57 protein-coding genes (1 of these 57 only partly in view) are annotated in these 57,671 nt (G+C 41.2%); 40 read left to right on the top strand and 17 right to left on the bottom strand.

Annotated features, from left to right (window positions below):
• Positions 1-420: 420 nt before the first annotated feature.
• Together recF and yaaA are read right to left on the bottom strand one after the other, a co-directional pair.
• Positions 421-1,515, bottom strand: a complete 1,095-nt coding sequence (recF, locus tag ACFSN5_RS10380) for a DNA replication/repair protein RecF (protein ID WP_165212574.1) — start codon at positions 1,513-1,515, stop codon at positions 421-423.
• A gap of 1 nt (position 1,516) precedes the next feature.
• The gene (gene yaaA / locus ACFSN5_RS10375; protein WP_165212572.1) at positions 1,517-1,915 is read right to left on the bottom strand and encodes a S4 domain-containing protein YaaA; all 399 of its coding nucleotides are present in this window, start codon (positions 1,913-1,915) and stop codon (positions 1,517-1,519) included.
• Positions 1,916-1,994: 79 nt separating this feature from the next.
• Between yaaA and yfmF the strand changes: the two genes are divergently transcribed.
• From yfmF to rpsD, 19 genes are all read left to right on the top strand, one after another.
• On the top strand, positions 1,995-3,242 hold the full coding sequence (gene yfmF, locus ACFSN5_RS10370; protein WP_165212570.1) for an EF-P 5-aminopentanol modification-associated protein YfmF: 1,248 nt from the start codon (positions 1,995-1,997) through the stop codon (positions 3,240-3,242).
• 1 nt (position 3,243) lies between these two features.
• Positions 3,244-4,515, top strand: coding sequence for an EF-P 5-aminopentanol modification-associated protein YfmH (gene yfmH, locus ACFSN5_RS10365; protein WP_165212568.1), 1,272 nt, complete (start codon positions 3,244-3,246; stop codon positions 4,513-4,515).
• Positions 4,516-4,575: 60 nt separating this feature from the next.
• Positions 4,576-5,445, top strand: coding sequence for a helix-turn-helix domain-containing protein (locus ACFSN5_RS10360; RefSeq protein ID WP_165212566.1), 870 nt, complete (start codon positions 4,576-4,578; stop codon positions 5,443-5,445).
• A gap of 11 nt (positions 5,446-5,456) precedes the next feature.
• Complete coding sequence (gene pgsA / locus ACFSN5_RS10355) at positions 5,457-5,999, top strand: CDP-diacylglycerol--glycerol-3-phosphate 3-phosphatidyltransferase (RefSeq protein ID WP_165212564.1); 543 nt, start codon at positions 5,457-5,459, stop codon at positions 5,997-5,999.
• A gap of 2 nt (positions 6,000-6,001) precedes the next feature.
• Positions 6,002-6,832, top strand: coding sequence for an energy-coupling factor ABC transporter ATP-binding protein (locus ACFSN5_RS10350; RefSeq protein WP_165212562.1), 831 nt, complete (start codon positions 6,002-6,004; stop codon positions 6,830-6,832).
• Complete coding sequence (locus ACFSN5_RS10345) at positions 6,808-7,647, top strand: energy-coupling factor ABC transporter ATP-binding protein (protein WP_165212560.1); 840 nt, start codon at positions 6,808-6,810, stop codon at positions 7,645-7,647. The genes ACFSN5_RS10350 and ACFSN5_RS10345 overlap by 25 nt, the downstream gene beginning before the upstream one ends.
• Complete coding sequence (locus ACFSN5_RS10340; RefSeq protein WP_165212558.1) at positions 7,640-8,437, top strand: energy-coupling factor transporter transmembrane component T family protein; 798 nt, start codon at positions 7,640-7,642, stop codon at positions 8,435-8,437. Before ACFSN5_RS10345 ends, ACFSN5_RS10340 begins: the two co-directional genes overlap by 8 nt.
• 137 nt (positions 8,438-8,574) lie before the next feature.
• Entirely contained in the window at positions 8,575-9,606 is a 1,032-nt protein-coding gene (locus ACFSN5_RS10335) for a LysM peptidoglycan-binding domain-containing protein (protein WP_165212556.1), read from the top strand.
• A 162-nt stretch (positions 9,607-9,768) separates the two neighbouring features.
• Positions 9,769-10,389: a transglycosylase SLT domain-containing protein gene (locus ACFSN5_RS10330; protein ID WP_165212554.1), complete on the top strand. Its 621-nt coding sequence runs from the start codon at positions 9,769-9,771 to the stop codon at positions 10,387-10,389.
• Positions 10,390-10,565: 176 nt separating this feature from the next.
• Entirely contained in the window at positions 10,566-12,278 is a 1,713-nt protein-coding gene (locus ACFSN5_RS10325) for a hypothetical protein (protein WP_165212552.1), read from the top strand.
• Between the two features lie 216 nt (positions 12,279-12,494).
• The gene (gene mnmA / locus ACFSN5_RS10320; RefSeq protein WP_165212550.1) at positions 12,495-13,616 is read left to right on the top strand and encodes a tRNA 2-thiouridine(34) synthase MnmA; all 1,122 of its coding nucleotides are present in this window, start codon (positions 12,495-12,497) and stop codon (positions 13,614-13,616) included.
• A 28-nt stretch (positions 13,617-13,644) separates the two neighbouring features.
• Entirely contained in the window at positions 13,645-14,277 is a 633-nt protein-coding gene (locus tag ACFSN5_RS10315; protein ID WP_165212548.1) for an RpiB/LacA/LacB family sugar-phosphate isomerase, read from the top strand.
• 126 nt (positions 14,278-14,403) lie between these two features.
• Positions 14,404-15,132 (top strand): hypothetical protein, encoded by a 729-nt coding sequence (locus ACFSN5_RS10310; RefSeq protein ID WP_165212546.1) that lies wholly within the window; start codon positions 14,404-14,406, stop codon positions 15,130-15,132.
• Positions 15,129-17,027 carry a tRNA uridine-5-carboxymethylaminomethyl(34) synthesis enzyme MnmG gene (mnmG, locus tag ACFSN5_RS10305; RefSeq protein WP_165329461.1) on the top strand — a complete coding sequence of 633 codons (1,899 nt, stop codon included), beginning with the start codon at positions 15,129-15,131 and terminating at the stop codon, positions 17,025-17,027. The genes ACFSN5_RS10310 and mnmG overlap by 4 nt, the downstream gene beginning before the upstream one ends.
• An 80-nt stretch (positions 17,028-17,107) precedes the next feature.
• Complete coding sequence (locus tag ACFSN5_RS10300; protein WP_165329462.1) at positions 17,108-19,069, top strand: DHH family phosphoesterase; 1,962 nt, start codon at positions 17,108-17,110, stop codon at positions 19,067-19,069.
• A 1-nt stretch (position 19,070) separates the two neighbouring features.
• Positions 19,071-19,523, top strand: a complete 453-nt coding sequence (gene rplI, locus ACFSN5_RS10295; RefSeq protein WP_004226792.1) for a 50S ribosomal protein L9 — start codon at positions 19,071-19,073, stop codon at positions 19,521-19,523.
• 157 nt (positions 19,524-19,680) lie between these two features.
• Complete coding sequence (gene dnaB / locus ACFSN5_RS10290) at positions 19,681-21,039, top strand: replicative DNA helicase (protein WP_004229557.1); 1,359 nt, start codon at positions 19,681-19,683, stop codon at positions 21,037-21,039.
• An 8-nt stretch (positions 21,040-21,047) separates the two neighbouring features.
• Positions 21,048-21,320 (top strand): Veg family protein, encoded by a 273-nt coding sequence (locus ACFSN5_RS10285; protein WP_004225762.1) that lies wholly within the window; start codon positions 21,048-21,050, stop codon positions 21,318-21,320.
• A 388-nt stretch (positions 21,321-21,708) separates the two neighbouring features.
• Positions 21,709-22,320 (top strand): 30S ribosomal protein S4, encoded by a 612-nt coding sequence (rpsD, locus tag ACFSN5_RS10280; protein ID WP_004225730.1) that lies wholly within the window; start codon positions 21,709-21,711, stop codon positions 22,318-22,320.
• Between the two features lie 109 nt (positions 22,321-22,429).
• Here the strand turns inward: rpsD and ACFSN5_RS10275 are convergent, their stop codons facing one another.
• Positions 22,430-22,972 (bottom strand): TetR/AcrR family transcriptional regulator, encoded by a 543-nt coding sequence (locus ACFSN5_RS10275; protein ID WP_004226562.1) that lies wholly within the window; start codon positions 22,970-22,972, stop codon positions 22,430-22,432.
• Positions 22,973-23,102: 130 nt separating this feature from the next.
• Between ACFSN5_RS10275 and ACFSN5_RS10270 the strand changes: the two genes are divergently transcribed.
• Positions 23,103-25,553: a YhgE/Pip domain-containing protein gene (locus ACFSN5_RS10270; RefSeq protein ID WP_165329463.1), complete on the top strand. Its 2,451-nt coding sequence runs from the start codon at positions 23,103-23,105 to the stop codon at positions 25,551-25,553.
• A 56-nt stretch (positions 25,554-25,609) separates the two neighbouring features.
• Here ACFSN5_RS10270 and ACFSN5_RS10265 read toward each other — a convergent pair whose 3' ends face one another.
• From ACFSN5_RS10265 to ACFSN5_RS10255, 3 genes are read right to left on the bottom strand one after another with little or no spacing between them, the layout of a single operon-like run.
• Positions 25,610-26,488 carry a DUF4097 family beta strand repeat-containing protein gene (locus ACFSN5_RS10265; protein ID WP_165329464.1) on the bottom strand — a complete coding sequence of 293 codons (879 nt, stop codon included), beginning with the start codon at positions 26,486-26,488 and terminating at the stop codon, positions 25,610-25,612.
• The gene (locus tag ACFSN5_RS10260; protein WP_165329465.1) at positions 26,485-27,057 is read right to left on the bottom strand and encodes a DUF1700 domain-containing protein; all 573 of its coding nucleotides are present in this window, start codon (positions 27,055-27,057) and stop codon (positions 26,485-26,487) included. The genes ACFSN5_RS10265 and ACFSN5_RS10260 overlap by 4 nt, the downstream gene beginning before the upstream one ends.
• Entirely contained in the window at positions 27,044-27,370 is a 327-nt protein-coding gene (locus ACFSN5_RS10255; RefSeq protein ID WP_004228401.1) for a PadR family transcriptional regulator, read from the bottom strand. The genes ACFSN5_RS10260 and ACFSN5_RS10255 overlap by 14 nt, the downstream gene beginning before the upstream one ends.
• Positions 27,371-27,545: 175 nt before the next feature.
• Between ACFSN5_RS10255 and ACFSN5_RS10250 the strand changes: the two genes are divergently transcribed.
• The 5 genes from ACFSN5_RS10250 to ACFSN5_RS10230 all read left to right on the top strand — a co-directional run bounded on the left by ACFSN5_RS10250 (position 27,546) and on the right by ACFSN5_RS10230 (position 32,243).
• Positions 27,546-28,160, top strand: coding sequence for an NUDIX hydrolase (locus ACFSN5_RS10250; protein WP_338062895.1), 615 nt, complete (start codon positions 27,546-27,548; stop codon positions 28,158-28,160).
• A 274-nt stretch (positions 28,161-28,434) separates the two neighbouring features.
• Positions 28,435-28,674 (top strand): helix-turn-helix domain-containing protein, encoded by a 240-nt coding sequence (locus tag ACFSN5_RS10245; protein WP_241154266.1) that lies wholly within the window; start codon positions 28,435-28,437, stop codon positions 28,672-28,674.
• A complete protein-coding gene (locus ACFSN5_RS10240; RefSeq protein WP_241154267.1) occupies positions 28,622-29,089 on the top strand; it encodes a hypothetical protein in 468 nt (155 codons plus the stop codon). The genes ACFSN5_RS10245 and ACFSN5_RS10240 overlap by 53 nt, the downstream gene beginning before the upstream one ends.
• Before the next feature lie 239 nt (positions 29,090-29,328).
• Positions 29,329-31,125, top strand: coding sequence for a heavy metal translocating P-type ATPase (locus tag ACFSN5_RS10235; RefSeq protein WP_165329466.1), 1,797 nt, complete (start codon positions 29,329-29,331; stop codon positions 31,123-31,125).
• Positions 31,126-31,619: 494 nt separating this feature from the next.
• On the top strand, positions 31,620-32,243 hold the full coding sequence (locus tag ACFSN5_RS10230; protein WP_165329467.1) for a hypothetical protein: 624 nt from the start codon (positions 31,620-31,622) through the stop codon (positions 32,241-32,243).
• A gap of 323 nt (positions 32,244-32,566) precedes the next feature.
• Here the strand turns inward: ACFSN5_RS10230 and ACFSN5_RS10225 are convergent, their stop codons facing one another.
• Positions 32,567-33,715: an MFS transporter gene (locus ACFSN5_RS10225; protein ID WP_165329468.1), complete on the bottom strand. Its 1,149-nt coding sequence runs from the start codon at positions 33,713-33,715 to the stop codon at positions 32,567-32,569.
• 110 nt (positions 33,716-33,825) lie between these two features.
• Between ACFSN5_RS10225 and ACFSN5_RS10220 the strand changes: the two genes are divergently transcribed.
• A complete protein-coding gene (locus ACFSN5_RS10220; protein WP_004227729.1) occupies positions 33,826-34,134 on the top strand; it encodes an ArsR/SmtB family transcription factor in 309 nt (102 codons plus the stop codon).
• A 198-nt stretch (positions 34,135-34,332) separates the two neighbouring features.
• Here ACFSN5_RS10220 and ACFSN5_RS10215 read toward each other — a convergent pair whose 3' ends face one another.
• Positions 34,333-35,688, bottom strand: a complete 1,356-nt coding sequence (locus tag ACFSN5_RS10215) for an MFS transporter (protein ID WP_165329469.1) — start codon at positions 35,686-35,688, stop codon at positions 34,333-34,335.
• Between the two features lie 97 nt (positions 35,689-35,785).
• On the opposite strand from ACFSN5_RS10215, the gene ACFSN5_RS10210 reads away from it, so the two are divergent.
• On the top strand, positions 35,786-36,883 hold the full coding sequence (locus ACFSN5_RS10210) for an ArsR/SmtB family transcription factor (RefSeq protein ID WP_165329470.1): 1,098 nt from the start codon (positions 35,786-35,788) through the stop codon (positions 36,881-36,883).
• Positions 36,884-37,278: 395 nt separating this feature from the next.
• Here the strand turns inward: ACFSN5_RS10210 and ACFSN5_RS10205 are convergent, their stop codons facing one another.
• From ACFSN5_RS10205 to ACFSN5_RS10190, 4 genes are all read right to left on the bottom strand, one after another.
• Positions 37,279-38,100: a Bax inhibitor-1/YccA family protein gene (locus ACFSN5_RS10205; RefSeq protein WP_165329471.1), complete on the bottom strand. Its 822-nt coding sequence runs from the start codon at positions 38,098-38,100 to the stop codon at positions 37,279-37,281.
• Positions 38,101-38,460: 360 nt separating this feature from the next.
• Positions 38,461-38,610, bottom strand: a complete 150-nt coding sequence (gene rpmG / locus ACFSN5_RS10200; protein WP_001265622.1) for a 50S ribosomal protein L33 — start codon at positions 38,608-38,610, stop codon at positions 38,461-38,463.
• 15 nt (positions 38,611-38,625) lie between these two features.
• Positions 38,626-38,808, bottom strand: a complete 183-nt coding sequence (gene rpmF, locus ACFSN5_RS10195) for a 50S ribosomal protein L32 (protein ID WP_004225572.1) — start codon at positions 38,806-38,808, stop codon at positions 38,626-38,628.
• Positions 38,809-38,905: 97 nt separating this feature from the next.
• Positions 38,906-40,753, bottom strand: a complete 1,848-nt coding sequence (locus ACFSN5_RS10190) for an APC family permease (RefSeq protein ID WP_165329472.1) — start codon at positions 40,751-40,753, stop codon at positions 38,906-38,908.
• Between the two features lie 206 nt (positions 40,754-40,959).
• Here ACFSN5_RS10190 and ACFSN5_RS10185 point away from each other — a divergent pair, with 206 nt between their 5' ends.
• The 7 genes from ACFSN5_RS10185 to ACFSN5_RS10155 all read left to right on the top strand — a co-directional run bounded on the left by ACFSN5_RS10185 (position 40,960) and on the right by ACFSN5_RS10155 (position 47,761).
• Positions 40,960-41,394: a LytTR family DNA-binding domain-containing protein gene (locus ACFSN5_RS10185; RefSeq protein WP_165329473.1), complete on the top strand. Its 435-nt coding sequence runs from the start codon at positions 40,960-40,962 to the stop codon at positions 41,392-41,394.
• 23 nt (positions 41,395-41,417) lie between these two features.
• A complete protein-coding gene (locus ACFSN5_RS10180) occupies positions 41,418-41,855 on the top strand; it encodes a DUF3021 domain-containing protein (RefSeq protein ID WP_165329474.1) in 438 nt (145 codons plus the stop codon).
• Between the two features lie 298 nt (positions 41,856-42,153).
• Positions 42,154-43,434, top strand: a complete 1,281-nt coding sequence (hisS, locus tag ACFSN5_RS10175; RefSeq protein ID WP_165212510.1) for a histidine--tRNA ligase — start codon at positions 42,154-42,156, stop codon at positions 43,432-43,434.
• Between the two features lie 24 nt (positions 43,435-43,458).
• A complete protein-coding gene (locus ACFSN5_RS10170) occupies positions 43,459-43,875 on the top strand; it encodes a hypothetical protein (protein WP_165212508.1) in 417 nt (138 codons plus the stop codon).
• Positions 43,876-43,927: 52 nt separating this feature from the next.
• Positions 43,928-44,956, top strand: a complete 1,029-nt coding sequence (locus tag ACFSN5_RS10165; protein WP_165212506.1) for a hypothetical protein — start codon at positions 43,928-43,930, stop codon at positions 44,954-44,956.
• Positions 44,957-45,078: 122 nt separating this feature from the next.
• Positions 45,079-46,827, top strand: a complete 1,749-nt coding sequence (aspS, locus tag ACFSN5_RS10160) for an aspartate--tRNA ligase (RefSeq protein ID WP_165212504.1) — start codon at positions 45,079-45,081, stop codon at positions 46,825-46,827.
• The gene (locus ACFSN5_RS10155; protein ID WP_165212502.1) at positions 46,820-47,761 is read left to right on the top strand and encodes a YitT family protein; all 942 of its coding nucleotides are present in this window, start codon (positions 46,820-46,822) and stop codon (positions 47,759-47,761) included. Before aspS ends, ACFSN5_RS10155 begins: the two co-directional genes overlap by 8 nt.
• 35 nt (positions 47,762-47,796) lie before the next feature.
• Here ACFSN5_RS10155 and argS read toward each other — a convergent pair whose 3' ends face one another.
• Complete coding sequence (argS, locus tag ACFSN5_RS10150; protein ID WP_165212500.1) at positions 47,797-49,488, bottom strand: arginine--tRNA ligase; 1,692 nt, start codon at positions 49,486-49,488, stop codon at positions 47,797-47,799.
• A gap of 277 nt (positions 49,489-49,765) precedes the next feature.
• Positions 49,766-50,815: a [citrate (pro-3S)-lyase] ligase gene (gene citC / locus ACFSN5_RS10145; protein WP_165329475.1), complete on the bottom strand. Its 1,050-nt coding sequence runs from the start codon at positions 50,813-50,815 to the stop codon at positions 49,766-49,768.
• A gap of 191 nt (positions 50,816-51,006) precedes the next feature.
• On the opposite strand from citC, the gene ACFSN5_RS10140 reads away from it, so the two are divergent.
• Positions 51,007-52,089, top strand: coding sequence for an AbrB family transcriptional regulator (locus tag ACFSN5_RS10140; protein WP_165329476.1), 1,083 nt, complete (start codon positions 51,007-51,009; stop codon positions 52,087-52,089).
• Positions 52,090-52,120: 31 nt separating this feature from the next.
• On the opposite strand, the gene citG is transcribed toward ACFSN5_RS10140, so the two are convergent.
• From citG to ACFSN5_RS10125, 3 genes are all read right to left on the bottom strand, one after another.
• On the bottom strand, positions 52,121-53,014 hold the full coding sequence (citG, locus tag ACFSN5_RS10135; protein ID WP_165329477.1) for a triphosphoribosyl-dephospho-CoA synthase CitG: 894 nt from the start codon (positions 53,012-53,014) through the stop codon (positions 52,121-52,123).
• On the bottom strand, positions 53,004-53,702 hold the full coding sequence (locus tag ACFSN5_RS10130; protein WP_165329478.1) for a GntR family transcriptional regulator: 699 nt from the start codon (positions 53,700-53,702) through the stop codon (positions 53,004-53,006). Before ACFSN5_RS10130 ends, citG begins: the two co-directional genes overlap by 11 nt.
• A 137-nt stretch (positions 53,703-53,839) precedes the next feature.
• Positions 53,840-55,243 carry a CitMHS family transporter gene (locus tag ACFSN5_RS10125; RefSeq protein WP_165212490.1) on the bottom strand — a complete coding sequence of 468 codons (1,404 nt, stop codon included), beginning with the start codon at positions 55,241-55,243 and terminating at the stop codon, positions 53,840-53,842.
• A gap of 236 nt (positions 55,244-55,479) precedes the next feature.
• Between ACFSN5_RS10125 and ACFSN5_RS10120 the strand changes: the two genes are divergently transcribed.
• The 5 genes from ACFSN5_RS10120 to citD form a co-directional block, all read left to right on the top strand.
• A complete protein-coding gene (locus ACFSN5_RS10120; protein WP_165212488.1) occupies positions 55,480-55,809 on the top strand; it encodes a hypothetical protein in 330 nt (109 codons plus the stop codon).
• A gap of 19 nt (positions 55,810-55,828) precedes the next feature.
• Positions 55,829-56,236, top strand: a complete 408-nt coding sequence (locus tag ACFSN5_RS10115) for an acetyl-CoA carboxylase biotin carboxyl carrier protein subunit (RefSeq protein WP_165329479.1) — start codon at positions 55,829-55,831, stop codon at positions 56,234-56,236.
• 26 nt (positions 56,237-56,262) lie between these two features.
• Positions 56,263-57,384: a sodium ion-translocating decarboxylase subunit beta gene (locus ACFSN5_RS10110; RefSeq protein ID WP_165329480.1), complete on the top strand. Its 1,122-nt coding sequence runs from the start codon at positions 56,263-56,265 to the stop codon at positions 57,382-57,384.
• 20 nt (positions 57,385-57,404) lie between these two features.
• Positions 57,405-57,533 carry an OadG-related small transporter subunit gene (locus ACFSN5_RS10105; protein WP_277423770.1) on the top strand — a complete coding sequence of 43 codons (129 nt, stop codon included), beginning with the start codon at positions 57,405-57,407 and terminating at the stop codon, positions 57,531-57,533.
• A 72-nt stretch (positions 57,534-57,605) separates the two neighbouring features.
• On the top strand, positions 57,606-57,671 hold the start of the coding sequence (citD, locus tag ACFSN5_RS10100) for a citrate lyase acyl carrier protein (RefSeq protein WP_165329481.1). The gene runs 240 nt beyond the window's last position; 66 of the gene's 306 nt are visible here — the first part of the coding sequence; it begins with the start codon at positions 57,606-57,608; its stop codon lies beyond the right edge, outside the window.

Genomic DNA, 57,671 nt, shown 5'->3' with positions numbered 1-57,671 from the left:
CAATCAGTAAATCGTGATAAAATCATGACTTTGATTTTGCTCTCTCCCGTTTTAAGGATCAAGCCTCTGCCACTTTCTTATTTTTAGGTGGCAGGCTTTGGCAGTCTATCCCCAGACTGCCAAAATCCACTGGAGCATTTCAATCCCACCTCCGCACAGTTTGATATTGGTTTTCTCAAACAGTCTTGTAGACTGTTTAGGAGGGCGCTTAAAAACTAAGAAGCTCCAGTTACAGAAAAACCCAATCAGCAGTGGTTCATTGGTATTAAAGCACCTAATGAACTGTGCAGGGGTAAGACTTCTTGGCATAGCCAACAAGTCTTATCCCCAACCACTGCGTCAATCTAGTAAATCTAGAACAATGCTAACGAGTCTGGACTTTTGTATCAGACTCTTAAAAACACAAGAAAACCACCGATTTCACTCGGTGGTTTTTATAGTTCCCTTGTCAACTGTGAAGATTTTTAAGTTATCTGGTAGCCTCTGTAAATGGTCTAAACTGGTTGTGGTGATAAAGGTTTGAACATTCTCCTTAATGCCATCAAGTAAACGAAGTTGACGGTTATTGTCAAGCTCACTCATGACATCATCAAGTAAGAGGATCGGAGTATCTCCCGTCGTTCCCTTGATCAATTCGATTTCTGCTAGTTTTAGAGATAGAATTAAGCTACGCTGCTGGCCTTGACTGCCAAAGGAGGCATTCATATCATTGATAAAAAAAGCTAGATCATCTCGGTGCGGACCTACACCCGTATTTTTTTTAAAACTATCGCGGCTAAAAGACTTCGCTAACTGTTCTAAGAAATTTTGCTTTATATCAGCTGGTTCTTGAAACTTAACTGATGATTGATAGGAAATTTTTAGGTGTTCCAGCTGATTGGAAATAATATGGTGGTGTTTATCTGCTTCTAAAGTCAAATTTTGGACAAACTGATAACGATGCTCCATCACCCGACTTCCAAAATCAGCCAATTGCTCATCAATGACGGCTAAATAATCTTTGTCAACAATCTCCGCTGTCTTGAGATAGGAATTTCGCTGTTTTAAAACATGATTATAATTAGATAAATCTGATAAGTAAACAGGCTTTATTTGTCCCAAATCTATATCTAAAAATTTTCGTCGTAAACTAGGAGCTCCCTTGACCAGCTGTAAATCTTCAGGAGCAAAGAGAACCACAGTCATGTTGCCAATGTAATCGGATAATTTCGCTTGTTTAAGGTAGTTAACTTTAGTAATTCGTCCCTTATCAGACAAATTGATCTCTAGGGGAAGCTTACCGCTCGTCCGTCTTAAAAGCCCTGAGACAGAGAGTCCCTTGGCGTGAAAATTTATTAGTTCCTTGTCCCAATGAGTCCTATGACTGCGAGTTAGAGCAAGAAAATAAATAGCTTCGAGAAAGTTAGTCTTGCCTTGAGCATTTTGACCGAGGAAAATATTGAGACCGCTGGAAAATTCAGCTGTCATTTCAGAATAATTGCGGAAATTTTTGAGAGAGATAGATTCTAACCACATCTTAGGTACCAGGGAAGCGAACAGGCTTACGAACAGACTTTTTAGAGTTCCCTTTTGCTGACTGATTGCCTTTGGAATTTCCTTGTTTCTGTTTCTTAGCCGTTTTCTGATTCATTTTTTTGACCAAGGCAGCAACTCTTTCTTTTTCAGCCTCATCCTCTTGGTGTTGAGCGAGTTCCTCAGGACTGGGTTGAACCAAATTGATGATTAAATTTTGTTCAGGCAGACTGATGTTATCACCGATCCGCAATTTTTTGCCTCGTCTTTTTTCATCTTGGCCGTTAAATAGGACAATGTTCTCTGCCAAAAAAAACTTAGCAGCTCCACCGCTTCTGATGATCCGTAAATCTTTTAGCAAAGCTTGTAGAGTAATAAAGTCCTCAAACAGTTTGTAATCCATGGTTTCCTCGACTTTCTAATGAGAATATTATAGCATAAAATGATATAATTTAAGACAATAACTGACCCGAGGAGAGTCCATGAAAATTGTTGAGGGTGTCAATCTACACCTGATAAAGACTGAAAAATTTAAAACCAATCGCATCACGCTTCGCTTCACAAGTGAACATTTAGAAAAAACAGTAGCTAAGAGAGTTTTAGTTGCCCAAATGTTGGCCACTGCCAATGCTCACTATCCCACTTCACAAAAATTACGTAAAGCCTTGGCCAAGCTTTATGGAACTAGTTTGTCAACTAGAGTGTCAACCAAAGGAAAGGCTCATATCATTGATATAGATCTTGAATTTATTAATCCAGCCTATCTTAATGAAGAGACCTTTCAACATGAAATTTTTGACATGCTTTATACTATTCTTTACAAGCCTTTAATCACTTTGGAGCAATTTCAATCTAAGATTTTCGATGTAGAAAAGGCCAATTTGATATCCTATCTTGAAGCTGACAAAGAAGACTCTTTCTATATCAGTGAGTTAGGGCTTTACGATTTATTTTATCAAGATGAGAATTTAAAAATTTCCAAGTATGCTAGAGTAGATCTGGTGGAACAAGAAAACTCTTTTACAGCTTATCAAGAATTTCAAAGAATGCTCAAAGAGGATCAGATAGATATTTTTCTCTTTGGAAATTTTGAGGCTTCTTCCGCCCTAGAGGAAATCAATCGTTTTCCCTTCCAAGCAAGAAAGCTTTACAACCTTGTCAACTATAGTCAAGAGCATCTTAATATCACAAAAGAAAAAATTGACCGACGCTTTGATCATCAGTCAATTTTACAGCTAGGCTATCTTTTACCTGTGACTTACGGTCAAGTTGATTTTCCAGTTGCCCAAGTCTTAAACGGTATACTAGGAGGTTTTGCCCACTCCCGTCTCTTTACAGAAGTGAGGGAAAAAGAAGGATTAGCTTATTCAATTTCCAGTCAAATTCATCCTTATACAGGTTTACTACAAGTTTACGCTGGTATTGATAAGAGCCACCGAGAAAAAACTCTCAGATTGATAAATAAAGAGTGGCACAATTTGAAAACAGGCCGCTTTTCTGGTCAACTTTTACGAGAAACCAAGCAGCTTCTGCTTAACAATTTTTATCTGGCAGAAGATTGGCCAAAAGCTTTAATTGAGAGAACTTATAATAAAAAATATCTTGTCAAAACGGATGAGACTTTTTCTAACTGGCCTGATAAAATTAATGCGGTCAATAAAGGTGATATTATGCATCTAGCCAGAAAGATTCATTTACAGGCCGTTTACTACCTAGAAGGAAAAAAGTAAGATGCTGGAAAAAATTGACTATCCTACTATCAAAGAAACATTGTATGCCACTAAACTCGAAAATGACATGAATATCTATCTTCTGCCAAAATCAGACTTTCAAGAGATGGCTGCCCTACTTCAGGTAAATTTTGGTGCTATTGACGAGCAGCTGTCAAAGAGTGACAACAGGTCTAAGGAGTACCCTGCCGGACTTGCTCATTTTTTAGAGCATAAACTTTTTGAAATGGATCATGATCAAGATGCTAGTCTGAAATTTTCTGAATTGGGAGCCGATAGTAATGCTTTTACCAGTTTTGAAAGGACAGTTTTTTATTTTACCAGTCTGGGTGAAAATCAGAAAGCTTTACAACTTTTACAAAGTTTTGTCAGGACAATCAATGTTGATAAAAAATCACTTGAGCGAGAAAAAGAGATTATTGTCCAAGAGATTGACATGTACCTTGACAGCCCTGACTACCAACTTTACAGTGGTATTTTAGCAAATTTGTATCCTAATACTAAATTTTCTCAAGATATTGCTGGCAGTCGAGAAAGCTTAAATGAAATCACCTTAGAACAGCTTAAGGACAGTCATAAAAGCTACTATCAATCATCTAATATGTCCCTTTTTTTAGTTGGAAGTTTTAAGCTTGAGTCAGCTCTTGACATCATCAAGAAGTCTCAAGAAAACTTTACTACTAAGTTGACAAAGGTTGACAAAATTCCATTAAACTTGACAAAACCTATCAAGCGGAGTTCCATTAATTTAGATGTTGCAAAACCTAAATTAGCACTTGGTTTTCGTTTACCAGAAGAAAATGGCTCCTTACTTAAACGAAAGTTATCTTTGCGACTATTCTTTTCTCTCCTTTTCGGGTGGACCAGTCAAACGTATCAAAATTGGTACGACCAAGGGTTGCTAGATGATTCCTTTGATATCGATATTGAAGTCTCTTCGCGTTTTCAATTTGTCATTTTGAGCATGGATACCATGGAACCCATTAAACTGGCTAATAATATCAAATCAGTTTTAAAGGCTTTCTCCACCTCCACTGACTTTAATCAGGAACATTTGGACTTGCTCAAACGAGAGGCATACGGGGAATTTATGAGAAGCTTAGACGACATTGAAGAACTTGCCAATCAGCTAGCGGCTTATCAAACAAAGGAAGAATCCTATTTGGATTTACCTGAAATTTTATCTTCAATCCAGCTGCCAGATCTTGAACAGCTTGGTAAAAAACTACTTAAGAAAATGGTGACTTCTGAGTTTACAATCTTTCCAACCTAATTATAAAATTGAGCTGAAATCTGCTATAATAGAGGGTAATTATTATCTCGAGGTGTTACTATGAAAAAAACGAGCGTTGGTGAGTATCTCCATGATACTCGTCTCGCCAAAGATTTAAAGGTTGAGCAGGTGTCGATGGATTTGAACATTCCTATGCAGTATATCACTGTGATGGAGCTCAATCAGTTTCAATTTCTCGTCGAGGAGAAGCTAAAGCCTTATCTCCAAGCTTATGGAGATTATCTTGGTCTAGATAGCGATTTTTTGTTGGAAGGTTACCAAAATCCAGATTTTCAAATTGAAATTGAGGGTGAGCATGAGGAACTAGATCAAGTCACAGATGAAGAAAGTCCAAATCCTAAAACAGTTGAACCTTTTACCAAGTGGTCTCGTTCGGACCGTTTTGAATACCTAGAAAATCCAAAACGTCGTCTGCCCTTGGTTCTTATGTCTCTTTTGACTGTCTTGATTATTGGATTGATAGGATTTGCCATCTATGCTCAAGTTAGTGATGAGATTAGACAAGAAGCCCAGCCAAGCTCCTCTCTTGATCGAGAAACCAGTCAACTAGCTAATCAGGAAACCACTCCATCTTCTAGTGATAGTGACAATAAACTGACGGCTAAGGTCAGAGGTTCCAGTATGTCCGTAAAATTAACTGATAAAACTGATCAGGTTACAATTGAAATCACTCAGGATTCAGATCAGGAAAATCTTATCTCAGTAACTAATTCTGATATGAGTAAAAAAGGCTTCATCCTGAACAGCACAACTAAGAATGCAACAGCAACTCTAATATCAGGTGTTGACAAATCTGTTATTACTCTAGCTAGTATCGATAATGTCAGTGTAAAAATCAATGGTGAAAATCTGGATCTTTCAGGTTTAACCAAAGATAGTACAAGTTATATCACCCTAACCGTCAAGTAAAGGAAGTTACCATGACAAAAAAAGAAAACATCCCCAATCTTTTAACCCTTATCCGTATCTTCATGATTCCCGTCTTCTTGATTTTGACCTCTATTTCAAATGACATCAAGTGGCATATTGTTGCAGCAATCGTCTTTGCAGTTGCCAGCTTTACAGACTATTTAGATGGTTATTTGGCTCGCAAATGGAAGGTTGTCACCAATTTTGGTAAATTTGCTGATCCTCTAGCTGATAAAATGTTAGTTATGTCAGCTTTCATCATGTTAGTTGGAGTAAAGATGGCTCCTGCTTGGGTTGCAGCTATTATCATCTGTCGAGAGTTAGCCGTTACAGGTTTGCGCTTGCTCTTGGTCGAAAATGGTGGGACTGTTTTAGCCGCAGCTATGCCAGGTAAAATCAAGACAGTTACTCAAATGTTCTCCATCATCTTTCTTCTCTGCCACCTCTACTGGCCAGGAACCATCCTGCTCTACATCGCTCTCTTCTTTACCATCTATTCAGGCTATGATTATTTCAAGGGGGCAGGTTACCTCTTTAAAGACACTTTTAAATAATTATGACAGAAATCATCTCAGTTGATAAGTTAAATTTTAAATATCAAGAGGACTATGTCCTCAAAGATGTAACGTTTCACGTGAAACAAGGCGAATGGCTGTCTATCGTTGGTCACAACGGTTCAGGAAAATCAACGGTTGTTCGTCTGATTGATGGACTGTTAGAAGCAGAGTCCGGCCAAATCAAGATTGCTGGTCAGGTTTTGACCGAAAATAATGTCTGGGACCTGCGTCGCCAAATTGGCATGGTTTTCCAAAATCCAGACAATCAATTTGTCGGTGCGACTGTAGCTGATGATGTAGCTTTTGGTCTGGAAAATCAAGGTCTGCCCTACGAAGAGATGAAAGTTCGTGTTCGGGAGGCTCTGGATTTGGTCGGCATGTCTGACTTTGCTGAGCGAGAACCAGCTCGTCTTTCAGGTGGTCAGAAACAAAGAGTTGCCATCGCCGGTATCGTTGCTATGCGACCAGCCATTCTGATTCTGGATGAAGCTACCAGCATGCTGGACCCCGAAGGACGTTTGGAACTGATGGCAACGATTCAGACAGTTCGAAACCAGTATGCTATGACGGTTATTTCCATTACCCACGATTTGGATGAGGTTGCCATGAGCGATCGAGTTTTGGTCATGAAGGATGGTCAAGTAGAATCCAGTTCAATACCAGAACAATTACTAGGTCGAGGGGATGATCTGTGGGACCTAGGTTTGGATATTCCCTTCACCTCGCAGCTTATTAGGGCCTTGAAAGATAATCAGATTGCTCTCAGCAAGCCCTATTTGGATGAAACTGAACTAGGAGATGAACTATGGGCATTAGTCTCAAACAAGTAAGTTTTACCTATCAAGCGGGAACGCCATTTGAAGGGCGTGCCCTTTTTGATATTAGTTTAGAAATTCTGGATGGCTCTTACACGGCCTTTATCGGCCATACTGGAAGTGGCAAGTCAACCATCATGCAGCTGCTAAATGGTCTCAACCTACCCACCCAAGGAACTGTGACAGTTGATGATTTAGTGATTAATCCAGATTCTAAAAATAAAGAAATCAAGTCAGTTCGCCAAAAGGTCGGTATGGTTTTTCAATTCCCAGAAAGTCAACTTTTTGAAGAAACCGTCCTTAGAGATGTAGCTTTCGGTCCGCAAAACTTCGGTGTTCCTAGGGACAAGGCAGAAAAAATTGCTCGAGAAAAACTAGCCTTAGTTGGATTAACACCAGACCTTTTTGAAAAAAATCCCTTTGATTTATCTGGTGGACAAATGCGACGGGTTGCCATCGCTGGTATTTTGGCTATGGAGCCAAAAATCTTAGTCTTAGATGAACCAACAGCTGGACTTGATCCCAAAGGACGGCGAGAACTGATGGAGCTTTTCGCCCAACTCCACCAGCAGGGTCAAACGATTGTCTTGGTCACCCATCTTATGGATGATGTGGCCAACTATGCTGATCAGGTTTATGTTTTAGAAAAAGGGCATCTGGTAGCTTCCGGTCAACCAAGAGATGTCTTCCAAAAGGTTGAGTTTTTGGAAAGCAAACAACTAGGTGTGCCAAAAATTACCAAGTTTGCTCAAAACTTACGGGAACATGGTCTAACGATGGACCGCCTGCCTATTACTATTGATGAATTTGTGGAGGATCTGCATGGATAAATTAATCTTAGGGCGCTATGTACCAGGGTCTTCTCTCATTCATCGCCTAGACCCCCGCAGTAAACTAATAGCCATGTTTCTCTTTATTGTAATCGTTTTTTGGGCCAATAACCTTGTTACCAACCTTCTGCTGGCTGGTTTCACTCTCTTTTTAATTTTACTGTCTCAAGTGAAACTATCCTTCTTTCTCAACGGTCTCAAGTCCATGTTCGCGATTATCCTCTTTACGACAGCCTTTCAAATATTTTTTAACCACAAAGGCAGTTTGCTCTGGCAATTTTGGTTTTTAACAATAACGGACTATGGTCTTGGTCAGGCAGCTTTGATTTTTATGCGTTTTGTCCTAATTATCTGTTTTTCAACTCTGTTGACTCTGACGACGACGCCCTTGAGTCTAGCTGATGCTGTTGAATCCTTGCTCAAGCCCCTTAAACCGCTCAAGGTTCCGGTTCACGAAATCGGTCTGATGCTGTCTCTGAGTCTGCGTTTTGTCCCAACTTTAATGGATGATACGACTCGAATTATGAAGGCTCAGCGAGCCCGAGGCGTTGATTTTGGCCAAGGAAATCTTATCCAAAAAGTTAAATCCATTGTCCCCCTCCTAATTCCGTTATTCGCCTCTAGCTTTAAGCGGGCGGATGCCTTAGCCATTGCCATGGAGGCGCGTGGCTATCGAGGGGGTGATGGGCGGACCAAGTATCGCCGACTAAATTGGGCACTTGCAGATAGTTTTGCTCTGCTTTCCTTATTAATTTTGGGTCTAGCCCTCTTCTTTCTTAAAGCCCCCTAAAGCGTCTAGTCTTAGACGTTTTTTCTTTATAGAGATTAAAAATATCTGTAATATTTTTAATCTAAGACTAAAGGGAGAGTAATAATAAAAGTGTATGATATATAACATACCATCTCAGAAAGGGAACATATTTCTATATGTCTAAAAAATCAGTTTTAAAAGATATACGTTATTCTAAAAAGTTGGCTTTAGCAGGTTTGTCAGCAGCGGCAGCTTTCGGTGCAACAACAGTTGCGCATGTCGTTCACGCTGAGACTTATACTGTTCAAGCAGGAGATACCCTCTCAGAAATTGCTGAAAGTCACAACACAACTGTTGATAATTTAGCACAAACCAACAATATTTCTAATCCAGATTTTATTTTTGCTGGTCAAACTATTGAAATTGGGGGTTCAGTATCAAATCTTGGTGCTGCCCAAGCTGTTCAAGATGATGTTAATACGGTTGACCAAGCAGTAGCAAGTGCTGAAGAAGTTCCAGCCCAACCTCAAGAAGACTTTGATACTTCTGCAACAAGTGAGGCAGTGGTGACTGACTATAGTCAAGATACCGCAGCGACTAGCGAAGTTCCTGTTCAAGAAGAGGCTGTTTCTGTTGCAGCGAGTGAAGCGCCTCAAGCAGAGGAAGAAGCTCCTGTTCAAGAGGATACAGCAACACAAGCTCCTGCTACAAGCAGCGAAGCTCCCGCACAGGACCAAGCTCCTACTGATCAAGCAACGGCAACAACTGATACAACAAGTGAAGCCCCAACTTCTGAAGAAACTGGCCAAACAGCAAGTTCTGAAGAAGCTCAGGCGCCACAAGATGCTAATGCCGTTGTTTCAGAAGAGACAGCAAGCAGTGAGGCTCCTCAAGAAGATACCGCTCCTGCAAGTGAAGCTCCTGAAACAGCCCCAGCTCCAGAATCTGCTCCTGCTCCAACGGGATATTCTTCAAACCTCAGCGCAGCAGATGCAGCAGCTAAGGAAGAGATCGCTCAACGTGAATCTGGTGGTAGCTATACAGCAGAGAATGGTTCTTATTACGGCCGCTACCAATTGACCAGGGACTATTTGAACAATGACCTTTCCGAAGAAAACCAAGAAAAGACGGCAGATGATTATGTCAATGGCCGCTATGGTTCATGGTCAGCAGCCCTTGATTACTGGAATGCTAACGGCTGGTACTAAGTAAAAGCATTGATGAACGATAAGATGAAGCTCGAAATGTTGAATTTTCGGGCTTTTTCACTTAAATTAAAATAAATTGTAATATTTTTAATAGTAAAACAATTAGTTAGTAATAATACTAAGTTAGAATATTGGAGTAAGTTAATTGAAAAGGAGTACGGCATGCCTAAGAGAAGAGTTGAAAAAACTTCTGATAAATTATTTATCATTACAATTTTGACAACTGTAGCAGCTTTAGTCTTTGGATTTATTTCAGAGCACACCAAAATCTCAGTGTCAGAATCATCATTTGCAGAAGAATTATCGTCGACATCAGACAGTAAAAATGAGGGAGCAGCAGTTCAAGCTACTGAAACAGTGGCTTCAACAGCAACAGCTCCAACAGAAGCCTCAACCCCTCAGTCGGAAGGAATGGATTCAACGTCCGAGCAAGTTCAGCCAGAAGTGGTAGCTAGTAAGGCAAATGTAGCTCCAGCAACAGCTACCCAAGCAGCTAGCACGGCCAGCCCTAGCAATTATTCTCTCGGTAATGGTAATACGGCAGGTGCGGTTGGCTCAGATGCCGCAGCTCAAATGGCTGCAGCGACTGGAGTGAGTCAAGCAACTTGGGAATACATCATTGCTCGGGAATCTAATGGGAATCCAAACGTTGCTAATGGTTCAGGTGCCTCAGGTCTTTTCCAAACCATGCCAGGTTGGGGTTCAACAGCCACTGTCCAAGACCAAGTTAACGCTGCAATAAATGCTTACAATGCTCAAGGCATGTCTGCCTGGGGTATGTAATATATAAATCTTCACCTCAAAGCCAATCTCTATCATGAGACTGGCTTTTTTTTATTAAAATAAGTTGATAAGCTGCTTTGGTTTCTTGAAAGTTTTCAATCCTAAATTCAGGCAATTCACTTTTTTGTGCTATACTTGAGCTAGGTTTATGAAAAAAGTTACGAGGATTTTATGATATGAAAAGAGACTATTGGTTAAAAATAAGGCCCTTTCTTTTGCTTGCCTTATTTTCTTTTCTTTTATTGCTTCCCCAGTGGGTGACTAAAGGGATTATTTTTGGATCAGATTCCATTTTTCATTACAATCGCTTCTATGAAGCTGCTATGCAGATTAAGCATTGGAATTTTTCTTACTTCATTTCGATTTATGGCTTTCAACAATCTGGTCGGATTGTTAATGCAGTCTACGGCCCTTTTTTTGCTTATTTTCAAGGCTTGCTAGTCCTTATCGGTCGCACTTGGTTTGGCTACCAGCTCGTGTCCCGTTTTATACTGGGACTTATTGCCGGCCTGTCTATGTACGCCCTGCTTAAGGCAGCCAAGATTAAAGAAGAAATCTCTCTTCCTATTGCCCTACTTTATGTGACGACCTTCTCAATCCAATACTGGACTATTAGACAAGGTTTCAGCAGCTGGGGAGCAGCCGTCATGCCTTTTTGTTTCATCCCTGCTATCAGATTTACCTTTTATAAAGAAGTTCACCCCCTACAGCTAGCTTTTGCCATCAGTCTGATTTTTCAAATTCATCTGCTGAGCACACTCTTTTTAGTAATCATGTATATTCCCTTCTTTGTTTATGGTTTTTTTCAAAGCAAGAAAAAAATGAAAATTATGATACAGGGTCTTATATCAACGGGATTAACTCTTCTTTTAACAGCTAACGTTTGGGTTGCCTTACTGTTTTTAAAAAAGGATAATCAGTTATTAGATCCTTTCATCAATGATTTAATGAATAACAATGCTATTAATACAGGTTCGACTTATTGGATTACAGCTCCTTATTCTTTGGTTCTTTTTCTTATCGGGCAAGTAGGCTATGTTCTTTTTCGTTGGTGCAGTATGGCCAACTGGAAACGAATTTTGCACTCAGTCTATCTCCTGTTTATCCTCCTTTCGACCAGTATTATTCCTTGGAATTGGCTGGTTAATCATGGTGTAAAGTTTGCTCAGTTAATCCAATTTCCTTTTCGCTTCTTTATTCCGGCTACAATTTTATTGCTTTTGATTGGCGGTATGACTCTCAATCACTTTGTCAAGTGGCGTAAACCGATCAGCTGGATCTTAGTTGTCTTGGCCTTTGCTGGAGGTTTGCAGGCTATTGACGGAGCTTATCAAAAAGCACATAAAGCCGAGACAGAGCAACATGTTTTAGAGCCTACAAGGCATGTTCATTTAGTAGGGACTTACGAAGAGGAATATCAGGCTGTTTTTGATAAAGATCTGGCTGACCTTCTTGGAAAAATTAGAAAATCAACACCTGACTACCTCCCAATTTACAGTTCGACTAAGGGTTACAATGCCTATGATTACTATGCTGAAAAGGTTATTTTCAAATCTGGCTTTACAAAAACTGTCAATAATGATGGCAGTTTGACCATAACATGGACTTCCAATGGTGGCCAGACTGAGTTGCCAGTAACAGTTTATAAGAAGACCAGCCTGCTTTTAAATAACAAGGCCTTGACCCCAAAAGATTATAGTCTATCAGCCTTTGGAATTCCAACGGTAGCAGACCACAAGGGTGTCAATAAGTTGACAGTTAACTTTACAGTTCCCACTTACTTTACGGTGGTCCTTTGGTTAACTATTTTTAGCTGGTTAGGCTTAGCTGTTTTCTGGCTCTACCACAAAACTCGCAGGCGTAGTTTCCAAGTTTTGCTTTCTGATTAAATCATGTTATAATCTTTTACGGTGTTAGCCTTGCTAACGCCGTTTTTCACTGTCGACCTTCAAATCGATTGTTGAATAACTAGACCCTTCAAGTCTATGTTAACCAAGAAATAGTGGCTAAATTTAGGTCACTATTTCCAATTGAGCAGGGGCTAAAAACAGCTGTATTTTAGCCTTTTTAGTCCTGAGCATCTTATATTTGATGGGAGATTATCTATGACGGATAATGCTAAAACACGTGTCGTCGTTGGGATGAGTGGCGGTGTTGATTCATCAGTAACAGCCCTCTTGCTCAAACAGCAGGGCTATGATGTCATCGGCGTCTTCATGAAAAACTGGGACGACACGGATGAGTTCGGTGTCTGCACAGCGACTGAAGATTATAAGGACGTCGCAGCAGTTGCAGACCAGATTGGAATCCCCTACTACTCTGTCAACTTTGAGAAAGAGTACTGGGATCGTGTTTTTGAATACTTCTTGGCCGAGTACCGTGCCGGACGTACGCCAAATCCAGATGTCATGTGCAACAAGGAAATCAAGTTCAAAGCTTTCCTTGATTACGCTATGAGTCTGGGCGCTGACTACGTGGCAACTGGGCACTATGCCCAAGTTAGCCGTGACCAAGACGGCACTGTCCACATGCTGCGTGGGGCTGACAACAATAAGGATCAAACCTATTTCCTCAGCCAGCTCTCACAGGAGCAGCTGCAAAAGGTCATGTTCCCTCTGGGGCATCTTGAAAAGCCTGAAGTGCGCTGTATTGCCGAAGCAGCTGGTCTAGCGACCGCTAAAAAGAAAGACTCGACCGGTATCTGTTTCATCGGTGAAAAGAACTTCAAAGAGTTCTTAGGAAACTACCTACCAGCGCAACCCGGTCGCATGATGACCGTTGATGGTCGTGATATGGGTGAGCATGCCGGTCTTATGTACTACACCATTGGCCAGCGCGGCGGTCTGGGAATCGGCGGCCAGCACGGCGGTGACAATGCCCCTTGGTTCGTTGTCGGCAAGGACTTATCACAAAATATCCTCTATGTCGGCCAAGGTTTCTACCATGAGTCCCTCATGTCAACCTCTTTACAGGCTAGTCAAGTTCACTTCACCCGTGATATGCCTGAGGAATTCAGCTTTGAATGCACAGCCAAATTCCGCTACCGTCAACCAGACAGTAAAGTAACTGTCAAGGTGTCAGGCGACAAGGCAGAGGTCATCTTTGATGAGCCTCAGCGTGCCATCACACCAGGACAAGCTGTTGTCTTCTACGATGGTGACGAATGCCTTGGTGGTGGTATCATTGATATGGCCTATAAAGATGAGAAGGCTTGCCAGTATATTTAGTTGACACTGTTGTAAAGGTATTTAAGAAATGAAAGTTGGAGTTATTCAAGCTAGTACACGAGTTGATGTCAATGATTTGCTTTATCAAGCGGTTATCAAAGCGACTCAACAAAAACATGATGTTTTTAATCTTGGTATCTTTCCGAACGAAACCGTCAATTATTCCTATGTTGAAGTGGCTATCATGATTAGCCTGCTGATTGAAACAGGGAGCTTAGATTTTGTGGTTTCAGGATGCTCGTCTGGACAAGGAATGATGATGGCTTGCAATAGCCTACCAGGCTTGCGAGCTGGTTTTATCCAAACCCCTCAAGACGCCTATCTTTTTGGTAGAATCAATAATGGCAATGTTGCCTCCTTATCACTAGGACTAAACTTTGGCTGGTCTGCCGAATTAAATTTGCAGTATACCTTAGATAAGCTGTTTGACGGAGAGTTTGGAATAGGTTATCCACCTCAAGATGCTAGTCGTAAGCGGGAAGAAGCTGATTTGTTATTGCAGCTGAATAGCCTGACGAAAAAATCTTTTTTGGACATTATTGATCAGATCAATCCTGTCCTCCTTCATAAGGTTTTAGCAAGGCAGGACTTTTACCAATTTCTTCAAGAAAATGGAGTAAATCAAACCTTATTAGACTATCTACAAGCATTTCGAGATTGAAATGATTTTCATTTTTTGATAAACTAATCCCAACAATAATCATGATGGTCAAAGCTCATGAGAATTGTGCGTTTTTTGACGTACAGTTTTCGAGAGTTTTGGCTATTTTTGTATGGAGGAAGGGAAATGAGCAAGGTCGTTGAGAGACTATTGAAGATTATTTCTGATATGGAAAAGGAAGACAGGAAAGCAGAAGCCGAAAAGAACAACATAGATTACACAAAAGAGTTTCGTAGATATTGTGTTATAGCTACCATAATATTGATATGGTATATTACTTTTGTATATGGTTTATTTTCTTATAACGGCTATATTATATTATTTGGGATAATTGGGATAATCGTAACTTTTATTGTGTTGTATTCCCAATCCAAAGATCTAAGAAAAACAAACAATGAATATACATCAAGTGAAGCACATATGAAACGTGCTAAAAGGATTCCAGAGAAAATAGATATTGAAATGACAAGAGAAAATATTGATCTTCTCTTGTCAGAATTATTCCAAGTTGAAAATCAAAGAAAAGAAACGAGAAATTGGTTACTTTCGACAATTGGTAAACTGGTTGTGATAGTTCTCTTAAGTCCTAGTATTGCTTTTCTTACAGCTGTAATAACTCATTCAAAAGTAAATGAAAAAATGATACAAATCTACATTTTGGTCTTAATTGCTATGTTTGTAGCTGCACTAGGTGTGGTTTATTTCGCAACTCCTTTTTTATTTGGAGATCCCTTATTTGGGAAAAGATATAAATTATGGAATTTAGAAAGGTACTTAAAAACTCTCAGATATTACACTAGCACAAACACAAACATCAACTCTCTAAGAGGAAAAGTAAGGAGAAGATACAAATGACACACATATTTGCAGAAGAATTTGACGTTATCGTGGTCGGGGCTGGGCATGCTGGTGTTGAAGCTAGCTTGGCTGCCAGCCGGATGGGCTGTAAGACCTTGCTGGCTACCATCAACCTTGAGATGCTGGCCTTTATGCCCTGCAATCCGTCCATCGGCGGCTCTGCCAAGGGGATCGTGGTGCGTGAGATCGATGCGCTGGGCGGTGAGATGGGCAAGAACATCGACAAGACCTACATCCAAATGAAGATGCTCAATACCGGTAAGGGTCCAGCGGTTCGTGCCCTGCGTGCCCAGGCTGATAAGGCTCTCTATGCGCGTGAGATGAAACACACCGTTGAGCAGCAGGAAAACTTAACCCTGCGCCAAAGCATGATCGATGATATCTTGATCGAAGATGGTAAGGTTATCGGTGTTGTCACGGCAACTGGGATCAAATATGGTGCCAAGGCTGTTGTGGTAACAACGGGGACTGCCCTGCGTGGGGAAATCATCCTCGGTGACCTCAAGTATTCTTCTGGTCCCAACAACAGCCTAGCCTCTGTAACTCTAGCTGACAACCTTAAAAAACTAGGGCTTGAAATCGGACGTTTCAAAACAGGGACCCCGCCACGTGTCAAGGCCTCAACGATCAACTACGACGAAACAGAAATCCAACCGGGCGATACCACGCCTAATCATTTCTCTTTCTTGTCAAAAGATAAGGATTACCTGCAGGATCAGGTCCCTTGTTGGCTGACCTATACCAACCAGTCCAGCCATGACATCATCAATAAAAACCTCCACCGCGCTCCTATGTTTTCAGGTGTTGTCAAGGGGGTTGGACCCCGCTACTGCCCATCGATCGAGGACAAGATTGTCCGCTTTTCGGATAAGGATCGCCATCAACTCTTCCTGGAACCAGAAGGGCGTGACACAGAAGAAGTTTACGTTCAAGGTCTCTCAACCAGCCTGCCTGAGGACGTTCAAAGAGAGTTGCTGCGCTCCATCAAAGGCCTAGAAAAAGCAGAGATGATGCGCACAGGCTATGCTATCGAATACGATATTGTCCTGCCCCACCAGCTGCGGGCTACTCTTGAAACCAAGCTGATCTCTGGTCTCTTTACAGCAGGTCAAACCAATGGCACTTCAGGTTATGAGGAAGCAGCCGGTCAAGGCTTAGTGGCTGGAATCAATGCAGCTCTCAAGGTGCAAGGCAAGCCTGAGCTTATTCTTAAGCGCAGCGATGCCTATATTGGTGTTATGATTGATGACTTGGTGACAAAAGGAACCCTGGAGCCTTACCGCCTTCTCACTTCTCGTGCCGAGTACCGCCTCATTTTGCGCCATGACAATGCTGATATGCGCTTAACTCCAATCGGTCGTCAAGTCGGTCTGGTTGATGAAGAGCGTTGGCTCAGCTTCGAGATTAAGAAAGCCCAGTTTGACAATGAAATGACACGTCTGTCAACCCATAAACTAAAACCTGTCAAAGACACTAATCAGCAGGTTGTTGCTATGGGATTTAAGCCCTTGACAGATGCAGTAACAGCCAAAGAGTTTATGCGTCGTCCAGAGATCGGCTACTCAGATGTGGTCAAATTCATCGGATCAGCTGCGGAGGATCTCAGTCCCAAAGTGATCGAACTACTCGAAACCGAAATCAAGTATGAAGGCTACATCAACAAGGCTTTGGATCAAGTGGCCAAGATGAAGCGCATGGAAGAAAAGAAAATTCCTGCTAATATTGACTGGGACGACATTGACTCCATCGCCACCGAAGCCCGCCAGAAATTCAAAAAGATCAATCCTGAAACCATCGGCCAAGCCAGTCGGATCTCAGGCGTCAATCCAGCTGATATTTCCATTCTCATGGTCTATTTAGAGGGCAATCAAAAGGCCAGCCGTAAATCCTAACCCCCTTGTTTTAATAGCTAAAAGAGACCTAGGATTTTAGGGCCTCTTATGATATAATAAGGAGATTAAGAGGTTTAATAATGAGAAAAATTCGTTTAGAGACCATCCATCTTGTGATGATTGGCTTAATTTTCTTTGGAATTCTAGCCATCTGTGTCAGGACCATGAGCTCGCAAACAGCTCTCCTTCTGGCTATTTTTGTCGTCCTAGTAGCTATGGTCGGTTTGCTGTATTACCAAAAGCAGGCCTATGAATTATCAGAATTGGAACAGATCGAGCGGCTCAATGATCAAACGGAGCTCAGTCTCAAGTCTCTCCTTGATAAGATGCCTGTTGGAGTGGTACAATTTGACCCTGAAACGGATGATATCGGCTGGTTCAATCCCTATGCAGAGTTGATTTTTACTAATGATGAAGGGGAGTTCAATGTCGATCTTTTGCGAACAACGATCCAGGAGCAGAAGGCTGGTTCCGCCAACCATCGTATCCAAGTCAATGACCATATCTATGTGGTCAATATTGATCTATCTGCCGGACTCTTTTATTTCTTCGATTCTGTAGGGACAGAGGTAGGTTTTGATAGTTCTCTAAAGCGTCCGGTTATTGGGGTTATTTCTGTTGACAACTACGATGATATCACGACCAACTTATCTGATACCGATGTGGCCCAAATCAACAGTTTCATTGCTAATTTTATTTCTAATTTTGCTGGTCAGCATCAGATTTACTATCGTCGGGTTAGTATGGATCGCTTTTATTTCTTCAGTGATTACAAGGTACTAGCAGCTTTGATTGATGATAAGTTTACAGTTCTGGAAAATTTCCGCAATGAAGCTAGAAACTTGGAACTGCCTTTGACCCTCAGTATGGGGATTTCCTTTGGGGAAGACAACCATCAACAAATTGGTCAGACCGCTCTGCAGAACCTCAACATTGCCCTGATGCGGGGCGGTGATCAGGCTGTTATTAAGGAGACAGATGAGCATAAGAAGGCTCTCTACTTTGGTGGCGGAACTGCTTCAACAGTCAAACGGTCCAGAACGCGGACTCGAGCCATGATGACTGCTATCTCTGATCGCATAAAGAGTGCTGAACAGGTTTTTGTTGTCGGCCATAGCCGCTTGGATATGGATGCCTTGGGTGCTTCAGTTGGGATGCAACATTTTGCAGCTAATATCCTAGAAAACAGTTTTGCGGTTTATGATGAGCAAGATATGAACACCGATATTGCTCGAGCTGTTAAACGTTTACAAGAAGAAGGGAAAACGACTCTAGTCACTCTTGATCAAGCTTTAGTACAAGCAAGTGACAATGACCTCTTGATTATGGTGGATCACTCCAAATTGGGTCTGACCCTGTCAAGAGAGCTTTACGATAAGTTTACAGAAGTTATTGTAGTTGACCACCATCGGCGAGATGAAGATTTTCCTGACAAGGCCATTCTAACCTTTATCGAAAGTGGAGCCAGCTCTGCGAGTGAATTGGTGACCGAGTTGCTTCAATTCCAAAATGGCAAGGAGCCCCTGTCCAAGATCCAAGCCAGTCTCCTAATGGCTGGGATTATGCTGGATACCAAGAACTTCTCAGCTCGAGTTACCAATCGAACCTTTGATGTGGCTAGTTACCTGCGAACCATGGGTAGCGACAGTACGGAAATTCAAAAAATTTCAGCAACCGACTTTGATGACTATCGCCAAGTTAATGAGCTCATCTTGACAGGTCAATCCTATGGTGGCAATATGATTATTGCCTGTGGACCAGAGGATCAAGCTTACAGCAATATCATTGCCAGTAAAGCAGCTGACACCCTTCTGTCAATGGCCAATATCGAAGCTAGCTTTGTCATTGCCAAAAACCCTTCTGGTCAAACTGCCGTTTCGGCTCGCAGTCGTGATAAAATCAACGTTCAACGGATTATGGAAGAAATGGGTGGCGGCGGTCACTTTAATTTAGCGGCTTGTCAACTAGATGACAAGACTGTCAAGCAAACGTATTATGAGTTAACAGACATTATTGACCAAATTCTTGAGGAGGAAACCTAAGATGAAAGTTATTTTTCTAGCAGATGTTAAAGGTAAAGGAAAAAAGGGCGAAATCAAGGAAGTCCCAACAGGCTATGCTCAAAATTTCCTTTTGAAAAAGCAGCTGGCCAAGGAAGCAACCCGACAAGCTATCAATGAGCTCAAGGGTAAGCAAAAATCAGAAGCCAAAGCAGCTGCCGAAATTTTAGCAGAAGCCAAGGCTGTTAAGGCGCAATTAGCCAAAGAAGAAACTCGGGTTCAATTCAGCGAAAAAGTTGGTCCAGATGGTCGGACCTTTGGCTCTATCACAGCTAAAAAAATCGCCGAAGAGCTGCACAAGCAATTTGGTATCACGATTGATAAGCGTTCTATTGAAATGGATCATCCTATTCGAGCGATTGGTTTGATTGAGGTTCCTGTCAAGCTTCACAAGGAGGTTGAGGGACAAATCAAGTTAAAAATTGACCAAGCCTAGTTGACAGACTTGTCAACTGCCTGTTAAGTAAGTTTCCTATCGCAAGAAATTCACTCTGGGACTTGTAATGTGATTGAGAAAATGCTCAATCATCATTTTATAACGACGAGTCCTTGGTTCAGCAGTTGAGACCATTCTTAGCAAGGAGGTAAGACGTATGCCAGAAGCTCAGGAGTTGCGGGTCCAACCGCAAGATTTGCTTGCTGAGCAAGCTGTCTTGGGCTCTATTTTTATTAGCCCAGATAAGCTGATTTCTGTTCGGGAATATATTGAGCCTGAAGATTTCTATAAATATTCGCACAGGGTTATCTTCAACGCTATGATAACGCTAAACGACCGCAATGATGCCATTGATGCTACGACTGTTCGGGCTATCCTAGATAGCCAAGACGACTTACAAAATATCGGCGGTCTTGCCTATTTGGTCGAGTTGGTCAACAGTGTACCAACCAGTGCCAATGCCGAGTATTATGCTAAAATTGTGGCTGAAAAGGCCATGCTTCGCAATATCATAAATCGCTTGACCGAGACAGTCAATGAAGCTTATGATGGCTCAATTGAATCAGATGATATTATTGCCCACGCTGAAAAGGCTCTGGTTGATATCAATGAACGTTCCAGCAACAGTGGTTTTCGTAAAATTTCTGATGTCCTCAAAGAAAACTATGAAGCTCTAGAAGAGCGCTCACAACAAACTTCCGAAATTACTGGTCTACCAACTGGTTTTCGCGATTTGGATAAGATTACGACAGGTCTCCACCCTGATCAACTAGTTATCTTGGCGGCCCGTCCTGCAGTTGGTAAGACTGCTTTTGTCCTCAATATTGCCCAGAACGTCGGTACCAAGCAAAATGCCCCTGTAGCCATCTTCTCGCTGGAAATGGGTGCAGACAGTCTGGTCAATCGGATGTTGGCAGCCGAAGGCTTAGTTGATTCTCACAATCTGCGGACAGGTCAGCTTACCGACCAAGATTGGCAAAACCTGACTTTGGCTCAAGGAACCTTAGCTGATGCTCCGATTTATATTGATGACACTCCTGGGATTAAGGTGACAGAAATCCGAGCCCGCTCCAGAAAACTGGCTCAGGAGCTTGGCGGCCTTGGCCTGATTGTTATTGACTACCTCCAGTTGATTACAGGAACTCGATCAGAAAATCGTCAACAAGAAGTCTCTGATATTTCCCGTCAGCTCAAGATTTTGGCCAAGGAATTAAAAGTCCCTGTTATTGCTCTTAGCCAGCTCTCACGTGGTGTCGAGCAAAGGCAGGACAAGCGTCCAGTTCTCTCAGATATCCGTGAATCTGGTTCCATTGAGCAGGATGCCGACATTGTTGCCTTTCTCTATCGTGATGATTACTATGAGCGGGGGGACAAGGAAGACGGTGACCAGCTTGAGGATAATACCATCGAAGTTATTTTGGAAAAAAACCGAGCTGGAGCCCGGGGAACGGTTAAATTGATTTTCCAAAAGGAATACAATAAATTTTCATCCATTGCACAATTTGAAGAAAGGTAAAAAATTAAATGAGTGATGCATTTGCAGATGTAGCTAAAATGAAGAAAATCAAAGAAGATGTCAAAAATCATGAGGGCCAAGAGGTCGAAATGACTCTGGACCATGGTCGTAAACGGGAAAAAACCAAGGTCGGTCGCCTAATTGAAGTTTATCCATCTCTTTTTATCGTTGAGTACAGCGATCACGCCAGTCAACCTGGGGAGATCAGCAACACTTACGTAGAATCCTATACCTACTCAGATATTTTGACTCAAAAGAGTTTAATTCGCTATTTTGACTAGAAAAGGAAGGGCTTCACTGCCTTTTTTCTTTGCTTCAATTTTTTCAGAGTCTCTTATATTCCCCCTTGACAAGTTTGTAAAGGAAGTGCTTCTAACCCTAGCTTTTTCGTTTAGGTCAGTAAAGATAAATCAGGTTTCTGGACCTTTGAAATTAATTTGCCTCGTTTAATCCAAGTTAATGCTTGATTTACAGGACTTTAGTGCTTTACAAGACCCCATTTATATGGTATACTACTCTTTGTGTGAAATAGCAGCAGGGCAAAATAAAGCTCGTCAACAGATGTTCTGAAAAACCAGTAACCTTGGCTGTTTAGGCGAAGGGCATCTGCACGAATTAGGTTTACCCAAGACGTTATTTCCTCATAAATTTTTAGAGGAGGACATTTTTATGTCACGTTATACAGGTCCATCTTGGAAACAATCACGCCGCCTTGGCTTGTCGCTTACAGGGACAGGTAAAGAATTGGCACGTCGTAACTACGTACCAGGACAACACGGTCCAAACAACCGTTCAAAGCTTTCTGAATACGGTTTACAATTGGCTGAAAAGCAAAAATTGCGCTTTACTTACGGTTTAGGTGAAAAACAATTCCGTAACTTGTTTGTACAAGCGACTAAGATCAAAGAAGGAACACTTGGTTACAACTTCATGCTTCTTTTGGAGCGTCGTTTGGATAATGTGGTTTACCGCCTCGGTTTGGCGACAACCCGTCGTCAAGCACGTCAGTTCGTTAACCACGGACACATTCTGGTTGATGGGAAACGCGTTGATATCCCATCCTTCCGTGTAGAACCAGGACAAGTGATCTCAGTTCGTGAAAAATCAGCTAAGGTTCCCGCAATCTTGGAAGCTGTTGAAGCAACTGTTGGTCGTCCAGCTTTTGTATCATTTGATGAAGAAAAGCTTGAAGGTTCATTGACTCGTTTGCCAGAACGCGACGAAATCAACCCAGAAATCAATGAAGCCCTTGTCGTTGAATTCTATAACAAGATGCTTTAATTTTATCAGTAAGAATAAAGGCTTTTGGATCTTTTCCAAAGGCCTTTTCTTGTGGAGAAAATTAGGCCCAGTCCCAGAGACAAGAGCCTTCTGCTATAAATCAAATTCATTAATCAAGGCTGGGAAGCAAGTTCATTAAGAGTTTGGTGATTTGTCTAGGACTCTCCTTTTTGCCCCTAGTAATCCAAATTTGGTAAACGCCAAACATAGCATGACTGATAAATACACTATTGTAGAGCTTTTCTAGCGCAGTTCGCTGAGGAGTCAGATCACTGTTATAGAAATCTGCTGAAATCATACGCTGCAGGTGATTGCGGATAAAATTTTGAATTTCCTTGGTGCCGTTTTGGGTAATTAGGGTGGCAAAGAGAGACTCTCTGTCTAAAAATTCAAAAATTTCTAGAAGAGTAGCTTCGATATCCATGTGATTTTTATCAAAGACGTATTCTAGCTTGTTAAAAATAGCTTGCTGGTACTGATCAATCATGTCGTACTTATCTTTATAGTGAGTATAAAAGCTTGAACGGCTAATACCAGCCGTTTTAGCCAGTTGACTGGTAGTAATTTCATCAAAATCTTTCTCAATTAATAGCTCGACCATGGCCTTTTCTAAAGCCTGGCGCGTGCGTGTTTTTCGACTGTCTTTTGTCATCGCATCTCCTTTTGAACAATATTATACAAGGTGTCTAAAATAAAGGGTTAGAACCTTGAAAAAATACTTCTTACTTGTATAATATATTGTATCAAAAATATAGACAATCCGTCTAAAAAAGAGGGAGAAAATGTTAGAAGAAGTCAAAGCTATTCTAAAAAAACCTACACTCTGGGTAACAATTTTAGGAGTATCATTGGTCCCTATGCTCTATAATATTATCTTTTTGAGCTCCATGTGGGATCCTTATGGGAATGTCAACCACCTACCCGTTGCTGTTGTTAATCAAGACAAAACAGCTGAGCTAAATGGTAAAGACCTGACCATTGGAAAAAATATGGTCCGCAATATGGCTGAAAATGATAGTCTTGATTACCATTTTACCTCAAAAGACAGTGCCAATAGAGGATTGAGGCAGGGTGACTATTACATGGTTGTGACTTTGCCCAAAGATCTTTCGCGGAATGCCACCACTCTGCTGACCAACCATCCCAAAAAGATGCAGATTAATTACCAAACTACTAAAGGAAGAAGTTTTGTTGCTTCTAAAATGAGTGATTCGGTTATGTCCAAGTTAAAGGCCAGTGTTTCTAACTCTCTGACCCAAACTTATACCCAGGCGGTCTTTCAAAGTATGTCCAAGTTAAAGAATGGGATGGGCCAAGCTGCTGATGGCAGCAGTGCTCTAGCAACCGGTGCGAATACTGCTAAGTCTGGCAGTCAGACTCTTAGTGATAGTCTCAACTTGCTGTCAACGTCGACCCAAGCCCTAGCTTCTGGTGCTGACAGTTTAAATACTGGTCTGCAAACCTATACTGGCGGTGTAAATCAGCTCTCGTCTGGCCTTAACCTCATGAATGCCAATATGGGAACATTGGCAGATGGGGTATCTGCTCTTTCTTCTGGAGCAAATTCTGCTCAACCTCTAATAACAGGGGTTAATCAGCTCTCAACTGGCCTCAGCCAATTAGCTAGCAATACTAGCCTGACATCCGATCAAAAGACCCAAATTGACCAATTGGTCGCTGCCTTGCCTGCCCTCAATTCAGCTATTCAAAATCTTAACCAAGCTGTCAATTCTGGGAGAAGTACAGAGGCAAGTGGAGTCCCAACGGCGGCTGCCCCAACGACTAGCACAACAACAACCAGTGGCCCAGATTTATCTGGGGTACAGGCTAGTCTGGCTAGTATTGAGTCTCAACTGCAATCTTTATCTGGCACAGGAACGAGTACAACAACCGCGGACACCTCTGGTCAATTAGCAGCCGTTCAGTCAACTTCAGCTTATCAATCCTTGACGCCAGAGCAGCAGGCAGAGATTTCTAATGCTGTCAGTAATAATGCCCCACAAACAAGCAGCAGTTCTGTCGACGTTAGTGGTCTGATTGCTACGGTTCAAAGCTTGGAAGCAACGCTGGCGAATGCTGGAACTGATGCTAGTACGACAACTACAACCAATTCATCCAATCCAATGTCAACAAGTCCAGATTTATCTAGTTTACAAACCAATATCAGTAGTCTTGCTGCTCAGGCTAATCTTATCTTACCAGGAGCTGCCACCAGTCTATCAAGTTTGGAATCAGGTTTGACAACTGTTAATACGACACTTAATCAACAAGTTTTACCAGGAAGTCAGCAGGTAGCTGGCGGTATTGGGACTATGCAAAGTCAGTTATCCAGCGGTTCTGCCCAACTCTTGACAGGTGTGTCAACTTTGAGTAATGCTACCTCCACCTTAGCTAACGGAGCTAGCCAATTGTCCAGTAAGTCTGGTCAACTTACTAGTGGCTCTAGTCAATTGGCCTCAGGTGCCAACCAATTATCATCAGGAGCCGGCCAATTAGCTCAAGGTGGTGCAGCCTTGACAACAGGATTGTCAACTTTGTCAAGTGGCGCCGATACTCTATCTCAATCTTTAGCTAAAGCGAAGGACCAGTTGAATGTGGTTTCCGTAAAACCAATTAATGCTAAGACAGTGGCTCAACCTTTAAGCGTAAAACATAGCGATAAGGATAATGTTGCAACCAATGGTGTCGGTATGGCTCCATACATGATGTCCGTAGCTCTGATGGTTGTTGCTTTATCCAGTAATGTTATTTTTGCTAAAGCTCTTTCTGGTAATGAACCTAGAACCCGTTTTGCCTGGGCTAAAAATAAGCTCTTGATTAACGGTCTAATTGCTACGGCATCAGCTACTATTCTTTTCTTTGCCGTTCAGGCTATTGGAGTTCATCCTAATTATTCGGGAAAAACTTATCTGGTAACCCTTTTTACTGCTTGGGCCTTGATGGCTATTGTGACAGCTTTAGTCGGTTGGCATCAACGTTATGGCGCCTTCGCCAGTCTGATTTTACTGCTTTTACAGCTAGGTTCCAGTGCAGGGACTTATCCAATTGAGCTCAGTCCTAAATTCTTTAAAATTATTCAGCCTTATCTACCCATGTCCTATTCGGTATTAGGGTTACGTAAAACTATATCTCTAACTGGAGATGTGGGGAAAGAACTTGGAATGTTGTTAGTCTTCATACTTGGAGCAATGCTTTTGGGTCTACTAATCTATCGTCAGCAAGATGATCGTTAAATGTAATAAAAAGCTAGCTTGACAGAACCGTCAAGCTAGCTTTTTTTATGTGTCGTTTATTCAAGCGTGATACTGCCGGTGTCGGCCTTTAAATCAAGAAAATTATCTCTTGAGTGTATGAGTTTGTCACTAACATCGACACTACCTGTATCAGCGTGACTAGATACTGTCAAATGATAATCTTTAAGGCTAAGATCAATGCTGCCAGTATCAGCGGAAATCTGATTGTCTTTTTTGAAGGTTAATTGTTGACCAGCCAGACTGCCAGTATCAACAGAAACTTTACTTGAAATTAGTGTGACAGTATCCAGATCAATACTGCCAGTATCGTTGGTCAGAGTCAAATCAGACAGTTGTGAGTTAGAAATATCAGCGTTCCCCGTATCGATATCTACCTGTCCGGCTAAAATTTTAGAATTTTTGACTGTGAGATTCCCCGTATCAACATTAGCATCAAGACGATTAACCGTAAGGCCATCTAGTTTAAGGCCATTAATTGAAGCTTGACTCCTAAGAGTAGAAATTGTTTGCCCTTTGGGAAGAGAGATAACAATGGTATTCAAGTTTTTCGTTTTAGCATCAGCTAGCTGAGCTAAAATAGATAGATTTATAAAGTGAGCCAACCCCTTTGAGCTTTGCTTCACACTTAACTTCTTATCAGTAACATTAAAGTCGACTTTTTCCTTTTTGTTAGTGTAGTAGGAGATACTTGCTTCCTTATCTGTTGTTGATTTGACAAGAATGTCATAGTAATCACCTTCTAGATCAATGTGATCAAACGGGTCTAATTTCTTCTTCACATGGCTAACTTTGCCATGATTTTTATACTGGATAGCATCTAAACCGCCACTGAGTTGTCCAATATAAGCCAATACGGCCCCGGAAAGAATTAAACTAATTCCAGAAATCAATGTTATTTTTTTCCACTTTTTCATGACCTTTTTCCTTTCTTATTTGCCCACCGAACTAGGCCAACTGTACCACGACCAAGCCATTTAGAGGCCTCGCTGGTTGCTAAAATAAGGAGACAGGCAAAGCCAGCGAAAAGCATTCCTATTCCGATACCAATGAGGGAACCAGCCCAGGTTGAACTGAGATAGGTTAGTCCGTCAATAAAAATAGCAATACCTGAAATAGCTCCAGCAATACCCAGCATAAAAAAGATAAAAATCATGGCGACGCCTGTTGCAAGAATGGTAAAGACCACGGCTAAGAGAGCCCAACTAAAAGGATTAAGAAGACAGGCAAGGATAGCTATCCAGATTAAAGCTAGACGTGATTTGGAGTTAGCATAATCACGGTCCGATTTCTCGTCTAAGATATTGTGAATAATATCTTTAGCAGCGTCCTTGGGACTACCCAGTTCTTGGATGACTTGAGACTCGTTTGAGGGGCCTGCTTCGTCAAAGTACTCTGTGAAGTAATCCATAGCTTCTTGATAATCTTGATGGGGCAACTTTCTTAGATACTTATCCAGTTGCTGTAAATAGTCATTTTTTGTCATGTCTGATTCTCCCTTCGATAATGCCGTCGATGGTTGAGATATGCTTCTGCCATTCATCTTTGCGCAGGGCTAACTGTGTCAGACCCGCTGATGTGATGGAATAATACTTACGTCGTCTTCCCTGGTATTCTTGACTGTAGGTTGTCAGATAGCCCGCTTTTTCCAACCGTTTGAGAATGGGATAGAGGGTTGATTCCTTGATATTAGCAATGATTTTGATAGTTTGACTAATCTCATAACCATAGGAATCCCCTTTCTCAGTAATAGCTAGAATCAAAAATTCAATGAGGATGGATGATACCGGAAAATACATAGGCACCTCCTTAAATATATATTATTTTTATATATCAAGCATAAAATATTTATCAGGACTTGTCAATAAAAATATATAAATTTTTTATATAATTTTGAAAAAAGAATTCCGCCTGTTAAAAAGATAGGCAAACATGTTATGATGGTAAGAGAAAAAAGAAAAGGGAAAAGAAATGATAGAAAATTGTATCGAACGAATAAAAGAGTACCAACCCCGACCTTTAGGGCAAGAGAGGTGTTATGCTGTTCTCTTGCCCTTAGTCTGGGATGAAAATAATCAGGATTGGCAGATTCTTTATCAGATTCGCAGTAAATATATTTCTCAACCTGGGGAGGTTTCTTTTCCGGGTGGTCGAGTGGAAACAGGAGAAAGCTTTCAAGAAGCAGCTGTTCGAGAGACAGCTGAGGAGTTGAATATTACCAGTTCTCAAATTGAAATTTTGGGTGAAATAGATTACTTTATCCATCATGGTCGGACCATCCGCTGTTTTGTCGGTAAGATTTTAGGAGACTGGCAGGCTATTCAGGCAAATCCTGACGAGGTGGAAAGACTTTTTACCCTCCCCTTGAACCAGCTTCTGATAACGAAACCAAAAATTTACCACCTAATTGCAACACCTAAACCAGACTCCAATTTTCCCTTTGAGCGGATTCCCAATGGCTCTAACTATAATTTTGGTAAGGATAATCGTAAGGTGCTCTTCTATGATCTAGGTGGAGAAAATCTCTGGGGTATTACTGCGCAATTCACTGCTCGCTTCATTGAGATTCTAAAGGATGACCATAGTTGACAGTAGTGTAAAGACTTAAGTAATCAGTTAAGTCTTTTATTTAGGTGATTTTCTTTTATTTTCCTGTACCAGCTTGACAATAGTTGTCAAGAACTATTCGTTCGTAAAAATCTGTCTATAGCTTTGTCGGCGACCTGTCAGGTTTTTGTCGGGTCATTGTCGTCTGGCTGTCGTTCTAAAATTTTCTGCTTAGAACTATAATTAGCTTAGTAAGCAGGTGAGGAGCTAGCAAGGCTAACTTCTAAAAAACTATCTGCCAGAAAGGATCATAATCATGAAAAATCAAACAATCGTTGCGAGGCTGCGTAAACAAAAGGGGTGGACTCAAGAACGTTTAGCTGAAGAGACAGGTCTCAGTGTTCGGACCATTCAACGTATCGAAAAAGGTGATGACTCAAGTTTAGAAACCCTTGGGTTAGTTGCCAACGCCTTGAATATTTCCGTTAATGAGCTCTTTAACGATGATGAAGATAGTCAAACATTGGAAATTGGAAAAAGTAGCTGCCTATGCTGATGAGCAGGCTGGCCAACTAGAAAAGCGAGATGCCGAAGATAAACTCTTTTCGATTTTCCGACTGGGTTATATCTTTATTATGGTTTTGTTGGCAACTGGCATCAATTTTATTTCAGGTAAGCTTCTGCAAACGATTCTTGGTCTAGTTTGGACGTTTATATTCCTAACTGGTCTGACTCTTTCTAAATACATTCGCAAGACACATTGGAAAGACCGCCTTGATAAGAAGTACCCACTGACCAAGAATATCTCTTTGTCTCGTGACCGCCATCTGGATCGTAAGGGATTTTCTCATGCTTCCAAGGATGATTTCCTCTGGTGGAAGAGTCCTGTTGTCCGACCAATTGGAATGATTTTTTGGGGTATCATTATTCCTCTGCTCTTTATCTGTAAATATGCTTTACATCTTTTCTAAGATGAAATGCTAATAATGAAGGCCTTGACTGATTATCAGGGCCTCTTTTCTTTACATATCTGTCAAGGTATTTTTGTCGGTGAATTCTTTGAGTTTCAGCTTAGTGCGACAGAAACAGGCCTTATGTTGAGGAGTTTTATGCTTTAACTTGCTATTATTAATTATAATGATTATAATTAAGTTGGTATTTATAATGATTATAATTAAGCTAAAAAATAAGAAATAAGCGGGGATTAGCCATGAGCAACTTCAAAAAATTTATGACCGTGCTCCTGATCGGACTGCTAGCTTTGGTTCTGACCTTTGGCTTAGGTCAAGGGCACTTGGCCTATTTACTGGTAGCTATTTCAGGTGGTGTGATGTCTCTTTTGATGTTCTGGGGTATGATCCAGACTCTCAAGGAAGGTCGTTATGGAGTTGATATTTTGGCTATCACAGCCATTATTGCAACTCTAGCTATTGGTGACTACTGGGCTAGTTTGATTATTCTGGTCATGTTAACAGGAGGGGAAAGTCTGGAAGACTATGCTGGTCGCCGTGCCAGCCGCGAACTGACTAGCCTCTTAGATAATACTCCTAAGTTGGCCCATAAGATAGTTGGGACCAATGTTGAAGTAGTGGATGTTGACGACCTGAAGATTAACGACACTGTTCTTTTGCGTCCTCAGGAGATGGTGCCCGTTGATGGGATCATCCTAGAAGGTTGTTCCGATTTCAATGAAGCTTCTCTAACTGGAGAGTCTAAGACTATCGAAAAAGGTCCTGGTGATAGCCTCATGTCGGGATCGCTCAATGGTTCCGATGCTATCCAGTTCAAAGTGACAGCTCTGGCCAAGGATAGTCAATACCAGCAACTGGTAAAATTGGTTAAGGAATCAAAAGGGAACCCTGCTCCTTTTGTCCGTTTAGCTGACCGTTATGCCCTTCCCTTTACCATCTTTGCCTATCTAATTGGTGGTCTCGCTTGGTTGCTCACCAAGAATCCTGTCCGTTTTGCTCAAGTATTAGTAGTCGCTTCGCCTTGCCCCTTGATTTTAGCAGCGCCAATTGCTCTGGTAGCTGGCATGAGCCAATCTTCAAAAAACGGCGTTATTGTCAAGAATGGTACAGTCTTGGAAAAACTCTCTAAAATCAAAACTGCGGCTTTCGATAAGACAGGGACTATTACTCAGGGAGATCTGCAAGTTGATCAAATTGTAGCGGTGAGAGCTAGCCAAGAAGAACTTCTGACCTATGCATCCAGCATTGAACAATCCTCTTCACATGTCCTAGCTCAAAGTCTGGTTCATTATGCCCAGAGTCATGGCATTAAAATGCTGCCAGTTAGTGATATTGAAGAAATCACCGCCAAAGGCGTACAAGGTAATTGCCAAGGCAGTCTCTTCTCAGTTGGAAAGATGGCCATGATGCCTGACTTAACTGATGATCAAAAGACCGATAAAACCAGTATTTATGTAGCTAAAGATAACCGCTATATCGGTCACATCACTTTTACTGATCGCGTTCGACCAGAAGCAAAAAGCACCATGTCTGAACTTCAAGACCTCGGCGTGAACAATCTGGTCATGGTAACAGGAGACAGAAAAGGTATTGCCGATAAGATTGCCCAAGAAGTCGGTATCACTCAGGTTCATGCGGACTGTCTCCCTCAAGACAAAATTAACTTCCTAAGAGCAGTGGCACCAGATCAGCAGCCTGTTCTTATGGTTGGCGACGGGATTAATGATGCCCCTGCTCTAGCAACGGTCGATGTAGGTATTGCAATGGGAGCCAGTGGTTCCAGTGCTGCTAGTGAGAGTGCTGATGTTGTTATTCTCAAAGATGACCTCAGTAAGGTCGCTCAAGTCATTAAGATTGCTAAACACACCATGAGTATTGCCCGTCAGTCGGTCTTAATCGGTCTGACTGTCTGTGTGGTTCTTATGTTAATCGCCGCAACCGGGGTCATTCCAACTCTAGTCGGAGCCGTACTTCAAGAAGTCGTCGATACTGTGGCTATATTATCAGCCCTGCGGGCCCATAGTAAGGCCTCATAAGAATCGCTTCCTGAGAATGAAACCAAAATCAGTATTGCTAAGCAATCGATTGAGTAGCCTTCACCCTGCACAGTTCATTAAGTGATTTAGCACCAATGAACCACTGCTGGCTGGTTTCCTTTTGCCACGAGGCAAAAGCGGAAAACTTAGCCAACTGTGCGGGGGTGGGAGTGAAACGGTCTGGGGGAGAGACCGTTTCAGGTCACTACCTAGAAATTAAGAAGTGGTAAGAACCAAAATTTTCACTTTTTGGGTTGATTCCACTCCCTAGCGATTTTTATACATAATCCTCAGAGATTAGAATACTTTGTGAGTGAGAGCTAAGCCATCATGGCCGTCTGTTCCACTCTCATTTTTATTTTTCCTAAGTTTTTTAAATAATTTTCGAATAAAAAGATAGTAAGGTAAAAATTACAAAAAAGTTACAAAAATATTGCGTTTGCTTTAAAAGTCTCTTATAATAAAGGTGAAAATGTAGGAAGGAGTCATCTACTATGAAAAAAGTTCAAAAAGGTATAAGCTTAATCACGCTTGCGCTGACAAGCACACTCTTACTGGGAGCCTGCCAGAAGAATAGTTCTAAAACTAAGACGGACCATTCTGCCAAGACGATCCAGACTAGTAAAAAAGCTAGCAAGAAAAATTCGACCAGTTCCAGTCAAAGCAAGCAAGCGCAAAATAGCTCTCAGGGGCAGGCGAGCTCTCAAAACTCTCCAAGCACCTCCTCCCAAGCCTCTTCACAATCGTCTAGTCAGGATCAAAAAACTTCCCAATCTCAGCCTAATTCTAACATCAATATAACCGCTGTAGCTAAGGGTGACCTTTCTAGTATTGCAGGAACCTATACTGGTCAAAATGGTGCTATCAACTTTACCGTAGGCACAGATGGTACAGGCACCATCAGCAAGTCAGACGGTGAGTTTCAATGCCAATTCAGTAACTATCACCAAGATGGTCAATCAGCCGGCTTCTCAAATCAATATGGTTGGAATTACTATGTAGTTCCAGCAGGTGTAGCGACTCCAAGTGGAGCTCAGGCCGCCAGTCAATGGGATGATAGCAGTCGCGACCGTCTTATCGTTATCGGAGAAGGAGTCAATGTCTTCTTCCTAAGTTAAAATCATCAAGCAAGCAGGTTCAATGCTCCTGCTTTTTTAGCACCTTAATCCCCTTATCAATAAAATGATAGACATTTTATTGGCTTCCTCATACAAATAATTAACTGGGTAAAAGAGGGTGAGACCGCCAGTCAATGTCATTAAGTCATTATCTCTAACAGAAACATACCTCTTCTCTAATTAAGGCGGTGTCATAATAGAGCGCAAAAAAGCCCAAAAGTATTGATTCATGGCTTTTTGCTTCTGAAAAGAGCTTGGGACTGCTTTTGTCCCAAGCTCTTTATTCGTGTGAAATATTATTGTTAAAACAATAGAATCTATAGTTAGTTTTTCTTAAACGCTCCTGCTTGTGCATAAAGCAACCAAGATAAAGCAATCATGATAGCAGCAAAGATGGAAATTCCTGAGAACCCTGTAAAAGTTACAAAGAGAACTCCTCCAACAATGCCGGCAATGGTTTCTCCTAGGTACATAGCTGCATTTGACAATGAAGAGATCGTACTGCGTGCGTTTTCGACAGTTCCCTGTAGGGCTGTCATGAACAACGGGAAGACAAAACCATTATTAATATAAATAATCGTTAATAAAATTTCAGCAATCCAAAAATTCTGTGCCAATGGTAATATTAAATAAAGAATGATGAGTGTCATTAGTTCCGTTCTGAATGTCTTTTGCAGACCGAAACGTTTAACGATTTGACTGCCGAAAAGAGAACCAAATAAATTCCCTGCTCCAACAGCAATAATAGCTGTACTAATGGTTGTCAGACTCATATGAAAATCATGTGTAAACCATGTTGAAATAAAGGTGATAGCTGTAAATGAACCTGTTTGGAATACAAAATAAGCAATAAGGTAACTCACAGATTTTCTATTGGTTAAAATATTTTTATAAGCCTCTGTAAATGAAATTCTATTAGATTGACCGATTTCAAGTTTAGGCAGATAAACATGAATCAAAATGAGTAATATAAGAGAAGCTGCTGCAATAGTATAGAATGGCGTTTGCCAAGAAAAGCCGGCAAGATAACCGCCAATTGGGACACCAGCCATTTGAGATACAGATAAACCTGCAGTCGCATAACCCATGAGTTGAACAATATGACTCTTATCTACTACAATTGGAATAGATGCCCAAACCTGAGGGGTTACAAATGAAGCACTGATGCCTGCAAATAAGCGGAAAAGAAGCATAAGAGGGAAGCTAGTTGCAAATCCGCATAGGAATGTTGAAGTAGCGAAAGCGGCTAATCCGTAAGTCATTACTGTCTTCCTATCTCTACCATCAGAAATTGGACCTGAGATAAGCGCGAAAACAGCATAGCCAATAGCGTATGCACTAACCATCCAACCTGAAATGGAGGAATCTATCCTGTACAATTTGGTTAGAGTTGGCAGCAAGGGAGATACTAAGAATGTATCTGTCCCAATGATGAACATGGTTAAAAAGAATAAAAGAGAGTATTTTTTCATGATTGACGACTCCATTAAGACATTTTAAATTTAATAGTTAAAAAACTATTTAACCATCATGAGAATATTGTAGCATTGACAGATAGAAAATTCAATAGTAAAATAACCTTATGACTATTGAAAAACTATCTAAAAATCAAGATGAACAAAGAATCAAAATATTTAAAGCCTTGGCTGATCCTGCTCGACTAAATATTGTCAGACTTCTATACCAGAAACAAGACGAGTTGAATTGTGGTGAGATTGGTACTTTGCTGGCTATTAGCAAGTCGGCTGCCTCTTACCATTTTAGAACCCTGCGTGAAGCAGGTCTTACAAATACAAGGAAGGTGGGGCAAAATAAGTTTGTAAAATTAAATCAAAAAACGTTTGATATCTTACTGCCCGGCTTTCTGACTTCTCTTGAAGCTGAAGAATGAAAATGTGTAAGTTTATGGCTCATTGTCAAGTGTAGTGGGTGACTTATAGCTAAGCACGAGAGGAGACGAATTTCGTCTTCTCTTTTGTGATGTTCAAAACGAGGAAGATATGTTTCTTGAAGTTGTCAAAGTTCCGAAATCCAAATTTATTTAAAAACGAAGTCGATTTATATAAAAAAATCGACTTCCTTTATTGTCTTAATTATCATGATTTGAGAAATGTATCATTTCTTTTAAACTGATAATGACTAGAGCCAGTGTAATGCCCCAGCCAATTCGAGTGGCTAATAAAAGATTATTGGACCAAAGGTTTAAGCAAGTTGAGCCAATAGCGGAACCAGCTGAAATGGCAACATTTTGTACCATTCGCTGTAAAGCTCCCGTGCTGCCTTGCATTTCCATAGGGCTAGCTTGCATAATACTAGCAATATTGGCAGGCTGGAAATAGCCGCCACCAATACCATAAATAAACAATCCTAAAGTTAAGAAGAAATAAGGCCAGCTAGGAGTGAGTAGCAAAAGGAAAAGCAAAGAAGCAATAATAATTCCGAGACCTAAATGATTAAAGGCTTTATTTTTGCTACCGTCATTGTACTTCCCTGATAGCCTTGAAAAGATTACTAATCCTGCTGGTGCGCCTAGCACAAGAAAGCCAGTCTGTCCCACTCCTAAATGATATAATTGTTCAAAAATAAAGGGAGGAAGTAAAAATATCATGGCAGAAGCAAAACCAAAGGCGACCGTTTGCAAAAGATAGGAGATTACTTGTGGGTTGTTTTTTAATCCCTCAACATCAACAAGTGCCTGTTTATTCCTAAATTCAACATGGTAAAAGATGATTCCGAGGAACAGGCTGGATATGATTAAAATAAGGCTGACTAGTAATAGATGAGATTTGCTTAGCAAAGACAACCCTAATAAAAGAAAAACTAACATTAGAGCATTTATAAGAATTCCAAGATTATCCAATGTTCGTTCGCTAGTCTCCTCAGAGAGCTTATTAAGAAGATAATGGTTACATACTATTGCGAGGATTGCAAAAGGAACATTTAGCCAGAAGATAAAGCGCCAGAGATTTAAAGAAAGTAATATACCTCCTAAAGACGGGCCCAGCACAGGCCCTAGGCCAATCATAACGCCTAAAATGCTAATAGCGCTGTTTTTACGATCTTCAGAAACTAAAGTAGTAATCAGAGCTGCTGAAGTAGCTTGTAGAGCGGCAGCCCCTATGCCTTGAAAAATCCGGCCAGCAATGAGCCAGCCAATACTATTGGCAAATCCACAAAATAACGAACTTAGCCCAAAAAGTACAAATCCTAAGTAGGAAATCTTTAACTTTCCAAATTTATCGCTTAATACTCCTAAAGGTAGGATAGAGATAGCTAAAGCTAAGGTATAGCCAGTTATTGTAAACGATGCTATGTTAGTTGTCGTTTGAAATTGTCCCTTCAAAAAGGATAAGGCGACATTGATGATACCCGTGTCTAAAGTAGAAAGCAGCATTCCCATACCTGCGATAGCTGTTATCAGTGAATCTTGCAACCGTTTTGTCATTTTACTTCCCTCCTTTAATCTCAAACTATGATACAATGAAGACAACCTATAATCAATCGATTCTAGAAATATCGAATCGTTAGAAGGGAGTGTGCCCATGACTATTACCATTCAATTTAGCAATTATGCTCTAAAAACGGATGAGACCTTGACGCAAAGAATACAATTTGTCTATTCTCCCTTAAATGAGCTTTTTAGAAGTTTACATGTTTTATTGAATCCTCGTCACCATGGAACAAATATTGACTGGGTGATTGGGATACAAGACAGATTGACAGACGATTTCTATGAGAACCTTCACTATTTTCAACTCTTTTATGAACTCGGTGTTTCTCCTATCTTGCTTTGCAATTTTCGTTATCATGCGACAACGATTGAAGAAGAGATACAAAATCTAAAGAAATTTCTTAGTGAGCTGCCTGCTGCTCAGCTAATTGAGCATTTGGGAAAAGTAACTAGGGACCGAGAAAATTCCTTCATTCCGACATTAGCAAAGGGATTAGAATGGAAAGATTTTTCTTTGCATAAGGACAATCAGTTACTTAGTGACTTGAGGAAGGACGCATCCAGTGTCTACCAACGACTTTTTTCCTTTATTGATTGGTATAGACGAAAAATATTTGATAATACTTGGAAAGAGAAGACTATTCAGCAGAAACTGCTAGATGAAATTCAGAAGCAATCTTCTTTTTTAAGAAAGAATGGTTTAATCGAAATGTTTAATCATTTACAGGTTGACCGCATCCATTGGAAAGAGGATGAGCTAGTCGTTATTAAGCCGTTTGAGCAAGAAATCCAACTGCAAGATAGTGATTCTATTATGCTATTACCAAGTTATTTTATTTGGCCTCACCTCTTTGTTGAAACTTTCGACCAAGGGCTTGCCATTACTTATGATATTACTGAGCATCCAAGTTACTATAACGCCACACCGGAAAATTTGATTACTATCTTTAAAGCTCTAAGTGATCCTGTCCGATTGCAAATTATGAATTATGTTATTAATAAACCAAGTACGACACAATCTTTGGCTCAAATTTTATTAATGAGTAATTCCAGTGTCTCCAGACATTTGCAAATTTTAAAGGAAGCTAACTTATTAACAACAACAAAAGCTAAAAAATTCGTTCTTTATGAGCCAACACAGCTCGTTACACAACTGATGCCAAACTTTTATCAATTCTTTAAAAATTGAAACTAATAGTCAAGAAAAAAGCCTTTGAAACATTGATTTCATAGGCTTTTAGTATACTCAATTATTTCACTTCAGTAAAAGTTAAATTATAACGCTGTAACTGTTGACTTTACAGCATATTTACAACTCTGTAAATATAAATGTAGAGTTACTGCTTATTCCCTAAATCCTCTTGTTTACTTTGAAATGTGCCAATTACTTCAATTTTTTTATGTGGAGCTAACTCAGCATAGGTGTCCATAGTTGTAGTGATTGACTTATGCCTATTCTGTCTTGGAGTTCTTACTGGTTTGTCTCAGCATTTAAAAGTAGAAGGGCAAGGAAAAAGCACTCAGTAATTACTCGCCACAGAGTGCTTTTGTTTTAAAAATGGAAAAGTTTTAAGATACGAGTGCCTAATCATCGTCATCGCTAGAAAACAAAGAAAGGATATCTAAGAAGAGGTTGATAAAATCAAGGTAGATATCAATAGAACTATCCAACGATAATGCCCACCAAGAAGCAAGACTATCAGGTATGTTGTCTCTATATTTATCCAGAAAACGTACTTTAATCATCTGATTGTCATACATGATATATAGAGTAAAAACAACGATATCAACAAGAGTCACGATGAAATCAAGTGTTGAATTATGAAAGTAACCTTGGAAAAGTCCTGCTACAATCAGACCCAAAAGTGCCCCGAACAAAGGAGGGCCCCATCCAGTTAGATTTTTTTTAGTAAATAATCCAAATAGCGCAGTTCCGATATAAATAGCTATAGTCACAGCTAGAGCTTTAAAGATAATCATCGGTTCATAAATGAAAGAAATTGAAGAGGATATGATACTAATTCCAGTTAGAAAGGCGAAAGCACTGATGCTTTTTATCAAAAGGTTTTCAGAAAAACCACAAATAATAATGCATAATAGCAGGAATCCCCATGATCCCCATATGGTCCAATTAGAATAGGTTGTAAATTGTAAAATTTTTAAATAGAGAGAGGGGTGATAGTACAAAAACCAAATAATCCCACCTGTATAGACTAACATGAGGGCGAATATGCTGTAGACCCGTGCCACATGTTTACGAAGAAAAGGTAGTTCTTCTTTAATGGGTTTTATTTGAGATGCCTCTTTTGCAAATTTAGCCTTTTCCCAGTATGTAGCATCAGCTGAATCAGCATTCTCCATGGCTTTTTTCATTTGTTCAAGATTGATATTATTCTTTTTATCCATTAGTTTTCCACTTCTAATTCTTTTTCAAAAGCTTTACTACCTTCTTTGTAGTCAGTGCCCTTATTTACAGGCATTATACTAAAAATTCATTTCAAAATGAAGTCAACTTTCTCTTGATACTGGATAGCTGCTCTCTTTTTGTAAAATAAACACAGCCAAATCGGTCTAGTTAAAATACTTATAGGAGGTACTGTTCAGTGGATGAGTTGTAACCGTCATTTTAATAGGCTATCAAATCAAAAAATGTAGAGAAAATATAGAGTTTGAATTTCATTTTTATGCATGATAGTAAAATTGGAAAAATAAAAAAAACCCTGTAAAATCAGGGTTTCTGACGTTCACTGAATAGTAGTGAAAGCCTTATTTCACTTCAGTAAACACCACATGCTTACGCAATTTTGGTGAGTATTTTTTCAATTGAAGACGGTCTGGGGTATTACGTTTGTTTTTTGAAGTAAGGTACAAGCGTTCACCAGATTCTTTGTGTTCAAGTGTAATATTTACGCGCATGGTATCTCCCTTCTATTATTCCGCAGCGTTAGCTTTAGCGATCTTACGTCCCTTGTAGTAGCCTTTGAGGGATACACGGTGAGAACGTGAGTAATCTCCAGTAGTTTCATCAAATTTCACAGTTGGAGCTGTCAATTTGTAGTGTGTACGACGTTTATTTTTTTTCGCTTTTGACGTGCGACGTGCAGGTACTGCCATTTTTATGTTTCCTCCAATAGATTAATCTTGATTTTAAATCAACTCTAACAGTTTATCATATTATTTTTGTAAAGTAAAGTTACTTGACATTAACTCTTTAATTTTTTAAATGGAAGGAATAGCTGGCTAGGATTATATCCTGGTTCCATCTGAGAAAATAACGAAGACGAAGGTTCATCTGGTTGTGCAGTAGTGTTTGCCAACGCTTTCGTGGGACAAATTGTGGAATGATAACGGTCAAAGTATTGTTAGCAGCCTTGGCTTGCTTACTCATATCATTGACGAAATCAACAGTTGGCTTGATAATATCGCGATAATCGGAATAAATATTAATAAAGGTAGTATTTGGGAAATAGTGTTTGAATTCATCCCTAACCTCGTCATCTTTTATCTGTGTCTCGGCTGTTGAGACGTGCAAGGCGATAACATTTTGACTAAGAGAGTTAGCATAATTGATCGCTCCGACAGTGGCGTTAGTCATATTGCCGACGAGAACCAGAACCGTGTTACCAGAGTACTGGATAGATTTGGTTTGTTCAGAAATGCGTAACTGTCGCGCTACATTTTGATAGTGACGGTGAATCTTCTGAAACATAAGGATCAAGATGATGATAATTGGGAAAAAATACCAGATATCTGCTAAGCGGAAAAGTAAAAGAATGAGGATAATGCCATAACAAATGACAGCTCCTAACAGATTAGCCCAAGACCGCCTAAGGAAATGATCAGGCTTTTGTTTTTTCCAATAAGCCACCATACCAGTCTGTGCAAGAGCAAATGGAATAAACACCCCAATTGTATACAAGGGAATTAGCCGTTCGGTACTTCCCTTAAAGATAAAGAGCAGAAGAATGGCACCGAAGGCTAGGGTCATAATACCATTAGAATAACCAAGACGTGCCCCTTTTTCTAAATAAAGGTGGGGCATATATTTGTTTCTAGCCATATTGTAAGACAGTATTGGAAAGGCTGAGAATCCTGTATTAGCAGCTACAGCTAAGATTAGAGCGGTAGCAATTTGGAAAATATAAAATAGCACCTGACCGACCACACTAGCACCAAAAATTCTCTGAGCGATCTGAGACAAAATGGTTACACCAGATTGTGGAACTATGCCAAGCCAGTAGTTGAGGAAGGTAATGCCAACAAACATAAAACCAAGAATCATAGACATCATGACAAGGGTCTTAATGGCATTACCGATTTTTGGTTTTTTGAAAAATGGGACAGCGTTTGAAATGGCTTCAACTCCAGTCAAAGATGCCGAACCACTGGTAAAGGCCCGAAGGAGCAAGAATACGGTTAGTCCCGAAATAGGCTGACCGATATGGGCAGTTGCCGAGTAGTCTATATGGCCTGTGATGATTTGGAAAATACCAGAAATTAGCAGAAAAAGTGTGGAGATAATGAAGAGATAGACAGGTACAAAGAGCGCTGCCGCCGACTCTCTGAGTCCACGTAAATTCATAATCATCAGGATGAGGACAAGAGCAATAGAGATTTCCAAATTGAAGGCTCTCAGTATCGGGAAGGCTGATGTGATAGCATCAGCACCAGATGATACTGAAACAGCTACCGTCAGCATGTAATCGACTAAGAGGCTGCCGCCAGCCACCAGTCCTAGAGATGGTGACAAATTCTCAGTAGAGACCATATAAGCCCCACCGCCACTAGGATAAGCACGGATGACCTGACTGTAAGAAATGGTTAGACTGATTAAAAGAATCAGGACAGCTAGACCGATAGGTAGTGACCACCAGATAGCACCAGCTGATAGAGCAGTCAACACAAGAATGACCTGCTCAGGCCCGTAGGCAATTGACGACAGGGCATCGCTGGATAGCATAGCCAGAGCTTGTGATTTACCCAAAGAATGGTTATCCTCTTCTTCAGGATCAGATTTTAAAGGGGCCCCTAAAAGGAAATATTTGATATTAGAAAGCATCCCTTTCCTCCTCTAAATTTATTTGACAAGGCATTATAATCCCATTTTTTTAGAAAATCAATAACTATCATCGAAAAAGCTAAATTGTAACCATTATTTAATTGAAAGCATGACCGTATATCTGTAAAAAACAGCCGCTTATCTTAAAAATATAGTCTCTCTGAAAAATATAGGTTATACTAAATTAAAAAAGAGGAGGAAAAGCAATGAAGCTCGAAATCATTAGAGACTCGCGGTTAGCGGAGACACTGATCAAAATTTATGCAGCGCATATTGACCGTAAGACCCAGCAGATTATCGACCTTGCTGAAGGGAAGTCAGACCATCTGCTTGGCGTATGGATGGAAAAAGTATACCTCTTAGCCCTTCCTGATATTATCCGTATTTACAGTGAGGATAAGAAAGTTTTCCTAGAGACAACAGATAAAGTCTATGCAACTAAATACCGGATTTATCAATTAGAGGAGCAGTTGACAAAAGATTTCATCAAGATTTCTCAAGGTGAGATCGTTAATATCAGTGCCATCCAAAAATTGGATCTCAGTATCAAAGGGACGATCAAGCTCACCTTGAAAACTGGCGGTGAGAGTTTTGTATCCCGACGCTCCCTCAAGACATTTAAAGAGAAATTAGGTTTGTGACGACTAGAAAAGGAGGAAATATCATGAAAGCACTTAAAAAGATGCCCGTTTATGCTTTAATGGGGCTAGGTATGGGAAGTTTAGCCACCTACCTTGCTAGCTTAGTGGTTGGTAGAGGTTTCTCACCAGCAGTCCCTGCCTTTATGGAACAATTTCAGTCTGATATCAGCGCGGTTGGTGTCCAACTTGCCATTTTTGCTGGTCTGGGCATGGCTCAGGGGATAGCTGAATCTGTCTTTCATCAGGCAGAAAAGTATTCCTTACTTTGGCTGACTTGCTTGCACTATAGCCTCATTGTAGTACCGCTGCTAGTGGCGGGCTGGTATCTGAGATGGTTCCAATTTAGTGTGACAAGCCTGCTTGGCATGTTAGTTTTCATCAGCTTTCTTTATGCTGCTATCTATGTGTTTAATTATGTGATGATCAAAAGGGATATCGGCGCTATCAATACTAAACTGTAATAGTTTGATAAGGTTATTCAAGCTTCTGCTAAGGGGCTTTTGAAATGACTTAAACTGTTAGGGCAGCTGTTTTTATGGTAGAATAGAGGGAGCTATAAGTGTAAAGAAGAGCATTATAATCGATGCTGGTAGTGATACAGGCAGTGATTCATGCTATCTTAAGAAATTGATTAAAATCTATGAAAGGAATTGAACACGGTCGAAAAGCTCGGAAAATAGACAAGTCAGTCTAGTCATCAGGAAGACGAACTGTCTTCCTGATTTCAGTCGCTTTCTTTTCGGCCTTTGTATCTTAATTATGAAACTTCAAAAACCAAAAGGGACTCAGGATATCCTGCCTGCTGAGAGTGCTAAATGGCAGTATGTGGAAGATGTTGCACGTGAAACATTTAAAAAGTATAACTACGGTGAAATTCGCACCCCTATGTTTGAGCACTATGAGGTAATTTCGCGCTCAGTTGGTGATACGACAGATATCGTGACCAAGGAAATGTACGATTTCCACGATAAGGGCGACCGTCATATCACTTTGCGTCCGGAAGGAACAGCTCCGGTTGTCCGCTCTTTTGTGGAAAATAAGCTCTTTGCGCCTGAAGTACAAAAGCCTGTCAAGATGTACTACATTGGTTCTATGTTTCGTTACGAACGCCCTCAGGCTGGACGCTTACGTGAGTTTCACCAAGTAGGGGTAGAGTGCTTTGGCTCCAGCAATCCAGCAACCGATGCAGAAACCATCGCTATGGCCTATCAGCTTTTTGATGAGCTGAGTATTAAGAATGTCACCCTGCACCTCAACAGCCTTGGTAATTCTGAGAGTCGCCTAACTTATCGTCAGGCTTTGATTGACTATTTGGAGCCCATGCGTGATCAGCTCTCAAAAGACAGTCAGCGACGATTGGATGAAAATCCTTTACGTGTGCTGGACTCTAAGGAAAAAGAGGATAAGGAAGCCGTTGAGCATGCGCCATCGATCTTGGATTACTTGGATGAAGAGAGTCAAGCTCATTTTGACGCTGTCCGTCAGATGCTGGAGACCTTGAAAATTCCTTATGTGATTGACACCAACATGGTGCGCGGCTTGGATTACTATAACCATACGATATTTGAGTTCATCACGACCATTGATAAAACGGAGCTAACGATCTGTGCGGGAGGCCGTTATGATAGCTTAGTTGAGTATTTTGATGGCCCACAAACTCCAGGATTTGGCTTTGGTTTAGGGATTGAACGCCTCTTGCTGGTTCTGGATAAGCAAGGCATCTCACTTCCAATCGATGAGGATTTGGATGTCTACCTAGCCGTTCTTGGTGATGGTGCTAACCTTAAGGCGCTCGAGATAGTTCAAGCCCTTCGTCAGCAAGGGTTCAAGGCCGAACGTGACTATCTGGGCCGCAAGATCAAGGCTCAGTTTAAATCTGCAGATGCTTTCAGGGCTAAGGCGGTTATCACACTTGGTGAAAGCGAAGTTGAGAGCGGTAAAGCAGCTGTTAAGAATAATCAGACCCGCAAAGAAGTGATTGTCAGTCTCGAAGAAATCAGTACAGACTTTGCTCGTGTTTTGGCCAAGATTGAAGGATAGAGTTTAGACTTTTAGGAGAAAATTGTGACAAGTATTGAAGAGTTATTAAAAGAGGAGCAGACCTTTAGCCTGAGTTTTGATCGCAGTCAGCCCATTCACTTTCAGGAACAGTTTTGGAAGATGATTGGCTATTTGGATCGGCATGATATACCTTGGTTTAATGGCGAAAAGGCCGGCGACCATTTTATGTGTCAGCAGTTTCTCGGCCAGCAATGGGACCATGACTACCAAAAGGTTATCTTAGTTTTCAAGCCGACAGAACGATTTCTTGGCTGGCAATATGACGAGGAGACCGATGAATGGGGCATCTCCATTCAAGATGTTTATGGCTTTAGCTGGAACCATCTGGCTGATGAAGCGGATTATCACTTTAATGAATTTGAAGAGTTTCAGGATGAATTTGTTGATACGAGTGATTTGATAGCAGCTTTTGGAAAATAGCTAAAAACTCCACTGGAATAGGTGGGGTTATTTTATAAAAGGAAGAATCATTATGAAGAAGTTAATAAGTTTATGGGTGGCTTTAATCCTTGTTAGTATAGGAATGGTTTTCATTTTGGGAGTCCAAATTGGTAAAATAGTTAATTCTCAAAAAGTATCTATCAATAGAAAACCGACAAAAACTTTGGTACAACGCTATCCGGGGATTGACAAAGTTGATTGGGAATACGGCAATTCAGATTACAGCTCGACTATAACATTTAAAGATGGTAGGATTCATACCTTTGATGACACAGATATTGAAGATGCTGTTACAGACCATGATTTTCCTTTTAAATATGAAGGTGAAAAACTTGTCGTTACGGATAAAGAAGGTGTGGCATTTTTTAATACTCATGCCGATACTATAAAAATAACCATTGATTCTGTCACCTATTCGACGATTGCCTATACTGTTACATCGTATAAGAATAGTAAAAAGTTAGGAAGTTATCAAACTATTGCTGAAGGGGAACTCTACTCTGGAAATTTATCTTGGAGCTATGATCCTTCTAACCTGAAGAATAATACTGAAAAGCCTGTAAGCAATATTGAAATGGATCAATGGTACTATATCGCTAATAGTGACTACTTTTTTAAGTTGATGCGATTAGAAAATGATTATTCTGGTAAGCCGCAGTATGCTGGTATATTTTATAGAAAGCGAGTAGAAGGGAGTCAACTTGTCTCAGAAGCCATTTTATTGCATAACACAAAGGGGGCACTGAATGAAGATAGTAATTTAGACTTTTCAGAAGCTTATTCTTCAATTCTTACGAATTACCGAAATGTCAGTGGAAAAGAAACGTTTGACTTTCAAGAGTACTTAGATATTTTGTATCCACATTTTGAGAAAAAAGGAGAGAGTTGGATTGTGAGTGATAAGGCATTTCCCATGACAGATGATTCAGGTAAAACTTGGGACCATAAAGTTTTTAAATTAGATGAACAGAAGAATAATGATCTCATTAATGAGGCGCAAAAGATGCAGATCAAAGTTGAGGAGTTGTCGAACTTTGAATCACATACTAATTTGTACTAGGGCTATCTAAAAAACTCCGTCCGAATGGGTGGGGTTTTAGTGTGCTTTTTGCTATAATAATAGGGAATGTAAAAACTCAGATAGAGAAAGGATAAAGCCCAGTTGGGCTTGGTATCTCAAGTATGAAACGTAGTATGTATGCTGGTCGCGTTCGCAGTGATCATGTTGGCCATCAGTTGACGTTGAAGGGCTGGGTAGCTCGCCGCCGTGACCTTGGTGGTTTGATTTTTATTGATTTGCGTGATCGTGAAGGGATCATGCAGTTGGTCATCAATCCTGAAGCTGTCTCTAACGAAGTGATGGCGACAGCTGAGAGCCTTCGCAGCGAGTACGTCATTGAAGTGACTGGTACCGTTCAAGCGCGTGAGCAAGCCAACGATAAGATTCCTACCGGTCAAGTTGAACTTCATGTCAGCGAGTTAACCGTTCTTAATACAGCTAAGACGACACCTTTTGAAATCAAAGATGATGCGGAAATGACGGACGATAATCGTCTGCGCTACCGCTACTTGGACTTGCGTCGCCCCAGCATGTTAGAAAACCTCAAGCTGCGTGCCAAAGTGACCCACAGTGTTCGTAATTATCTAGATGCGCTTGAATTCATCGATGTGGAAACACCGACGCTGACCAAGTCAACACCAGAAGGAGCGCGTGATTATCTTGTACCGTCACGTGTCAGTCAGGGACATTTCTATGCTCTACCTCAAAGTCCACAAATTACAAAGCAGCTGTTAATGAACGCTGGGCTTGACCGTTACTATCAGATAGTTAAGTGTTTCCGTGATGAAGACTTGCGTGGGGATCGTCAACCTGAGTTTACACAGATTGATTTGGAAACCTCCTTTCTTGACGACCAGGAAATTCAAGATATCACAGAAGGCCTAATTGCATGTGTTATGAAAGAAACTAAAGGCATCGATGTGACACTCCCTTTTCCACGCATGAGCTATAATGATGCCATGAATAACTATGGTTCAGATAAGCCTGATACTCGCTTTGAAATGCTTTTACAAGACTTGACAGATCTTGTCAAAGGAATTGAATTCAAAGTATTCTCTCAAGCTCCAGTTGTCAAGGCTATTGTGGTGAAAGATGCGGCTGATAAATACTCGCGTAAAGATATCGATAAGCTGACAGAAGTGGCTAAACAATACGGTGCTAAAGGTCTCGCCTGGGTTAAGGTCGCTGACGGTGAGTTGACAGGACCTGTAGCCAAGTTTTTGACAGAGATTACTGCTAAGTTGACAGAGCGTTTACAGTTAGTTGACAACGATTTAGTGCTCTTTGTTGCGGATACCTCAGAGGTTGCTAACACAACACTGGGCGCCTTGAGGACGCGTCTAGCTAAGGAATTAGGCTTGATTGATCAATCGCAATTCAACTTTCTCTGGGTAGTTGACTGGCCAATGTTCGAATGGTCAGAAGAGGAAGGACGTTATATGTCAGCTCACCATCCCTTTACACTACCAACAGAAGAGACCGCTGCTGAGCTGGAGGGTGACCTATCCAAGGTTCGTGCAGTTGCCTACGATATTGTCTTAAATGGTTATGAGCTCGGCGGTGGCAGCCTGCGTATCAATCAAAAAGACTTGCAAGAGCGTATGCTCAAGGCTCTTGGATTTACAGCAGAGTCTGCTAAAGAGCAATTTGGCTTCTTGCTAGAAGCTATGGATTATGGCTTCCCACCACACGGAGGGCTGGCTATCGGTTTGGACCGTTTTGTGATGATTTTAGCGGGGGAAGACAATATTCGTGAAGTTATTGCTTTTCCTAAAAATAATAAGGCGTCAGATCCTATGACTCAAGCTCCTAGCTTGGTTGCTGATAAACAATTGGAAGAACTAGCTCTGCAAGTGCAAGATCATGACTAAAAGAACACAGCCTAAGCGACAAATCAAATATGCTGTTGGTAAGGCAGCTAAAAAGGTCGGCCTGCTCCATACAGTGCGCAGTATTTCCCGCGAGAAGTATGCTGAGAAGATTTCGGCTTCGCTCTTTTACGGAATACTTTCTAGTATTGCGGTTAACTTCTTTTTTCAACCAGGGCATGTGTACTCAAGCGGAGCGACTGGTCTAGCTCAAGTCTTATCGGCACTCAGTGATCGTTTTGTTGGTTTTGTTATTCCGGTTTCAGTGACTTTTTATGCCATCAATATTCCCTTGATGATCTTGGCCTGGTTCAATCTGGGCCACCGGTTTACTATCTTTACCTTTATTACGGTAACCATCAGTTCCTTCTTTATCCAAATCATGCCTCAGATTACTTTGACTAGTGATCCCCTAATTAATGCTATCTTTGGAGGTTTAGTGATGGGAACCGGGATTGGTTATGGCTTGCGATCGCGGATTTCTAGCGGGGGGACGGATATCGTTAGCCTCTATATTCGCAAGAAGACAGGGCGTGCTGTTGGAAGTATCTCTCTCATGGTCAATGGGACCATCATGGTATTTGCGGGGTTGCTTTTTGGCTGGCAGTATGCCCTCTATTCCATGGTGACGATCTTTGTTTCTAGTCAAATGACAGATGCTATTTTTACCAAGCAAAAGAAAATGCAGGCCACTATTATTACCAGCAAGCCTGACCGAGTAACCAAGCAAATTCATAAGAGGCTCCATCGGGGAGTGACCCAGATCAATGATGCCGAAGGGACCTATAATCATGAGAAAAAGGTAGTGCTGATTACTATCATCACTCGAGAAGAATTCAACGATTTCAAATATGTTATGCACAAGGCTGACCCCAAAGCTTTCGTTTCCATTGCTGAGGATGTCCATATCTTAGGACGTTTTGTAGAGGACGATTAGAATAATAAGACCATCGGAAATCCGATGGTCTTATTTTACATTTCGTCTGGGGCATCCACACCCAGAAGGCGCAGGGCTTCTTTGAGGACCAGCGCTGTTGTATAGCTAAGGGCTAGACGGCTGTCACGCTCTGGACTTTGGTCCAAAATACGGTTATGGGCGTAGTACTTATTGAAAGCTTGAGCTAGGCTGATGGCAAACTTGGCAATGATAGATGGTTCAAAATTATCGGCCGCTCGTTTGATGGTGGCTGGGAAATTTTGAATCAACTTGATAATTTCCCAGCTTTCAGCATCATCTAAGGAATAGCCAGCAGCTGGAGTAGCCTTGAAATCCGCCTTGCGGAGGATGGATTGAATCCGGGCATAGGCATATTGGACATAGGGACCGGTTTCTCCTTCAAAGGAAACCATGGCATCGAGGTTGAAATCGTAACCATTGAGGCGATCCGTCTTGAGGTCATAAAACTTGATGGCTCCGACACCAACTGTGTGAGCAACGATGTCCTTATTTGGCAAATCAGGGTTCTTAGCTTCGATTTGATCACCAGCCCGTTTGATGGCTTCGGCAATGGTTGGTTCCAAGAGGATGACATTTCCCTTACGAGTTGAGAGTTTTTTACCATCCTTGGTGACTAGCCCGAAAGGAACATGAACGATGTCGTCTGACCAGTCGTAACTCATCTCTTTAAGGACAGCCTTGAGTTGCTTAAAATGAGCGGCTTGTTCATTGCCGACCACGTAGATAGACTTAGCAAAATCGTAGGTCCGCTTGCGGTAGAGAGCTGCAGCCAAATCCCGTGTAATGTAAAGGGTGGCTCCGTCTGATTTTTTAATCAAGGCAGGGTTTTCAATGCCATATTGATCCAGATTAACCACTTGAGCTCCTTGCGATTCCTGCAAGAGTCCCTTATTTTCTAGGATAGAAACAACTTCATCCATCTTGTCATTATAGAAGGCTTCCCCATTATAGCTATCGAATTGGACCCCTAATTGGTCATAGAGGCGGTTGAATTCAATCAGGCTCTCATCACGGAACCATTGCCAGAGGTTAATAGCCTCGTCGTCACCAGCCTCTAGCTTCCGAAACCAGTCTCTAGCTTCTTCGTCTAATTCAGGCTGGGTTTGAGCTTCCTTATTGATGCGGACGTAAAGCTGAAGTAGCTCATCGATGGGATTAGTGCGGACAGCTTCCTCGTCACCCCATTTTTTATAGGCTACTATCAGCATGCCGAACTGTTTGCCCCAGTCGCCCAAGTGATTGATTTTAATAGCCTTATAGCCGACTTTTTCGAAAATCTTAGCTAGACTGTCACCGATAACAGTCGAGCGCAGGTGACCGATAGAAAAGGGCTTGGCGATGTTAGGACTGGACATATCAATGGTAATATGTCGTCCTTGACCGAAATCCTGTGTGGCGTAGTTACTACCTTGAGTAATGACTTCCTTTAGAACACTTCGGGAAATCTCTTTCTTGTTGAGGAAGAAATTGATATAGGGGCCGACAGCTTGGACTTTATCGAATTTATCCGTGTTAATTTTTTCAACGAGTTCGCTGGCAATGGCTTGGGGGGCCTTACGCAATATCTTGGCTAAAGAAAAAGCAGGGAAGGCTAAATCCCCCATCGCAGTGTTCTTAGGGATTTCTAATAGATTAACAATCGCATCAAGGTCCATATCAGGTAGGACAGTCTTGAGCTCTTGAGCGATAATGAGTTTACTATCCATGTGTTTCTCCTGTGAAAGTATTCATTTCATTGTAACATAAATAGGGGGATTTTGCCGAGCCATTTGCCAGTATTAAGAGAAAATAACTAAGCAGTGAAAGCCTGAGATAGATACCCATGAAGGCTTTCTTCTCGCCCATCATACAATATGACAATGATGTATAAAGTTAAGGAGTCAAGGTTATTTATGATTGCCTGATATATTCTTTAAAGGATAGTATTGGGAGTTTAAGATACCTTCCCTCTCTTTGGTGGCGATGTTCCTTAATCAGAGGAGTTCAGTAGTGGCGAACCTCATTAGCTGTCTGGATTCTCTCAATCACAGGCTTGGCTTGTTCACTTAAGAAATAATCTAGGCTGCTCTGGGGCAGAAGTTCTTTCAAGAGCTTCCAATTCTCCTCTTTGATTGCCTGACGAGCTGTAGAAGCACTAATAACCTGTCCATCAGCAGTTTCTTTACGGGGAAGGATGATGCAGTCAATACCGGCTTTGGGTAAATCCTCTTGCATAATTTGGTTATAAAGACTGGTAACTAGACTTGTCGGTTCTTGTCCGACATAGCGTCGTGAAATGCCTAATTCTTTAGCAATCTGAATAAAAATAGTAAGATCAATTCTAGCCTGACTTTCAATCACTTGTTCTCTGTCTCTTAAAAAATAACTGGGAAAGGTGGAACGGCTGATAATGTAGTCACCAGTATCATGATAGATAATATTATTGAGATGGGCAGTTCCTGCCTGAACTAGCTCCTTGCGAATGGAAAAGGGAACCAGACTGCTGTCTTCACTGACAATAAAAAGATGGAGCCAATCATTCTCCGCAGCAGCCTGCTCAATCAAATATTGATGTCCCAAAGTGAAAGGGTTGGCGTTTAAAACAAGAGCCGCTGTCCGCGGACTTGTCCAAGGATTTTTTGTCAACTTTGATAGATAGGTTTGAAAGCCAGTTTTTTTATTTTCCATAAAAGAAATTTTCTTGGGAAGTCTGACGATTTCATAAAAACCTAAGTCGGTAAAGTACTTAGCTGTACAAGGCTTGGTATAGAGGAAAATATGACTGTTGCCCCGCTCAAACTGAAGATTAACGAGATGGCTAACAATTTTATTGAGCAGCCCTTCTCCTTGATAGTCTTGCCTGACTCCCAAACAACGCAGGGTATTGCCAAAGCAGCTACCGGTCGCGATAACATTGAGGTCCGCATCAAAGATTGCACAGGTATAATCAAGATTGCCATCACGGCGAATCCCCTCTTGTTCTAAGAGTTGATCAATCTTTTTGAAGCTGGCTACATCAGATGGAAAAATTTTTGAAATAGAATAGGCTGACATGGTTTCCTCCGCTTTTTAATGTCATTGTAGCACTAAACGTGCACCTTATCATCAAGGGTCACCCATTAAAAACACTTTTAATACAATAGTTTGCTTTATAAGAGATGCTAAATGTGCCATAATTAAAGAAAAAGTCACTGACACTAAGATTGCTAAGTTAAAATTTAGACGGCAAGAAAGATTTTTAGCTCATGGTATTATCAATTTTCTTAACCCTTTTCATTGGTTTTGCAGGTGGCTGGCTGGCAAGGCGCCTGAGAATCCCAGCCCCTTTTATGGTTGGCAGTATGATAGCTGTGGCCTTGGTATCCATTTTAACAGGCCGGATGGTTACAGAGCCAAGCATGAAAATTTTTGCACAGGTTATCAGCGGTGCCTATATTGGTCAACAGATTTCTAAAAGGGATATTTTGAGTTTTCCCAAGTTGGGCAAGGCTATCGCAGGATTAATGAGCCTGTTTACCCTTAATATGATAGCGATAGGATTGCTTTTTCAACATTTTTTTGCGTTAGACTTAGTAACTGCTCTACTCAGCTGTCTTCCGGGAGGAATTGTAGATGTTTCTCTGATGAGCATTGACATGGGAGCAAGATCGGATATTGTGGCGACTCTGCAGTCAGCTCGTCTGATTGGAATTTTGCTGATCTTGCCGGCCTGGGTGGCCTTTCTAACAAAGAAATTTAGCCCTAAAGGTGCTCAACCCAAAAGGCAACAAGGACAGAATAATCAGCCTTCTTCTTTACCGCAGCGAAAGCCAGCCAAGCTAAGTGGCAAAAAACAGTGGATCAATAACGGTTTAATTCTGACTGTTGCTAGCTTGGGCGGACTCATTGGGATGGAGCTGGGAATTCCTGTGGGAGCTTTGATTTTCTCTCTGATTTTTTCTTCCATTTTAAAAATTACTAGAGATACCCGCCAACTTTCTATTTCTCTGAGATATTTAGCGCAAATTGTTGCGGGTTCTTTAATTGGAACGAATTTCACGCAAACCAGTCTGTTGCGGATGGCACAACTCATCATTCCTATCCTTTTGCTGTTGACGAGTTACCTCATTATCAATGCTTTCTTTGGCTTTATCATGTACCGCAGTGGCCTGCTCGATCTCCAATCTGCACTTTTTGCTTCCTCACCCGCTGGAGCTACAGATATTTCGCTTTTAGCTGGGGAACTTGGCGGAGATATGCCCAAGATTGCAGGTATTCAAATTAGCCGAACTATTTATACCGTAGTAGTCATGCCCCTGCTTGTTAAAGCCCTAGCTAGTATATTCTAACAAACGTTCTACCAATCAGCTGGCAGAATACTTATAGCAGCTTCTCCAAGAAAGCAAAATAGAAGGTTAAGCTCAGAAAATCGGCACTGCCACCAGGGCTGAGATAGCGCTGAATCAATATCTGATTGTAGGCGGCCAGCTGTCGTTTGAGTTCTGACTTACTAAAATCACTATTCAAGAGGTTCTGAGCCTCTTTTTTAATCCTTTGCCAAGCTGGCACCCCCCCTCGGTGGATAAGATTGGCATCTTCAACGGTGCCCATCAAATAAAGCAGTAGTCGCAATTGACAAAATTCTTTGTCTTGTTCCTTGTTAAGCTCTTGTCGGAAAAAAGGGAGAGCATGAGCGATAACTGTAGGAAAACCGGCCGCGGCTTCACCGCGAGGGCCTTTAATGCCAAATTTGAGATAGAGCTTTTCACCGTGGCTAAGGTCCGCCTTTGTTTCCAACTGGCTGAGGTCTGTCTGAATAATATGAGCCGCTAACTGTTGGGCCAGTTGGCAGATAGCTAGGCTATCTTGGGGAATTAAGGGGTTATTATGACTAGTGGCGGCGGTTTTCTGCTTGGCTAAGTAAATGCCAGTAGCTCCAAGAACCAAGGCTAGTGAAAAGTTAATACCTTTGTGAGTGTTAACGCCACCGGTAGCCTGAAACATAGCCTGTTCGGCTTGAATACCAATTTTTCTTAGTTCTTCAAAAATCAGCTGAGGGTTTTGCCCAGCCATCCGCCAGCCTACTTCAAGATAGCGTAAGAAAAAGGGACTGAGAGTTTCAATACTAGTAAGGAAGGTTTCGTAGGTCATATCCCTATGAGCCCCAGCATCCAAACAATCGACTAGGCCTGGTTTGGGGCTGAGATTAAGCTCGTAGAGCAAGGATCTTGAGGCTAGATCGGCATAATTCTCTAAAGAAAAGTTATTGGCCATGCTGCCTATTTTCCATTTCTTGTTTGATAAATTCGAGGGAGGCATTGAGATGTTCATGAGTAATCAAGGTAATCTGCTCAGTATCCTTGTTTTTCATACCTCGGTAAATGATCCAGTGCTCAGATAGGGCGCGTTTCCGTCTTTCTAGGGAACTTATGGAAATCTCCCGAAAATATCTAAGATAGGTTTGCAATTCCATAACAATCTCACGCAGGCGGAGCATCTGACTTTTTTCATAGATTAATTCATTAAATTGGTTAAAGTTTTGTAGTATTTGCTGAATATCTCCATCTTCAATCATTGCTTCACAGTCGGTCAATATTTTTTTCATATCTGCGAAGTCTTCCTCAGTCATCAAATGCATAGCCTTGATGGAAGCCAGAGTATCAAGCGCTTTACGAATATCAAAAATTTCGATAGCATCTTTTAAACTGATACCGCGGACAATAATCCCTTTTTTTGGAATGTGCTCCACCAACTTCTCTTCTTTCAAAACACTCAGAGCATAGCGGATAGGAGTGCGGCTGATATTAAGAGTTTCAGCGAGTTCTTTTTCATTAATATGACTGCCAGCTGGAATTTCACTCATGATAATGGTCTTTTTAAGAGCTTCATAAAAAGAGACTTTCAGAGGTACGTTCTGCGATAAATCTAAGTTATTTTTAATAGCCTGAGTAATTTGTGACATGATTCCTCCTTGAAATTTTAGTAACTATTATAACTATAACCAAGTCTCTTAAAAAAAGTAAAGTAAATAACTTGTTTTTTTATAAAAAAAGCCTTGCCAGTTAGCAGGGCTTTTAAAAAGAATGGGTATCGCTTTGTTTATTGAGGAATGTAAAGTGGGACATGTCCCATCACAAGAACGGTGACAACGAAGATTAAAAAGATGACAGCTGCATATTTGGCGGACTCTCTCTGCCATTCCCCCATATCCAAACCGGTCAAGCGCAGGAGTAAGTAGATAAAGGCAACCAGAGGACTCAGCAAGTGGAAGGCTTGTCCCATCAAAGATGCAAGAGCCATTGCCATGTTGCTGAAACCATATTGGGCACCGGTTTGCGCTAAGACTGGCATAATACCATAGTAGAAGCCATCATTTGACAGGAAGAAGGTACCAGGAGCAGAGATGAGGGCGATAACCAGACCCCAGAAGCCAGCTAATTGTTTAGGAATAATGGTTGTAAAGCTGGACGCAAGGGCATTGGCCATACCGCTACCTTGGAAAAGTCCCATGAAGATACCGGCAGCAAAGACTAAGATAACAACTTGAACAGCATCACCGGCATTATCACTAATGCGTTTTGTTTGATCCTTCAGTCTAGGGTAATTGACCATCAGTGCGATACAGGTACCGACACCGAAGAGCAGAAGTGAAGGAACTTCGATAGCTGGAACAAAGGAACTAGCAACCAGCCAAACAATCAGAATAATCGTTAAGATAGCATTGAAAATAAAGTTTTTAGGACGGCGAATATCCAAAACCTTTGGATCGGTCACTTTGGTTAACTCGGTGATCTCTTTATCAGAGAGTTCACTAACCCCTAAACGCTTGCGTTCTTTTTTCCCCATGCTTCTTGCCACAAAGAAGATGACATAGAGGATAGAGAGAATCATACCGGGAGCCAAATAACTTAAAATTTCAGAACCGACATTAAGGACTGACATAGCCCGGGCAGTAGGACCTCCCCAAGGCAGTAGATTCATGATGGTGTTTTGCAAAATAATCAGGACACCAAGATTCATGATTCTCATATTTAATTTTTTATAAATTGGTAAAAAAGCCGAGCAACAAATCAAGGTTGTTGTAGTACCATCACCATTGAGAGAAACAGCAGCTGCAACAACAGCTGTCGCTACAAGAACTTTCAGAGGGTCGCCCTTGGCGAAGCGGATCATCCTTTCAGTTATAGGGTCAAAAAGGCCTGCATCCAACATAATTGAGAAATAGAGAATAGCAAAGAGCAACATAATACCCGTTTTGGCGGTATTGTTGATGCCATACATGATCATTGGGCCGATGGCTGTTAACCCTTTCCCCATCCCATCTTCGGCAGCAAACTCAACAAAAGCCTTATCTGCAGTCAGATTAGCTGATCCAGTTAGGATAGCAATGACAGCTGCTATCAGTGGAATCATAACCAATGCTGTAAGGGGAGACATTTTTTTCTTCATGACAACATACATGAAGACGATAATCATCGCATAAGCTAATAATGTTAATAACATAAGCTTCTCCTTCATTTAAAAAATATATAAGCTTGAAGTATCTTACTAACAGTGTATATGAAAGCGTTTCAAAAATAAATAGTGCCTTTTCGAAAGAACACAAAAAAAACACAAATTGCCTGCTAGTTGAAAGAACACAAAAAATGCATGCTGAAGGCTTTTATCGTTATATAATTAAGGAGTAAGCAGCTATTCGGAAGCTTAATACACAAGCAATACTTCGAAAGGAGGAAAATATGGGGATTTTTCAACGTTTATTTGGCAAGACCAGTAAAGCTGAACCTATCAGTGCAGCAAAGTCTGATAGTCTAGAAAGTTCAACAGGTTCTGACTGGGAGCTGCTTCCAGCCTTTATTCCGGCGGATCCTCAAGATGTTGAGCGAGTCAGTGTCATCGCAACAGCTATTGCTGCTGGTGACAGACCGGACAGTAAGTTTCTTGTTAAAAGAGTCTTACAGAGGAATCCAGAAGTTAAAACGATTTCGATTATAGCTGCAAGCATTGCGGCCGGCACAAAAACTGATAGCCAGTTGTCCATAAAAAATATTTACAAAAAGAAAGACTGAGACAAAAAGGAGACATTTTATGTTGCGTAAATTTAAAATCTCAATTGACGGAAAAGAATATCTAGTGGAAATGGAAGAAATCGGTGCTCCAGTGGCTCCAACACCAGCCCCAGTAGCTGCACCTACTTCGGCACCAACTGTAGAAGTGCCTCAACCAGCTGAATCAGCTCCGGCTGCACCTGCTCCAAGCCCAGCGGCTTCGGCACCAGCAGGTGCGGATGCTATGCCAGCGCCAATGCCAGGAACAATCCTGAAAATTTTGGTTAATCCAGGCGATACCGTTTCAGAAAATCAACCCCTCATGATTTTGGAAGCCATGAAAATGGAGAATGAAATTGTAGCTAGCAGTGCAGGTACAATCTCTGCCATTCATGTTAAAGAAGGACAAGTGGTTAATGCAGGCGACGGCCTGATTACAATCGCTTAATGAGACATTAGAAAGGAAGTAAGCTTGTGGATACTTTAATCTCAGGAATTACCTCTATCACTATTCCGCAAATCATTATGATGTTAATTGGAACCGTGCTCATGTATCTGGGGATTAAAAAGGAATATGAGCCCACCCTTTTAGTTCCGATGGGTCTTGGGACCATCTTGGTGAATTTCCCCGGAACAGGAGTTTTAACACAGGTTGTCAATGGTGTCCATCAAGAAGGAGTTTTTGATGTCCTCTTTAAGATAGGGATTAATACGGAACTCTTTCCCCTCCTGATTTTTATCGGGATTGGTGCCATGATTGACTTTGGCCCTCTGTTGCAGAATCCTTTTATGCTGCTCTTTGGTGCCGCAGCCCAGTTTGGGATCTTCTTTGTTGTCGTTGTTGCGGTCTTGGCAGGCTTCGATATCAAGGAAGCAGCTTCGATCGGGATTATCGGGGCTGCCGATGGTCCAACTTCAATCTTTGTCGCCAACCAGCTAGCTCCTAAGCTACTGGGGCCGATAACAGTTGCAGCCTATTCTTATATGGCACTGGTTCCTATTATCCAACCCTTCGCTATCAAATTGGTTACGACTAAAAAGGAACGTCGGATTCGTATGACCTACAAGGCAGAAGATGTTTCTAAATTAACTAAAATTCTATTTCCAATTGTCATTACGATTGTTGCAGGATTTATCGCACCTATTTCCCTACCGCTTGTTGGTTTCTTGATGTTTGGTAATCTCTTGCGTGAATGTGGTGTTTTAGACCGTTTATCACAAACAGCTCAAAACGAGTTGGTCAATATTGTCAGTATCCTCCTGGGTCTAACGATTTCGGTTAAGATGCAGGCTGATCAATTCTTAAATCTCCAAACTCTTATGATTATCCTCTTTGGTTTGGTGGCCTTCATTATGGACTCTGTCGGAGGGGTTGTTTTTGCTAAGATTTTAAATATTTTCCGCCGCAAGAAAATCAATCCAATGATTGGTGCTGCAGGGATTTCAGCCTTTCCAATGTCCAGCCGGGTTATTCAAAAAATGGCAACGGATGAAGATCCGCAAAACTTTATTTTGATGTATGCGGTCGGGGCAAATGTATCGGGACAAATTGCTTCGGTAATCGCAGGCGGCTTGTTGCTGTCATTCTTTAGCTAAAAAGGTGAGGAGAAAAAATTATGTCAATGGATGATTTGATTCAAGCCTTTGAATTGATGGGCTTAGGTATGGCTGGTGTTTTTATCGTCTTGGGAATTCTCTATGCAGTAGCTGAATTGTTACTCAGGATCTTTCCAGTCAAAAAATAAGTTAGTTATCACACGCGACACTTGTGGGATGATCTCACCTGCGCCGCATATTATAGCAATGTGAGGTGAATTATGAATATTAAACAATCTGCTGTCGCTGGCTCTTTGGAGTCCAGTGACATTATGGTGACAGTTAAT

The organism is Streptococcus tangpeifui (assembly GCF_044503215.1).
GTDB lineage: Bacteria > Bacillota > Bacilli > Lactobacillales > Streptococcaceae > Streptococcus > Streptococcus tangpeifui.
The sequence above is the reverse complement of the archived record's forward strand: the minus strand, read 5'-3'. Positions and strand labels throughout refer to the sequence as shown.

Bases quoted from the DNA above. Each gene is read 5' to 3' on its own strand.
- recF (WP_165212574.1), bottom strand. From the start codon at position 1,515: ATGTGGTTAGAATCTATCTCTCTCAAAAATTTCCGCAATTATTCTGAA.
- yaaA (WP_165212572.1), bottom strand. From the start codon at position 1,915: ATGGATTACAAACTGTTTGAGGACTTTATTACTCTACAAGCTTTGCTA.
- yfmF (WP_165212570.1), top strand. From the start codon at position 1,995: ATGAAAATTGTTGAGGGTGTCAATCTACACCTGATAAAGACTGAAAAA.
- yfmH (WP_165212568.1), top strand. From the start codon at position 3,244: ATGCTGGAAAAAATTGACTATCCTACTATCAAAGAAACATTGTATGCC.
- ACFSN5_RS10360 (WP_165212566.1), top strand. From the start codon at position 4,576: ATGAAAAAAACGAGCGTTGGTGAGTATCTCCATGATACTCGTCTCGCC.
- pgsA (WP_165212564.1), top strand. From the start codon at position 5,457: ATGACAAAAAAAGAAAACATCCCCAATCTTTTAACCCTTATCCGTATC.
- ACFSN5_RS10350 (WP_165212562.1), top strand. From the start codon at position 6,002: ATGACAGAAATCATCTCAGTTGATAAGTTAAATTTTAAATATCAAGAG.
- ACFSN5_RS10345 (WP_165212560.1), top strand. From the start codon at position 6,808: ATGGGCATTAGTCTCAAACAAGTAAGTTTTACCTATCAAGCGGGAACG.
- ACFSN5_RS10340 (WP_165212558.1), top strand. From the start codon at position 7,640: ATGGATAAATTAATCTTAGGGCGCTATGTACCAGGGTCTTCTCTCATT.
- ACFSN5_RS10335 (WP_165212556.1), top strand. From the start codon at position 8,575: ATGTCTAAAAAATCAGTTTTAAAAGATATACGTTATTCTAAAAAGTTG.
- ACFSN5_RS10330 (WP_165212554.1), top strand. From the start codon at position 9,769: ATGCCTAAGAGAAGAGTTGAAAAAACTTCTGATAAATTATTTATCATT.
- ACFSN5_RS10325 (WP_165212552.1), top strand. From the start codon at position 10,566: ATGAAAAGAGACTATTGGTTAAAAATAAGGCCCTTTCTTTTGCTTGCC.
- mnmA (WP_165212550.1), top strand. From the start codon at position 12,495: ATGACGGATAATGCTAAAACACGTGTCGTCGTTGGGATGAGTGGCGGT.
- ACFSN5_RS10315 (WP_165212548.1), top strand. From the start codon at position 13,645: ATGAAAGTTGGAGTTATTCAAGCTAGTACACGAGTTGATGTCAATGAT.
- ACFSN5_RS10310 (WP_165212546.1), top strand. From the start codon at position 14,404: ATGAGCAAGGTCGTTGAGAGACTATTGAAGATTATTTCTGATATGGAA.
- mnmG (WP_165329461.1), top strand. From the start codon at position 15,129: ATGACACACATATTTGCAGAAGAATTTGACGTTATCGTGGTCGGGGCT.
- ACFSN5_RS10300 (WP_165329462.1), top strand. From the start codon at position 17,108: ATGAGAAAAATTCGTTTAGAGACCATCCATCTTGTGATGATTGGCTTA.
- rplI (WP_004226792.1), top strand. From the start codon at position 19,071: ATGAAAGTTATTTTTCTAGCAGATGTTAAAGGTAAAGGAAAAAAGGGC.
- dnaB (WP_004229557.1), top strand. From the start codon at position 19,681: ATGCCAGAAGCTCAGGAGTTGCGGGTCCAACCGCAAGATTTGCTTGCT.
- ACFSN5_RS10285 (WP_004225762.1), top strand. From the start codon at position 21,048: ATGAGTGATGCATTTGCAGATGTAGCTAAAATGAAGAAAATCAAAGAA.
- rpsD (WP_004225730.1), top strand. From the start codon at position 21,709: ATGTCACGTTATACAGGTCCATCTTGGAAACAATCACGCCGCCTTGGC.
- ACFSN5_RS10275 (WP_004226562.1), bottom strand. From the start codon at position 22,972: ATGACAAAAGACAGTCGAAAAACACGCACGCGCCAGGCTTTAGAAAAG.
- ACFSN5_RS10270 (WP_165329463.1), top strand. From the start codon at position 23,103: ATGTTAGAAGAAGTCAAAGCTATTCTAAAAAAACCTACACTCTGGGTA.
- ACFSN5_RS10265 (WP_165329464.1), bottom strand. From the start codon at position 26,488: ATGAAAAAGTGGAAAAAAATAACATTGATTTCTGGAATTAGTTTAATT.
- ACFSN5_RS10260 (WP_165329465.1), bottom strand. From the start codon at position 27,057: ATGACAAAAAATGACTATTTACAGCAACTGGATAAGTATCTAAGAAAG.
- ACFSN5_RS10255 (WP_004228401.1), bottom strand. From the start codon at position 27,370: ATGTATTTTCCGGTATCATCCATCCTCATTGAATTTTTGATTCTAGCT.
- ACFSN5_RS10245 (WP_241154266.1), top strand. From the start codon at position 28,435: ATGAAAAATCAAACAATCGTTGCGAGGCTGCGTAAACAAAAGGGGTGG.
- ACFSN5_RS10240 (WP_241154267.1), top strand. From the start codon at position 28,622: ATGATGAAGATAGTCAAACATTGGAAATTGGAAAAAGTAGCTGCCTAT.
- ACFSN5_RS10235 (WP_165329466.1), top strand. From the start codon at position 29,329: ATGAGCAACTTCAAAAAATTTATGACCGTGCTCCTGATCGGACTGCTA.
- ACFSN5_RS10230 (WP_165329467.1), top strand. From the start codon at position 31,620: ATGAAAAAAGTTCAAAAAGGTATAAGCTTAATCACGCTTGCGCTGACA.
- ACFSN5_RS10225 (WP_165329468.1), bottom strand. From the start codon at position 33,715: ATGAAAAAATACTCTCTTTTATTCTTTTTAACCATGTTCATCATTGGG.
- ACFSN5_RS10220 (WP_004227729.1), top strand. From the start codon at position 33,826: ATGACTATTGAAAAACTATCTAAAAATCAAGATGAACAAAGAATCAAA.
- ACFSN5_RS10215 (WP_165329469.1), bottom strand. From the start codon at position 35,688: ATGACAAAACGGTTGCAAGATTCACTGATAACAGCTATCGCAGGTATG.
- ACFSN5_RS10210 (WP_165329470.1), top strand. From the start codon at position 35,786: ATGACTATTACCATTCAATTTAGCAATTATGCTCTAAAAACGGATGAG.
- ACFSN5_RS10205 (WP_165329471.1), bottom strand. From the start codon at position 38,100: ATGGATAAAAAGAATAATATCAATCTTGAACAAATGAAAAAAGCCATG.
- rpmG (WP_001265622.1), bottom strand. From the start codon at position 38,610: ATGCGCGTAAATATTACACTTGAACACAAAGAATCTGGTGAACGCTTG.
- rpmF (WP_004225572.1), bottom strand. From the start codon at position 38,808: ATGGCAGTACCTGCACGTCGCACGTCAAAAGCGAAAAAAAATAAACGT.
- ACFSN5_RS10190 (WP_165329472.1), bottom strand. From the start codon at position 40,753: ATGCTTTCTAATATCAAATATTTCCTTTTAGGGGCCCCTTTAAAATCT.
- ACFSN5_RS10185 (WP_165329473.1), top strand. From the start codon at position 40,960: ATGAAGCTCGAAATCATTAGAGACTCGCGGTTAGCGGAGACACTGATC.
- ACFSN5_RS10180 (WP_165329474.1), top strand. From the start codon at position 41,418: ATGAAAGCACTTAAAAAGATGCCCGTTTATGCTTTAATGGGGCTAGGT.
- hisS (WP_165212510.1), top strand. From the start codon at position 42,154: ATGAAACTTCAAAAACCAAAAGGGACTCAGGATATCCTGCCTGCTGAG.
- ACFSN5_RS10165 (WP_165212506.1), top strand. From the start codon at position 43,928: ATGAAGAAGTTAATAAGTTTATGGGTGGCTTTAATCCTTGTTAGTATA.
- aspS (WP_165212504.1), top strand. From the start codon at position 45,079: ATGAAACGTAGTATGTATGCTGGTCGCGTTCGCAGTGATCATGTTGGC.
- ACFSN5_RS10155 (WP_165212502.1), top strand. From the start codon at position 46,820: ATGACTAAAAGAACACAGCCTAAGCGACAAATCAAATATGCTGTTGGT.
- argS (WP_165212500.1), bottom strand. From the start codon at position 49,488: ATGGATAGTAAACTCATTATCGCTCAAGAGCTCAAGACTGTCCTACCT.
- citC (WP_165329475.1), bottom strand. From the start codon at position 50,815: ATGTCAGCCTATTCTATTTCAAAAATTTTTCCATCTGATGTAGCCAGC.
- ACFSN5_RS10140 (WP_165329476.1), top strand. From the start codon at position 51,007: ATGGTATTATCAATTTTCTTAACCCTTTTCATTGGTTTTGCAGGTGGC.
- citG (WP_165329477.1), bottom strand. From the start codon at position 53,014: ATGGCCAATAACTTTTCTTTAGAGAATTATGCCGATCTAGCCTCAAGA.
- ACFSN5_RS10130 (WP_165329478.1), bottom strand. From the start codon at position 53,702: ATGTCACAAATTACTCAGGCTATTAAAAATAACTTAGATTTATCGCAG.
- ACFSN5_RS10125 (WP_165212490.1), bottom strand. From the start codon at position 55,243: ATGTTATTAACATTATTAGCTTATGCGATGATTATCGTCTTCATGTAT.
- ACFSN5_RS10120 (WP_165212488.1), top strand. From the start codon at position 55,480: ATGGGGATTTTTCAACGTTTATTTGGCAAGACCAGTAAAGCTGAACCT.
- ACFSN5_RS10115 (WP_165329479.1), top strand. From the start codon at position 55,829: ATGTTGCGTAAATTTAAAATCTCAATTGACGGAAAAGAATATCTAGTG.
- ACFSN5_RS10105 (WP_277423770.1), top strand. From the start codon at position 57,405: ATGTCAATGGATGATTTGATTCAAGCCTTTGAATTGATGGGCTTAGGT.